53 protein-coding genes and 1 pseudogene are annotated in these 56,031 nt (G+C 71.7%); 27 read left to right on the forward strand and 27 right to left on the reverse strand.

Annotated elements, in window-relative coordinates:
• The first annotated feature begins 82 nt into the window (after positions 1 to 82).
• From ABZ453_RS12195 to ABZ453_RS12210, 4 genes are all read left to right on the forward strand, one after another.
• Complete coding sequence (locus ABZ453_RS12195; RefSeq protein WP_359014184.1) at positions 83 to 823, forward strand: beta-phosphoglucomutase family hydrolase; 741 nt, start codon at positions 83 to 85, stop codon at positions 821 to 823.
• Complete coding sequence (locus tag ABZ453_RS12200; RefSeq protein ID WP_359014186.1) at positions 820 to 3,165, forward strand: glycosyl hydrolase family 65 protein; 2,346 nt, start codon at positions 820 to 822, stop codon at positions 3,163 to 3,165. Before ABZ453_RS12195 ends, ABZ453_RS12200 begins: the two co-directional genes overlap by 4 nt.
• A gap of 84 nt (positions 3,166 to 3,249) precedes the next feature.
• Positions 3,250 to 4,104: a proteasome subunit beta gene (gene prcB, locus ABZ453_RS12205; RefSeq protein ID WP_359014188.1), complete on the forward strand. Its 855-nt coding sequence runs from the start codon at positions 3,250 to 3,252 to the stop codon at positions 4,102 to 4,104.
• Positions 4,105 to 4,264: 160 nt separating this feature from the next.
• Positions 4,265 to 5,341: a HoxN/HupN/NixA family nickel/cobalt transporter gene (locus ABZ453_RS12210; protein WP_356762869.1), complete on the forward strand. Its 1,077-nt coding sequence runs from the start codon at positions 4,265 to 4,267 to the stop codon at positions 5,339 to 5,341.
• Between the two features lie 12 nt (positions 5,342 to 5,353).
• On the opposite strand, the gene ABZ453_RS12215 is transcribed toward ABZ453_RS12210, so the two are convergent.
• Both ABZ453_RS12215 and ABZ453_RS12220 read right to left on the reverse strand, forming a co-directional pair.
• The gene (locus tag ABZ453_RS12215; RefSeq protein WP_359014190.1) at positions 5,354 to 6,313 is read right to left on the reverse strand and encodes a hypothetical protein; all 960 of its coding nucleotides are present in this window, start codon (positions 6,311 to 6,313) and stop codon (positions 5,354 to 5,356) included.
• A gap of 12 nt (positions 6,314 to 6,325) precedes the next feature.
• A complete protein-coding gene (locus tag ABZ453_RS12220; protein WP_359014192.1) occupies positions 6,326 to 7,798 on the reverse strand; it encodes an APC family permease in 1,473 nt (490 codons plus the stop codon).
• Positions 7,799 to 8,131: 333 nt separating this feature from the next.
• Here ABZ453_RS12220 and ABZ453_RS12225 point away from each other — a divergent pair, with 333 nt between their 5' ends.
• Entirely contained in the window at positions 8,132 to 8,605 is a 474-nt protein-coding gene (locus ABZ453_RS12225; protein WP_359014194.1) for a DUF5709 domain-containing protein, read from the forward strand.
• Positions 8,606 to 8,607: 2 nt separating this feature from the next.
• On the opposite strand, the gene sthA is transcribed toward ABZ453_RS12225, so the two are convergent.
• Positions 8,608 to 10,011 (reverse strand): Si-specific NAD(P)(+) transhydrogenase, encoded by a 1,404-nt coding sequence (gene sthA, locus ABZ453_RS12230; protein WP_359014196.1) that lies wholly within the window; start codon positions 10,009 to 10,011, stop codon positions 8,608 to 8,610.
• A 153-nt stretch (positions 10,012 to 10,164) separates the two neighbouring features.
• Here sthA and ABZ453_RS12235 point away from each other — a divergent pair, with 153 nt between their 5' ends.
• Positions 10,165 to 11,295, forward strand: a complete 1,131-nt coding sequence (locus ABZ453_RS12235) for a sulfite oxidase (protein ID WP_359014198.1) — start codon at positions 10,165 to 10,167, stop codon at positions 11,293 to 11,295.
• Here the strand turns inward: ABZ453_RS12235 and ABZ453_RS12240 are convergent.
• The gene (locus ABZ453_RS12240) at positions 11,292 to 11,498 is read right to left on the reverse strand and encodes a hypothetical protein (protein ID WP_359014200.1); all 207 of its coding nucleotides are present in this window, start codon (positions 11,496 to 11,498) and stop codon (positions 11,292 to 11,294) included. The two genes, ABZ453_RS12235 and ABZ453_RS12240, sit on opposite strands and share 4 nt — an antisense overlap.
• A 165-nt stretch (positions 11,499 to 11,663) precedes the next feature.
• Between ABZ453_RS12240 and ABZ453_RS12245 the strand changes: the two genes are divergently transcribed.
• Positions 11,664 to 13,928, forward strand: coding sequence for an MMPL family transporter (locus ABZ453_RS12245; RefSeq protein ID WP_359014202.1), 2,265 nt, complete (start codon positions 11,664 to 11,666; stop codon positions 13,926 to 13,928).
• Here ABZ453_RS12245 and ABZ453_RS12250 read toward each other — a convergent pair.
• On the reverse strand, positions 13,900 to 15,009 hold the full coding sequence (locus tag ABZ453_RS12250) for a PP2C family protein-serine/threonine phosphatase (protein ID WP_359014205.1): 1,110 nt from the start codon (positions 15,007 to 15,009) through the stop codon (positions 13,900 to 13,902). The two genes, ABZ453_RS12245 and ABZ453_RS12250, sit on opposite strands and share 29 nt — an antisense overlap.
• A gap of 105 nt (positions 15,010 to 15,114) precedes the next feature.
• Here ABZ453_RS12250 and ABZ453_RS12255 point away from each other — a divergent pair, with 105 nt between their 5' ends.
• Entirely contained in the window at positions 15,115 to 15,447 is a 333-nt protein-coding gene (locus tag ABZ453_RS12255; RefSeq protein WP_359014207.1) for a hypothetical protein, read from the forward strand.
• A 6-nt stretch (positions 15,448 to 15,453) separates the two neighbouring features.
• On the opposite strand, the gene ABZ453_RS12260 is transcribed toward ABZ453_RS12255, so the two are convergent.
• Entirely contained in the window at positions 15,454 to 16,347 is an 894-nt protein-coding gene (locus tag ABZ453_RS12260; protein WP_359014209.1) for a Gfo/Idh/MocA family oxidoreductase, read from the reverse strand.
• A gap of 244 nt (positions 16,348 to 16,591) precedes the next feature.
• On the opposite strand from ABZ453_RS12260, the gene ABZ453_RS12265 reads away from it, so the two are divergent.
• Entirely contained in the window at positions 16,592 to 17,449 is an 858-nt protein-coding gene (locus tag ABZ453_RS12265; protein WP_356762564.1) for an aldo/keto reductase, read from the forward strand.
• An 18-nt stretch (positions 17,450 to 17,467) separates the two neighbouring features.
• Here the strand turns inward: ABZ453_RS12265 and ABZ453_RS12270 are convergent, their stop codons facing one another.
• A complete protein-coding gene (locus ABZ453_RS12270; RefSeq protein WP_359014212.1) occupies positions 17,468 to 17,803 on the reverse strand; it encodes a hypothetical protein in 336 nt (111 codons plus the stop codon).
• 170 nt (positions 17,804 to 17,973) lie between these two features.
• Between ABZ453_RS12270 and ABZ453_RS12275 the strand changes: the two genes are divergently transcribed.
• Complete coding sequence (locus tag ABZ453_RS12275; protein WP_359014214.1) at positions 17,974 to 18,225, forward strand: DUF5133 domain-containing protein; 252 nt, start codon at positions 17,974 to 17,976, stop codon at positions 18,223 to 18,225.
• Between the two features lie 13 nt (positions 18,226 to 18,238).
• On the opposite strand, the gene ABZ453_RS12280 is transcribed toward ABZ453_RS12275, so the two are convergent.
• Positions 18,239 to 19,207: a helix-turn-helix domain-containing protein gene (locus tag ABZ453_RS12280; protein WP_359014216.1), complete on the reverse strand. Its 969-nt coding sequence runs from the start codon at positions 19,205 to 19,207 to the stop codon at positions 18,239 to 18,241.
• A 179-nt stretch (positions 19,208 to 19,386) separates the two neighbouring features.
• Here ABZ453_RS12280 and ABZ453_RS12285 point away from each other — a divergent pair, with 179 nt between their 5' ends.
• The gene (locus ABZ453_RS12285; RefSeq protein ID WP_359014218.1) at positions 19,387 to 19,842 is read left to right on the forward strand and encodes a DUF2269 family protein; all 456 of its coding nucleotides are present in this window, start codon (positions 19,387 to 19,389) and stop codon (positions 19,840 to 19,842) included.
• Between the two features lie 128 nt (positions 19,843 to 19,970).
• Positions 19,971 to 20,186, forward strand: coding sequence for a hypothetical protein (locus tag ABZ453_RS12290; protein ID WP_359014220.1), 216 nt, complete (start codon positions 19,971 to 19,973; stop codon positions 20,184 to 20,186).
• Positions 20,187 to 20,192: 6 nt separating this feature from the next.
• Here ABZ453_RS12290 and tgmB read toward each other — a convergent pair whose 3' ends face one another.
• From tgmB to ABZ453_RS12305, 3 genes are all read right to left on the reverse strand, one after another.
• Positions 20,193 to 21,167 carry an ATP-grasp ribosomal peptide maturase gene (tgmB, locus tag ABZ453_RS12295; RefSeq protein WP_359014222.1) on the reverse strand — a complete coding sequence of 325 codons (975 nt, stop codon included), beginning with the start codon at positions 21,165 to 21,167 and terminating at the stop codon, positions 20,193 to 20,195.
• A gap of 17 nt (positions 21,168 to 21,184) precedes the next feature.
• Positions 21,185 to 21,376 carry a putative ATP-grasp-modified RiPP gene (gene tgmA, locus ABZ453_RS12300; RefSeq protein WP_208781351.1) on the reverse strand — a complete coding sequence of 64 codons (192 nt, stop codon included), beginning with the start codon at positions 21,374 to 21,376 and terminating at the stop codon, positions 21,185 to 21,187.
• An 85-nt stretch (positions 21,377 to 21,461) separates the two neighbouring features.
• Positions 21,462 to 21,797, reverse strand: coding sequence for a YkvA family protein (locus ABZ453_RS12305; protein ID WP_359014224.1), 336 nt, complete (start codon positions 21,795 to 21,797; stop codon positions 21,462 to 21,464).
• 224 nt (positions 21,798 to 22,021) lie between these two features.
• Between ABZ453_RS12305 and ABZ453_RS12310 the strand changes: the two genes are divergently transcribed.
• On the forward strand, positions 22,022 to 22,633 hold the full coding sequence (locus ABZ453_RS12310) for a hypothetical protein (protein WP_359014226.1): 612 nt from the start codon (positions 22,022 to 22,024) through the stop codon (positions 22,631 to 22,633).
• Between the two features lie 10 nt (positions 22,634 to 22,643).
• On the opposite strand, the gene ABZ453_RS12315 is transcribed toward ABZ453_RS12310, so the two are convergent.
• From ABZ453_RS12315 to ABZ453_RS12340, 6 genes are all read right to left on the reverse strand, one after another.
• Entirely contained in the window at positions 22,644 to 24,737 is a 2,094-nt protein-coding gene (locus ABZ453_RS12315) for a xanthine dehydrogenase family protein molybdopterin-binding subunit (protein WP_359014228.1), read from the reverse strand.
• Positions 24,738 to 24,759: 22 nt separating this feature from the next.
• Positions 24,760 to 25,743, reverse strand: coding sequence for a xanthine dehydrogenase family protein subunit M (locus ABZ453_RS12320; RefSeq protein ID WP_359014230.1), 984 nt, complete (start codon positions 25,741 to 25,743; stop codon positions 24,760 to 24,762).
• Positions 25,740 to 26,288, reverse strand: coding sequence for a 2Fe-2S iron-sulfur cluster-binding protein (locus tag ABZ453_RS12325; protein WP_359014232.1), 549 nt, complete (start codon positions 26,286 to 26,288; stop codon positions 25,740 to 25,742). Before ABZ453_RS12325 ends, ABZ453_RS12320 begins: the two co-directional genes overlap by 4 nt.
• Positions 26,289 to 26,383: 95 nt before the next feature.
• Entirely contained in the window at positions 26,384 to 27,520 is a 1,137-nt protein-coding gene (locus ABZ453_RS12330; protein WP_359014234.1) for a hypothetical protein, read from the reverse strand.
• Between the two features lie 234 nt (positions 27,521 to 27,754).
• Positions 27,755 to 28,246, reverse strand: coding sequence for a lamin tail domain-containing protein (locus ABZ453_RS12335; protein WP_359014235.1), 492 nt, complete (start codon positions 28,244 to 28,246; stop codon positions 27,755 to 27,757).
• Between the two features lie 226 nt (positions 28,247 to 28,472).
• Positions 28,473 to 29,678: an NAD(P)/FAD-dependent oxidoreductase gene (locus ABZ453_RS12340; RefSeq protein ID WP_359014237.1), complete on the reverse strand. Its 1,206-nt coding sequence runs from the start codon at positions 29,676 to 29,678 to the stop codon at positions 28,473 to 28,475.
• 94 nt (positions 29,679 to 29,772) lie between these two features.
• Between ABZ453_RS12340 and ABZ453_RS12345 the strand changes: the two genes are divergently transcribed.
• Positions 29,773 to 30,741, forward strand: a complete 969-nt coding sequence (locus tag ABZ453_RS12345; protein ID WP_359014239.1) for a D-cysteine desulfhydrase family protein — start codon at positions 29,773 to 29,775, stop codon at positions 30,739 to 30,741.
• A 7-nt stretch (positions 30,742 to 30,748) separates the two neighbouring features.
• Here the strand turns inward: ABZ453_RS12345 and ABZ453_RS12350 are convergent, their stop codons facing one another.
• The 4 genes from ABZ453_RS12350 to ABZ453_RS12365 form a co-directional block, all read right to left on the reverse strand.
• Positions 30,749 to 32,113 (reverse strand): FAD-dependent oxidoreductase, encoded by a 1,365-nt coding sequence (locus ABZ453_RS12350; protein WP_359014241.1) that lies wholly within the window; start codon positions 32,111 to 32,113, stop codon positions 30,749 to 30,751.
• A gap of 136 nt (positions 32,114 to 32,249) precedes the next feature.
• Complete coding sequence (locus ABZ453_RS12355; protein ID WP_359014243.1) at positions 32,250 to 33,095, reverse strand: chitosanase; 846 nt, start codon at positions 33,093 to 33,095, stop codon at positions 32,250 to 32,252.
• 150 nt (positions 33,096 to 33,245) lie between these two features.
• On the reverse strand, positions 33,246 to 36,020 hold the full coding sequence (locus ABZ453_RS12360; RefSeq protein WP_359014245.1) for a SpoIIE family protein phosphatase: 2,775 nt from the start codon (positions 36,018 to 36,020) through the stop codon (positions 33,246 to 33,248).
• A 504-nt stretch (positions 36,021 to 36,524) separates the two neighbouring features.
• Positions 36,525 to 39,074 (reverse strand): SpoIIE family protein phosphatase, encoded by a 2,550-nt coding sequence (locus tag ABZ453_RS12365; protein ID WP_359014247.1) that lies wholly within the window; start codon positions 39,072 to 39,074, stop codon positions 36,525 to 36,527.
• A 220-nt stretch (positions 39,075 to 39,294) separates the two neighbouring features.
• Here ABZ453_RS12365 and ABZ453_RS12370 point away from each other — a divergent pair, with 220 nt between their 5' ends.
• Complete coding sequence (locus ABZ453_RS12370; protein ID WP_359014249.1) at positions 39,295 to 39,927, forward strand: N-acetyltransferase; 633 nt, start codon at positions 39,295 to 39,297, stop codon at positions 39,925 to 39,927.
• Between the two features lie 264 nt (positions 39,928 to 40,191).
• Here the strand turns inward: ABZ453_RS12370 and ABZ453_RS12375 are convergent.
• From ABZ453_RS12375 to ABZ453_RS12385, 3 genes and pseudogenes are all read right to left on the reverse strand, one after another.
• Positions 40,192 to 40,518: pseudogene (locus ABZ453_RS12375) on the reverse strand (SDR family oxidoreductase); the annotation flags it as partial.
• Positions 40,518 to 41,600, reverse strand: a complete 1,083-nt coding sequence (locus tag ABZ453_RS12380) for a carbohydrate kinase (protein WP_359014251.1) — start codon at positions 41,598 to 41,600, stop codon at positions 40,518 to 40,520. The gene ABZ453_RS12380 and the pseudogene ABZ453_RS12375, both read right to left, overlap by 1 nt.
• Positions 41,593 to 42,648: a LacI family DNA-binding transcriptional regulator gene (locus ABZ453_RS12385; protein ID WP_359014253.1), complete on the reverse strand. Its 1,056-nt coding sequence runs from the start codon at positions 42,646 to 42,648 to the stop codon at positions 41,593 to 41,595. The genes ABZ453_RS12380 and ABZ453_RS12385 overlap by 8 nt, the downstream gene beginning before the upstream one ends.
• 149 nt (positions 42,649 to 42,797) lie before the next feature.
• On the opposite strand from ABZ453_RS12385, the gene ABZ453_RS12390 reads away from it, so the two are divergent.
• From ABZ453_RS12390 to ABZ453_RS12405, 4 genes are all read left to right on the forward strand, one after another.
• On the forward strand, positions 42,798 to 43,925 hold the full coding sequence (locus ABZ453_RS12390) for a substrate-binding domain-containing protein (RefSeq protein WP_359014255.1): 1,128 nt from the start codon (positions 42,798 to 42,800) through the stop codon (positions 43,923 to 43,925).
• Positions 43,926 to 44,037: 112 nt separating this feature from the next.
• Complete coding sequence (locus ABZ453_RS12395) at positions 44,038 to 45,072, forward strand: ABC transporter permease (protein WP_359014257.1); 1,035 nt, start codon at positions 44,038 to 44,040, stop codon at positions 45,070 to 45,072.
• Complete coding sequence (locus tag ABZ453_RS12400) at positions 45,069 to 45,851, forward strand: ATP-binding cassette domain-containing protein (protein ID WP_133043778.1); 783 nt, start codon at positions 45,069 to 45,071, stop codon at positions 45,849 to 45,851. The genes ABZ453_RS12395 and ABZ453_RS12400 overlap by 4 nt, the downstream gene beginning before the upstream one ends.
• An 81-nt stretch (positions 45,852 to 45,932) precedes the next feature.
• Complete coding sequence (locus ABZ453_RS12405; protein ID WP_359014259.1) at positions 45,933 to 46,226, forward strand: putative quinol monooxygenase; 294 nt, start codon at positions 45,933 to 45,935, stop codon at positions 46,224 to 46,226.
• Positions 46,227 to 46,366: 140 nt separating this feature from the next.
• On the opposite strand, the gene ABZ453_RS12410 is transcribed toward ABZ453_RS12405, so the two are convergent.
• Positions 46,367 to 46,615: a hypothetical protein gene (locus ABZ453_RS12410; RefSeq protein ID WP_359014261.1), complete on the reverse strand. Its 249-nt coding sequence runs from the start codon at positions 46,613 to 46,615 to the stop codon at positions 46,367 to 46,369.
• A gap of 78 nt (positions 46,616 to 46,693) precedes the next feature.
• On the opposite strand from ABZ453_RS12410, the gene ABZ453_RS12415 reads away from it, so the two are divergent.
• The 8 genes from ABZ453_RS12415 (at position 46,694) to ABZ453_RS12450 (ending at position 55,041) form a co-directional block, all read left to right on the forward strand.
• Complete coding sequence (locus tag ABZ453_RS12415) at positions 46,694 to 46,954, forward strand: LamG-like jellyroll fold domain-containing protein (protein ID WP_359014452.1); 261 nt, start codon at positions 46,694 to 46,696, stop codon at positions 46,952 to 46,954.
• A 129-nt stretch (positions 46,955 to 47,083) separates the two neighbouring features.
• Entirely contained in the window at positions 47,084 to 49,234 is a 2,151-nt protein-coding gene (locus ABZ453_RS12420; protein WP_359014263.1) for a DUF1996 domain-containing protein, read from the forward strand.
• A gap of 98 nt (positions 49,235 to 49,332) precedes the next feature.
• A complete protein-coding gene (locus tag ABZ453_RS12425; RefSeq protein WP_359014265.1) occupies positions 49,333 to 49,785 on the forward strand; it encodes a flavodoxin family protein in 453 nt (150 codons plus the stop codon).
• A 14-nt stretch (positions 49,786 to 49,799) separates the two neighbouring features.
• Positions 49,800 to 49,997, forward strand: coding sequence for a hypothetical protein (locus ABZ453_RS12430; protein WP_359014460.1), 198 nt, complete (start codon positions 49,800 to 49,802; stop codon positions 49,995 to 49,997).
• A 126-nt stretch (positions 49,998 to 50,123) separates the two neighbouring features.
• The gene (locus ABZ453_RS12435) at positions 50,124 to 51,305 is read left to right on the forward strand and encodes a serine hydrolase domain-containing protein (RefSeq protein WP_359014267.1); all 1,182 of its coding nucleotides are present in this window, start codon (positions 50,124 to 50,126) and stop codon (positions 51,303 to 51,305) included.
• An 83-nt stretch (positions 51,306 to 51,388) separates the two neighbouring features.
• Entirely contained in the window at positions 51,389 to 53,029 is a 1,641-nt protein-coding gene (gene pgm, locus ABZ453_RS12440; protein WP_359014269.1) for a phosphoglucomutase (alpha-D-glucose-1,6-bisphosphate-dependent), read from the forward strand.
• Between the two features lie 128 nt (positions 53,030 to 53,157).
• On the forward strand, positions 53,158 to 53,988 hold the full coding sequence (locus ABZ453_RS12445) for a PP2C family protein-serine/threonine phosphatase (RefSeq protein ID WP_359014271.1): 831 nt from the start codon (positions 53,158 to 53,160) through the stop codon (positions 53,986 to 53,988).
• A 39-nt stretch (positions 53,989 to 54,027) separates the two neighbouring features.
• A complete protein-coding gene (locus tag ABZ453_RS12450) occupies positions 54,028 to 55,041 on the forward strand; it encodes an MASE1 domain-containing protein (protein ID WP_359014273.1) in 1,014 nt (337 codons plus the stop codon).
• Here the strand turns inward: ABZ453_RS12450 and ABZ453_RS12455 are convergent.
• Both ABZ453_RS12455 and ABZ453_RS12460 read right to left on the reverse strand, forming a co-directional pair.
• Positions 55,023 to 55,487 (reverse strand): hypothetical protein, encoded by a 465-nt coding sequence (locus ABZ453_RS12455; protein WP_359014275.1) that lies wholly within the window; start codon positions 55,485 to 55,487, stop codon positions 55,023 to 55,025. The two genes, ABZ453_RS12450 and ABZ453_RS12455, sit on opposite strands and share 19 nt — an antisense overlap.
• A gap of 38 nt (positions 55,488 to 55,525) precedes the next feature.
• Positions 55,526 to 55,945: a metalloregulator ArsR/SmtB family transcription factor gene (locus tag ABZ453_RS12460; protein ID WP_359014277.1), complete on the reverse strand. Its 420-nt coding sequence runs from the start codon at positions 55,943 to 55,945 to the stop codon at positions 55,526 to 55,528.
• Positions 55,946 to 56,031 lie beyond the last annotated feature (86 nt).

A 56,031-nucleotide genomic window follows, 5' to 3' on the forward strand; every position in this document is an offset into this window, starting at 1 on the left:
TCACCCGGGGCGTTCCCGCACGATTGACCCGTGTGGCGTGCGCCACAAGGTGTGCGTCCCGTGTGCGGGGAACCGTAGCTCTATGACGCAACTCGGTCTCCCCGAAGACATCCAGGCCTGTCTCTTCGACCTCGACGGGGTCGTCACCAAGACGGCCGTGGTGCACGCGGCCGCCTGGAAGGAGACGTTCGACGCGTTCCTGCGCGAGCGCGAGGGCGCGGACTTCCGGCCCTTCGACGCCGGCGCCGACTACGACGAGTACGTCGACGGCCGCCCGCGCGCCGACGGCGTCCGTACCTTCCTCGCCTCCCGCGGCATCGAACTGCCCGAGGGGCGGCCGGACGACCCGCCGGAGGCGGCGACCGTCAACGGGGTCGGCAACCGCAAGAACCTCCTCGTGCTGGAGAAGATCCGCACCGAAGGCGTCGAGGCGTACGACGGCACCCTGCGCTACATCGAGGCCGTGCGGGCCCAGGGCCTGCGCACGGCGATCGTCTCCTCCAGCGCCAACACCCGGGACGTGCTGCGCTCGATCAAGGCCGAGGGCCTCTTCGAGGTCCGCATCGACGGTGTCGTGGCCGCCGAGCGGAAACTGCCGGGCAAGCCGCACCCGGACACCTTCCTCGCGGCCGCACGCGACCTCGGGGTCGAGCCGTCGCACGCGGCCGTCTTCGAGGACGCCCTGGCGGGGATGGACGCGGGCCGCTCCGGCCATTTCGGCTACGTCGTCGGCGTCGACCGCGTCGGACAGGCCGAGGCGCTGTCCGCGCACGGCGCGGACGTCGTCGTGAAGGACCTGTCCGAACTGGGAGGCCGGGCGTGATCACCCACCGCTCCTACACCGTCGAGCCCTGGGCCGTGCGCGAGACCCGTCTGGACCTGGACGTCCTCGCGCAGAGCGAGTCGGTCTTCGCGCTCTCCAACGGCCACGTCGGCTGGCGCGGCAACCTCGACGAGGGCGAGCCGCACGGCCTGCCCGGCAGCTACCTGGGCGGCGTGTACGAACTGCACCCGCTGCCGTATGCGGAGGCCGGCTACGGCTATCCGGAGTCGGGGCAGACCGTCATCAATGTCACCAACGGCAAGGTGCTGCGTCTGCTCGTCGACGACGAGCCCTTCGACCTGCGCTACGGGCGGCTGACCTCGCACGAGAGGCTGCTGGACCTGCGACGGGGGGTGCTGGAGCGGACGTGCGAATGGACGTCCCCGGCCGGGTCCACCGTCCGGGTGCGTTCCACCCGCCTGGTCTCGCTCACCCAGCGGGCGATCGCCGCCGTCGCCTACGAGGTGGAGGCCGTCGACAGCCGCTCCCGTGTGGTGATCCAGTCGGAGCTCGTCGCCAACGAGAGCCTGCCGGGATCCGACGGCGACCCGCGCGGCTCCAAGGCGCTGGTGTCCCCGCTGGAGGCGGAGGAGGACGTCGCCGTCGGGCACCGGCTGCGCCTGGTGCACCGGACCAGGCGGAGCGGGCTGCGGGTGGCGGTGGCCGCCGACCACGTCGTGTCCGGCCCGGAACGGACCACGTACGCCGGCGAGAGCAATGTGGACGTGGCCCGGCTGACGGTCACCTCGGTGCTGGAGCCGGGGGAGAAGCTGCGGGTGGAGAAGCTGGTCGCCCACGGCTGGTCCGCCGTGCGCTCGCGGCCCGCGATGAGCGACCAGGTGGAGGCAGCCCTGGCGGCCGCCGGGCACAGCGGCTGGGACGGGCTCCTGGAGGAGCAGCGTGGCTATCTCGACGACTTCTGGGCCCGCGCCGACGTCCAGGTCGACGGGGACGAGGAGGTTCAGCAGGCTGTCCGGTTCGCCCTCTTCCACGTCCTGCAGGCAGGCGCCCGCGCCGAACAGCGGGCGATTCCCGCCAAGGGCCTGACCGGCTCCGGCTACGACGGCCACGCCTTCTGGGACACCGAGGCCTTCGTCCTGCCGCTGCTCACCTACACCTCGCCGGGCGCCGTGGCCGAGGCGCTGCGCTGGCGGCACAGCACCCTGCCCGCCGCCCGGGAACGCGCGGCCCAACTCGGCCTGAGGGGGGCCGCGTTCCCCTGGCGCACCATCGAGGGCTCGGAGGGCTCGGCGTACTGGCCGGCCGGCACGGCGGCCTTCCATGTGAACGCCGCGATCGCCGACGCCGTCGTGCGCTACACGGCGGCGAGCGGGGACACCCGGTTCGAGCGGGAGGCCGGCACGGAACTGCTGGTGGAGACGGCCCGGCTGTGGCGTTCGCTGGGCCACCACGACCACCGCGGCGCCTTCCACATCGACGGCGTCACCGGCCCCGACGAGTACAGCGCGATCGCCGACGACAACACGTACACCAACCTGATGGCCCGCGCGAACCTCCTCGCCGCCGCCGACGCCTGCGAACGCCATGCGGACCGGGCCGCCGAGCTGGGCGTCGACGACGAGGAGAGTGCCGCCTGGCGGGACGCCGCCGAGGCCATGTACATCCCCTACAACCACGAACTCGGGGTGCACGAGCAGCACGAGGGCTTCACCCGCTACCAGCGCTGGGACTTCGCCGCCACCGGCCCGGACCAGTACCCGCTGATGCTGCACTTCCCCTACTTCGACCTCTACCGCAAGCAGGTGATCAAGCAGGCCGACCTGGTGCTGGCCATGTACACCTGCGGCAGCTGGTTCGACGAGGAGCACATCGCCCGCAACTTCGCCTACTACGAGCCGCTGACGGTGCGCGACTCCTCGCTGTCCGCCTGCTGCCAGGCCGTCATCGCGGCGCAGGCCGGTCATCTGCGGCTCGCCTACGACTACACGGCCGAGGCCGCGCTGATGGACCTGGCGGACCTGGAGCACAACACCCGCGACGGACTGCACATCGCCTCGCTCGCCGGCACCTGGACGGCCCTGGTCGCCGGCTTCGGCGGGCTACGCCGCAACGGCACGGGCCTGTGCTTCGCGCCGCGGCTGCCCGAGCGGTTCAGCCGCCTCGCCTTCAGCCTCCAGCTGCTGGAGAGCCGGCTGCGGGTGGAGATCGGTCCGGACAAGGCCACCTACACACTCCTGTCGGGCCCGCCGCTGACCATCAAGCACCATGGCACCCCGGTGACGGTACGGGCCGACGCCCCGGCCGTGCTCGTCGTGCCGCCCGCGCCCTCGCATCCGGCCCCGGAACAGCCGCCGCACCGCAGGCCGAACGCCCACCGGTAGCTTTCGGCGGCTTGTGGCGTTTCCCGGCGGACCGCATCAGGTAGGAGTGGTGTGTCGGCGCGGGACGACCGGAGGGGGACGGGGATGACGGCGAGTGACAGCGAAGGCCGGCTGGGGGAGGAGTTCTTCACCCCTGGCAGCGCGTCCTTCACCGAGTTCCTGGCCGCCCACCGCCCCGAGCTGCTGCCCACCCGCCGCCCCTTCCCGGACGGCGTCCGCGCCGCGCCCGACCGGTTCCCGCACGGCACCACCGTCCTCGCGCTGACCTACCGCGACGGCGTGATGATCGCCGGTGACCGCCGGGCGACCATGGGCAACCTGATCGCGCAGCGCGACCTGGAGAAGGTGCACCCGGCGGACCACCACACCGCGGTCGCCTTCGCGGGCTCGGTCGGTCTCGCACTCGACATGGTGAAGCTGTACCAGGTCGAACTCGTCCACTTCGAGAAGGTCGAGGGCATCCCCATGACCCTCGGGGCCAAGGCGAACCGGCTGGCCGGGATGATCCGCCAGAACCTGGGGCAGGCCATGCAGGGCCTGGCCGTCGTACCGCTGCTGGCGGGCTACGACCCGGCGGCGCCCGAGGGCCGCAGGGGCCGCATCTTCAGCTTCGACGTGGCCGGCGGTCTGTACGAGAAGCGGGACTTCCACGCCGACGGCTCCGGCTCCCCCTACGCCCGGGGCGCGCTGAAGAAGCTGTTCCGGCCGGGCATGGACCGGCGCGAGTCCGCCCTGGCCGCGCTCCAGGCGCTGTACGACGCGGCCGACGACGACTCCGCGACCGGGGGGCCGGACATCAGCCGGCGGATCTTCCCGATCGTCTCGGTGATCACCGAGGAGGGCTTCGAGCGCTTGCCGGAACAGGAGACCGAGCAGCTCAGCCGCGAGATGGTCGAGCAGCGCCGCAGTCGCCCGGACGGACCGAACGCCACGCCCTGACCTGCGCGCCGCCCTTTGCCTTTCCATGGTGAAGAGCTGTCGCGCGCTTTACTGCACATGATTTGCAAGTACGGGAGGATGGCACAAGGTGGTTGATGGCAGCTGCCTTGGACCGAGAGAAGGAACGTCCCGTATGACCTGGCACCGCCTCCGCACCTCCATGACGCGGGACGAGTGGACCAGGGTCGGCGGGATGGCCGCCTTCGTCATCGCCCTGCACGTCATCGGCTGGTTCACGCTCGTCGGCATCGTGGCGCCCCAGCACTACAGCATCGGCGAGAAGTCCTTCGGCATCGGCATCGGCGTCACCGCCTACACGCTCGGCATGCGGCACGCCTTCGACGCCGACCACATCGCCGCGATCGACAACACCACCCGCAAGCTGATGGGGGAGGGCAAGCGGCCGCTGTCGGTCGGCTTCTGGTTCTCGCTCGGCCACTCCAGCGTCGTCTTCGTGCTGGCACTGCTGCTCTCCCTCGGGGTGCGGGCGGTGGCGGGACCGGTCCGCGACGACAACTCCGAGCTGCACGACGTCACCGGCCTGATCGGCACGACCGTCTCCGGGACCTTCCTGTACGTCATCGCCGCCATCAACCTCGTCATCCTGGCCGGCATCTGGAAGGTCTTCCGGCAGATGCGCCACGGTCACTTCGACGAGGCCGCCCTGGAGGAGCAGCTCAACAACCGTGGCTTCATGAACCGGCTGCTGGGCCGCGTCATGAAGTCGATCACCAAGTCCTGGCAGATGTACCCGCTGGGCCTGCTCTTCGGGCTGGGCTTCGACACCGCCACCGAGATCGCCCTGCTGGTGCTGGCCGGTTCCGGGGCCGCCTCGGGCCTGCCCTGGTACGCGATCCTGTGCCTGCCCGTGCTGTTCGCCGCGGGCATGTCGCTGCTGGACACCATCGACGGCTCGTTCATGAACTTCGCCTACGGCTGGGCCTTCTCCAAGCCGGTCCGCAAGGTCTACTACAACCTCACCATCACCGGCCTGTCGGTTGCCGTCGCCCTGCTCATCGGTACCGTCGAACTCCTCGGCCTGCTCGCCGAGAAACTGGACCTGCACGGCTTCTTCTGGGACTGGGTGGCCGGACTCGACCTCAACGTCGTCGGGTTCGTGATCGTCGGCCTGTTCTTCGCCACCTGGGTGGTGGCCCTGCTGGTGTGGAAGTTCGGCCGGATCGAGGAGAAGTGGACGGCGGGCCTGGCCCGGCCGGCCGAACAGCCCGCCGAGTAGCCCCGCCCGCTCTCAGCCGCGCCCCCGCATCTCCTTGCGCCACTTGACGAACTGCACCTCCGGATCACCGGTGTAGGACCAGGGGGTCCGCGTGGCGCGGGGCCCCAGCAGCCGCAGCACGGCACCGGCGACCTCCTTGTCGCCCGCGTAACAGGCCGCGTGCGCCAGGTAGTTGAGGTCGCGCAGTTCGCCGGGGGCGATCCCGTTGTCCGTCCGGCCGATGATCCAGCGCTGCCAGGTCCGGCGCACGTCGCTGACGGCGCCGTCGTGGCTCCAGTGCTGCCCCAGGCCCACGGCGCTCTGGCCGGCGTGGCCCGCGTCGAGGGCGTAGCGGTACTCCTCCACGCGCGCGTACTGCACCAGCACCGGCAACGCGGAGCCCTGGGGTGCCACACCGGCCGCGTCGCGGGCGAAGTCGTACATCAGGCCGTGCGAGCCGTGCCAGCGCGCGGAGTAGTAGTGCAGGACCTGCAGATGGCCCTCCACGCTGTACGGGTCGCGCCGGTGCAACTCGTCCCACCAGCGCGCCAGTTCCTGCCGCCGCACCCCCGCCGGGTACAGCCGGGCCACCGAGATCAGCGAGATCCACGGCGTCGGATCGTCCAGATACGCCTCCGCCGCCTGCAGACACGCCGTCACCGCGGTGTCGATGCGGTGCTGGTCGATCGGCGTGCCCCGGCCCGCGGCGATCGCCAGGTTGAACGCCCTGGCCGTCTCCGTCGCCGCCCGCAGCACCAGCGCGTCGGCGCTGTACGGCTCTGCGGCCAGCCACGACTCCGCCGTCGAGGTGCTCGCACAGGCCTGGGCGAGCAGCCGGATGCGGTGGCCGCGGGCGAGCCAGTCCGCGCCGGTGATCCGCAGCAGGTCCCGCAGGCCCTGCCAGCGGCCGATGACGATGTCCTGGGTGGCATTGGTCAGGAGGCCGTCTCCGCAGTCGGGGTCGAAGTCGGGGGCGAAACGGTCGCGCGCCATCGGGGGTCTCCCTCAGAAGTCGGTGGAGAGACCTTCGTGGGCACGGGAGTTCGCGGCGGCGTACGGGTCGAGGACGTACTCCGCCTCCACAGTGCGGGTGGCGTCCAGCCGGGCGGGGCGATAGTAGTCGCTGCCCTGTCTCCAGTACCAGAGCATCGGGACGAGGCCGACGGCGAGCCCGCCGATGCCGATCGCGATGGCCGCGGTGTCCAGTTCGCCCAGCGACTCGACGAAGATCCAGAACATGAACAGCGCGCCGAACAGCGGCCACAGCCCGCCCAGGAGGAAGTTGCCCAGGGACTTCGTCAGCATCTTGCGGTAGGCGACGACGACCGCGAGGCCCGCGAGGCCGTAGTAGACGGCGATCTGCAGACCGATCGCCGAGATCGCGTCGGCGAGGATGTCGCCCACCGAGCCCAGGGCGTTGGAGGCGATGAACATCACCAGCGCCACTCCGCCGACCACGACGATCGCCACATGGGGCGTGTTCCAGTTGCGGTGCACCCGGCCGAGCGCGGGGGGCATCGTACGGTCGCGGCCCATGGCGAACAGGGAGCGCGTGACCTGGATGAGGGTGGTCTCGAGGGTGGCGATGGTCGACAGCATCACCGCCACGATCAGCAGCTTTCCGCCCAGGCCCGGCCAGATCTCCTCACCGAGCACGCCCAGTACGTTGGCGTCGTTGGCGTCGATCTGCTTCGAGGTGAGGATGACGTTGACCGCGATGGTGAACACCTCGAACAGCAGGAAGACGATGCCCACCCCGATCAGACCGGCGAGTCCGGTCGTACGACGGCTGTTGCGGGTCTCCTCGCTGAGGTTGCTGGTGACGTCCCAGCCCCAGTAGTAGAAGGCGGCGACCAGGGCGCCGGAGGCGAAGCCCGAGACGCCGTCGAAGTGGGAGAAGCCCAGCCAGGACCACTCGAAGGAGCGGACGTTGCCGGTGTGGAACAGGGCGAGTACGGAGAACAGCGCCAGGATCGCGATTTCGATGCCGGACATCACCAGCTGGGCGCGGACGGTGAGCCGGGCGCCGCCCAGCACCACGAGCAGCATCACGATGAACCAGGCCGCCCCGACCACCGTCGACAGCGCGGTGTTGTCGGCCAGCTTCGCGTCGAACAGGGACAGGGTCATGGAGCCGGCCGGCAGCGAGCCCGCCACCATGAAGATGGTCGCCGAGATCACCAGCGCCCAGCCGCTGATGAAGCCGAGAAAGGGATGCAGGGTGCGGCCCACCCAGGAGTAGCTGGCTCCCGCGTTGACGTCGATGCGGCTGAGATAGCTGAAGGCCAGGGCGATGCCCAGCATGGGTATCGCGCAGTACAGCAGCGCCGCGGGGCTGGCCAGTCCCACGGCGCCGACGAGAACCGCGGTGGTGGCGGCGATCGAGTAGGCCGGGGCGCTGCCCGCGACGGCCATCACCACCGTGTCGAAGGTACCGAGGGCATTGGCCTGCAGCCCTCTGCCCCTGATGTTGCTCATGGTGCGCTGCTTTCCGTCGTGCACGACGCGAGGACGACCTGGCCCCGACGACGTAGGGGTGGGGGTGTGGCGGTCTCACCGCCGGCCGAAGAGGGTTGGCCTCGGGCCGGAGGTGGGCAAAGGCATGGAGGAATCCGCCCGGCCGATGCGTCGCCGGGCGGTCACAGCGTGTGTGCGAGTGATGATAGCCGCACTCATTGACGTTTCAAGATTGACCAGGGGGTAACCTCCTGGGCCGCCCGGGACTGAGGAGGTTGGACGGCGCGCAACGGGAAACGCGGATCGGGACACCGTACGGACAACGAACCGCCGCAAGGGCGCCAGGAGGTACCCATGGCCACCGACCCGATGGCCGACGACGTCTACCAGCCCACCGGGAGCAACGAGGAGCAGGAGGACGCGGCGCCGCTGGACCTGCAGGACGCCGTCGACGAGCGCGACTACGACGACACCCTCGACGAGGGCTACTCGCCGCCGGAGAAGCCGCTCGGCGTCACCCGGCACGGCACCACGGCCGCCGAACAGCACGACGGCGAGAGCCTCGACGAGCGGCTCGCCGAGGAGGTCCCCGACGTCACCGTGCCCCCGGGCGACGAGATCGGCGACCTGCCCGGTGGCGAGGGCGAACCCGTCGACCCCGAGGCCGGTGCGGACCGCGCCGGACGCCTGGTCGCCCCGGACGAGGGCGCCCACATGGACACCACGAAGGAGGAGGTCGCCTCGGACGTGGGCATCGACGGCGGGGCGGCCGGCGCGGAGGAGGCCGCCGTCCATGTCGTGGAGGACAGGGAACTGCCCGACCTGTGACGTCAGTCGCCGATGCGGTCGATCTGCCGCAGCTTGTTGGTGGCGTCGAGTGCGGCGACCTTGTAGGACTCCGCCAGGGTCGGGTAGTTGAACACCGCGTCGACCAGGTAGTCGACGGTGCCGCCGCAGCCCATCACGGTCTGCCCGATGTGGATCAGCTCGGTGGCACCGCTGCCGAAGCAGTGCACGCCCAGCAGCGTGCGGTCCTCGGGCGAGACCAGCAGCTTCAGCATGCCGTGCGAGTCGCCGACGATCTGGCCGCGGGCCAGTTCGCGGTAGCGGGAGATGCCGACCTCGAACGGCACGCTGTCCTCGGTGAGCTGGTCCTCGGTGCGGCCGACGAAGCTGATCTCGGGGATCGTGTAGATGCCGATGGGCTGCAGGTGGGACATCTGCCCGACCGGCTCGCCGAAGGCGTGGTAGGTCGCCGAGCGGCCCTGCTCCATCGAGGTCGCCGCCAGCGCCGGGAAGCCGATGACATCGCCGACGGCGTAGATGTGCGGCACCTCGGTGCGGTAGTGCTCGTCGACGGTGATCCGGCCACGCCGGTCGGCCGTCAACCCGGCCTTGGCGAGGTCGAGTTCATCGGTCAGGCCCTGTCGGCCCGCCGAGTACATCACGGCGTCCGCGGGGATCTTCTTGCCGCTCTCCAGGATGGTCAGCGTGCCGCGCGCATGGCGTTCGACGGCGGCGACCGTCTCCCCGAAGCGGAAGGTCACCGCGAGGTCCCGCAGGTGGTACTTGAGCGACTCGATGATCTCGATGTCGCAGAAGTCGAGCATCCCGGGCCGCTTCTCCACGACCGTCACCTTGCTGCCGAGCGCGGCGAACATGGAGGCGTACTCCATGCCGATGACGCCGGCACCGACGATGACCATGGAGCGCGGAACGCGTTCCAGCGCGAGGACGTTGTCGGAGTCCATGATCGTACGGCCGTCGAACTCGACGCTGTCCGGCCGGGCCGGCCGGGTGCCGGTGGCGATGACGATGTTCTCCGCGCTCAGCAGCCGTTCGTTGCCGGTGACCTCGCGCAGCGCGACGGTGTGCGGGTCGACGAAGCGGCCGGTTCCGGCGTACAGGGCGACCTGGTTGCGGGAGAGCTGGCTGCGGATGACGTCGACCTCGCGGTTGACCACGTGCTGGGTGCGCGCGGTCAGGTCGGCGACGGTGATGTCCTCCTTCAGCCGGTAGCTCTGGCCATACAGATCCCGCTGGGTGAGGCCGGTCAGGTACAGCACCGCCTCGCGCAGGGTCTTGGAGGGAATGGTCCCGGTGTGGATGGAGACCCCGCCGACCATGTCGGGGCGGTCGACGACGGCGACCCGGCGGCCGAGCTTGGCCGCGGCGATGGCGGCCTTCTGGCCGCCCGGGCCGGATCCGATGACGAGCATGTCGAAGTCGGGCACCCTCGGAAGTCTGTCAGCACGTGGGCCCTCTTCGAAAGGGTGAACGGGCAACGAGGCGCCCATTGATCGAATCGAACTCCCCTCGACCGACGGCCGGTTGCCCGCCGTCGTGAACCAGGTGCCCGAGCGGCCACCCGGCGTGATAATGCGCCCATGGGCCATCGACTCGCCGACGCGAGCACTCCCGCCCGGCTGGCCGCCCCCGACGAGGGCATCGGCCGCGACGAACTCGCGCTGGCCACCCGCAACCACGGCCTCCCGCTGGAGGCCCTGCGCTACGACGTCACCCCGCCCGGCCTGCACTACGTACTGACGCACTACGACATCCCGTACGTCCCCGACGGCACGCCCTGGCAGCTGACCGTCGCAGGCCGCGTCCGCCGCGAGCTGCAGTTGAGCCTGGCCGATCTGCGCGCGTTCCCCCAGGTCACCACCCGGGTGACGCTGGAGTGCGCGGGGAACGGGCGGGCCCTGCTCACACCCCGCCCGGTCAGCCAGCCCTGGCTCGTCGAGGCGGTCGGCACCGCCGAGTGGACCGGCGTGCCGCTGCGCCTGGTCCTCGCCGAGGCCGGTGTCGAGGCGGGCGCCGTCGACGTGCTGTTCACCGGCGCCGACCACGGAGTGGAACGCGGAGTCGAACAGGACTACCAGCGCTCCCTCCCGATCGACGTGGCCACGGGCACCGAGCCCGAGGTGCTGCTGGCGTACGCGATGAACGGGGCCCCGCTGCCGCCGCAGCACGGGCATCCGCTGCGGCTGGTCGTGCCGGGCTGGTACGGCATGGCGCAGGTGAAGTGGCTGCGCCAAGTCGACGTCCTGGACGAGCCGTTCACAGGATTCCAGCAGAGCGTCGCCTACCGGCTGCGGCAGGAGTCCGGAGAGGAGGGCGAGCCCGTCACCCGGATCGAACCACGCGCCCTGCTCCTGCCGCCCGGCTTCCCGGACTTCATGTCACGGGCCCGCGTCGTACGGCCCGGACCGGTGCGGCTGGAAGGGCGCGCCTGGTCGGGACGGGCGCCCGTCACGCGCGTCGATGTCAGCACCGACGGCGGGCACACCTGGCACGAGGCCGAACTGGAGCCCGACGGCGGCCGCCGCTGGGCATGGCGCCACTGGCACCACGACTGGACGGCCACACCCGGAGAGCACGAACTGACGGCCCGGGCCGCCGACGCCGAGGGCCGCACCCAGCCCCTGACACAGCCCTGGAACCGCGGCGGCTTCGCCGTCAACCTGGTCCAGCGGGTACCGGTGCTGTGCCTCGAAGCGGACCGTGGCGATTAGGGCAGCAGCTTCTCCAGGGCGACGGGGCCCTCCGTCTCCAGTTTGCGCCTGGCCCATTCCAGGCTGCGCGGGGTGATGTCCCTGCCCGTGGCAAGGACGAGATCCTCCGGGGACACCTCGGTGCCGGTGCTGGTGTGGAGCAGGGCGTCCGGGGTGCAGCGGTCCTCGGACGGCCCGGACGCGTCGGGCTGTGACATCTCCATGAGTGCTCCTCGGGTCCGGAACCTTCTGTAAACACCATTCAACGCCCGAGCCCGCGCCGCACCCGGAGGAGCGGGCACCGGCCGTCCCGGCGGAGATGCCGACGTGATCGAACGGGCGTCTAATGGGGAGGACGATCGACCTTGCTGCGGGAGAGGGCCAGTGCTATGTCACGTACCACCGGCACCAGCACAGGGGGCAAGAGCACCAGCCGCGGAGGTCTCCTGCGACGCCTCGGAGAGTGGTGCGCCCACCACTTCGTGATCGTCATCGTCGCCTGGCTGGTCGCCATCGTGGCGCTGCAGGTCCTCAACCGCTCCTTCGGCGGCGAGTACTCCGACAACTTCTCGCTGCCCGGGACGCAGTCCCAGAAGGGCTTGGAGGTACTGAAGAAGCACGACCCGGCGGCCGGCGGCTACAGCAGCCAGATCGTCATGCACGACGGCCAGAAGTCGCTGACCTCGCTCAGCTCCCAGATGTCCACCACCGTCGGGGACCTGCAGAAGCTCCCCCACGTCCTGTCCGCCCAGAACCCGCTGTCCGTACAGGCATCCAAGGTCGGACCCCTGTCCTCCGACGGGAAGACGGCCTACATCACGGTCCGCTTCAACGTCCAGCCCTCCACCCTGGGCGACGGCTATCTGAACGGCGTCGACAAGGCGGTCCAGCCGCTGCGCTCGGCCGGCGCCCAGGTCGAGTACGGCGGACCGCTCGGCGAACTCGCCCGGCCCGCCGCCGACGACCGGGTCAGCGAGCTGATCGGCTTCGGCGTCGCCATCGTCGTCCTGCTGATCGGCTTCGGCAGCATCATCGCCGCCGGTATGCCGCTGCTGACGGCCCTGGTCAGCGTGGTCGGCGGACTGGCGATCCTCGGGCTGTTCGCCGCCGCGTTCACCTTCGCCACCGTCTCCCCGACCCTGGCCACGATGATCGGCCTCGGCGTAGGCATCGACTACGCCCTGTTCCAGATCACCCGGCACCGCCAGAACCTCATGAACGGCGCAGATCCGGTGCGCTCCGCCGGTCACGCCACCGCCACCAGCGGCCGGGCCGTCCTCGTCTCCGGCTGCACCGTGATCATCGCCCTGATGGGGCTCTACGCCTCCGGCGTGAGCTTCATCGGCAAGCTCGGTCTCGCCGCCGCGATGACGGTCGTCTCGGCGGTCATCGGCGCGCTGACCCTCGTACCGGCACTGCTGGGGCTCGTCGGCAGACGCATCGACCGCTACCACGTCCGCCGTCCCGTCGCCGAGACCGACGCGGAGCCGGGGGCCGAGCCGCAGGGCACCTGGCACCGCTACGCCCAGCGCGTGGAGCGCCGGCCCTGGCAGTTCCTCACGGCCGGAGTCGTGACCGTCGTCGTCCTCGCCATCCCGGTGCTCTCCATCCAGCTCGGCCACATCGGCGACGGCGCCGACCCCACATCCTTCACCGACCGGCGCGCCTTCGACCTGATGACCGACGCCTTCGGGCCCGGCTCCAACGGTCCCCTGACGGTCGTCATCGACCAGACCACCGTTCCCTCCTCCCAGCGCTCCTCCCTGTCCGACCAGGCACAGAAGGCCCTCAACGGGGTCGCGGGGGCCTCCACCGTCACTCCGCTGAAACCCACCCAGGACGGGGACGTCCTGATCGGCACGGTCTACTCGAAGGACTCCCCGCAGAACGCCAACACCACGGACCTGAACAACCGGCTGGTCGACCACACGCTCCCGGACGCGGTCTCCGGTACGAGCGCCAAGGGATACGTCACCGGCACCACCGCGGCCCAGGTGGACTTCCGTGACATCGTCGCGAGCCGGCTGCCCCTGATCATCGCTGTCGTGGTCGGCCTCGCCTTCCTCGTCATCCTCGCCGTCTTCCGCGGCCTGCTCGTCGCCGTCAAGGCGGCCGTCCTCAACGTCCTGTCCATCGGGGCCTCGTACGGCGTGGTGGTCGCCGTCTTCCAGTGGGGCTGGGGCGGGCCCGCGCTGGGCGTGCACGGCAAGGTGCCCATCGAGAGCTATGTGCCGATGATGATGTTCGCCATCATCTTCGGCCTGAGCATGGACTACGAGATCTTCCTGCTCTCGCGCGTCCACGAGGCCTGGCTGCGCACCGGGGACGCCAAGGCCTCGGTCGCGCACGCCCTGGAGATCACCGCACGGGTCATCACCTGCGCCGCACTGATCATGGTGAGCGTGTTCGCGGCCTTCATCGTCAGCGACAACATCGTGGTCAAGATGCTGGGGCTCGGCCTCGCGGTGAGCGTGCTGATCGACGCGTCGGTGGTACGGCTGCTCATGGTGCCCGCCGTGATGACGCTGCTGGGCCCGCGTGCCTGGTGGACACCCCGCTGGCTGGACCGGGTGCTGCCGCACATCGACGCCGAGGGAGACCGCGAGGAGAGCGTCCAGCAGGACGTCAGCGAGCATCGGGTGACGCGGACGTGAGCACGAGCATCGTCACGTCGTCGACGACGTCGGGGCAGTACCGTACGAGATCCCCCCAGACCCGGTCGGCGAGCAGGGCCGGGTCGCCGTCGGCGAGGGCGGCGAGGCGGGCGGTCAGCGGGTAGAAGGTGCCCGAGGTGTCACGGGCCTCGCTCACCCCGTCCGAGGCGAGGAACAGGGTGTGGCCCGGCTCCAGCCGCAGCGCCGGCCCGGCGGACGGACCGGTGTCGGCCAGACCGAGCCCGAGCGGCGTCCACGCGGTCAGCTCGACCTCGCTGACGTGACCGCCGCGCAGCAGCAGCGGCGCCGGATGCCCGCAGGACACCAGGCGCACGGACCGGGCGTCGGGCGAGAACTCCACCAGGACGGCCGTCGCGAACAGCTCCGCATAGCGGGAGGACGCCGAGTCGACCGCCAGCCTGCGGTCCAGCCGGGCGGCGACCGACTCCAGGTCCGGCTGGTCCAGCACCGCCTCCCGGAAGGCGCCCAGGAGCGAGGCGACCGTGGCGACCGCCGACAGCCCGTGCCCCTGGACGTCGCCCAGTACGGCCCGGACGCCGTACGGCCCCTCACGCACGTCGAAGAAGTCGCCGCCCACCAGCGTCCCGCGCTGCGCGGCCCGGTACAGGCCCACGCAGTGGACGGGGCCGACCCGCTCGGGCAGCGGCGGCACGACCGCCCGCTGCGCGGCCTCGGCCACGGTCCGCTCCAGGTCCAGCTGGGCGTCGCGGTGACTGCGCACATACGACACGAACACGCTCAGCACCGCCACGAAGGCGATGGTCAACAGGTCGGTGTTGCCGGGCCGGTTGAGCTGGAAGGCGGGGACGTTGAGGACGACGACCACACCGACGCCCAGGAGCGCGGTCGCCCAGGGACCGTACGACAGGACGGCCAGCGGCGGGATCGCGCCCAGCAGGAAACCGATGTCGAGCGGGTTCGGGCTCACCAGCGTCGCCACGCACACGCCCGCGATCAGCGCGACCGGCAGCGCCTTCACCCACCACGGCGGCGGGGCTCCCCGCAGCCAGCTCCGCCGGGCCTGGTCCCGGTGCGGCCACAGCACGATCGTTCTTCCCACACCACCACGCTCCTACGCCGGGGCGCGCCCCGCATGCCGACCACGCTCTGTCAGTGCCGACTGGCATGCTGACCACAGACCTGATCAACCTGGTGGGGAGGCGCGATGGGCTGGGCGGGAGGAGTCTGGCGGGTGGGCAGCGAGGCGGGCCCGGTGGGGGAGATCCTGATCGACGACGCGGACTTCCCCTGGCTGTCCGGCCGCTTCACAGCAGGCGAGGCGTACGACGCCGTCAGAGACCTGTTCATCCGCGAACTCGCCCTCGCCGAACAGGACGACGACTGGGAGGAGTGGGAAGCGGCGTACGACGAGATCCGACGCCGCGTGTCCCTGTCCTCACCGGACGGCCCGGTCCCCGAGTTCCTGCTGCACATCGAGAACGACCGGGCCTGGTTCCGCTGGAGCGACGAGCCCTTCGAGGACGTCCACCGGACGTGACGGGTGTCAGTCCGCTGCGCGGTCCAGCAACGCCTCCGCCTCCGTCAGGATCTCCGTGACGCGCAGGGCGAAGGCCGCGTCGCAGGGGTGCGGGCGTCCGGTCGCGGCCGCGTCGATCAGGGCGTCCGCGGCGCGGAGGAGGGCGGTGACGGCTCCCTCGGTGCTGTCCGGCAGCACGGCCACCCCCGTCTCGCCACGCAGCTCGACCGTCGCGCCCGCCGCCGCGGACGGCGCCGACAGGCTGAGGGTGACCGTGCTGGACGCCCCGCCGGCGTGATCGAGGACGAGGTGGACCGTGTCGCCGGGACCGGGCGCGGCCGCGGCCACCCGACGGGCGTCGCCCAGGACCGGCAGCAGCACGGACAGCGCGTGCGGCCCCACGTCCCACAGCGCGCCCTTCTCCTGCCGCCACGGCGAGTCGGCGAACGGACTGCTGCTGTCGCTGCCGAACAGCGACCCCAGCCACGCCGCCCGACCGGTGAACCAGCCCCCGGCAGCCGCCTGTTCGGTGATCCACGCCTCCGTCTCCGTGACGAAGCGGCTGGTGAAGAAGACCACCGACGCCACCCCGGCCTCCCGCACGGCGTCGACCACGGCCCGCCCCTGCTCCACCGTCGTCGCCAGCGGCTTGTCCAGCAGCAGATGCCGCCCCGCCCGCGCGGCCCGCACCGCCAGCTCCGCCTGCACCGCCGGCGGCAGCGCCACGGCGACCGCCTCCACGTCCGCCAGCAACGCGTCCACGTCGTCGTACGCCCGCGTGCCGTACCGGTCGGCCAGTGCCTTGGCCGCCTCCGGGCGCCGGCCCCACACCCCGACGAAGTCCAGCCCCGAGTGCTCGCTCAGGGCGGGGGCATGGGCCATCTCCGCCCAGGGGCCGGTACCGAGCAGTCCGATCCGCATGCCGCCACCTCTCCACAACACCGATGTACGGCAGCGAGCCTCGCACACCGACCGGCCCGCCGCACGAGGCGGCCGCCGGTGCCACGCGATTCAGCGGACCCGCTGCTGAATGCGTTCGCTTTCCTCTATTGGACCTTCGGCCCCGGCCGGTTCAGGCTGGATGCCGGTCCGGCACCGCCGTGGTCCACGTCCGACGGGCCGGACGTCATCCGGTCCCGCGACAGCCGAGAGAGGTCACCAGCACATGCACACCCGCCGCATCGGGGACGTCGACGTCAGCGCGATCGGACTGGGCGGGATGCCCATGTCCATCGAGGGGCGACCGGACGAGGCGCGCTCCCTGGCCACCATCCACGCCGCTCTCGACGCCGGCGTCACCCTCATCGACACCGCCGACGCCTACCACCGCGACGCCCACGAGGTCGGCCACAACGAGACCCTCATCGCCAAGGCCCTCGCCTCCCACGACCGCGGCAAGGACGTCCTGGTCGCCACCAAGGGCGGCCATCTGCGCCCCGGCGACGGCAGCTGGACCCTCGACGGCAGCCCCCGTCACCTGAAGGAGGCCTGTGAGGCCTCCCTGCGCCGTCTCGGCGTCGAGGCGATCGGGCTCTACCAGTTCCACCGCCCCGACCCGAAGGTGCCCTACGCCGAGTCCGTCGGCGCCGTGCGGGACCTGCTCGACGAGGGCAAGATCCGGATGGCCGGCATCTCCAACGCCAACCCCGACCAGATCCGGCAGGCGAACGACATCCTCGGCGGACGCCTGGTCTCCGTGCAGAACCAGTTCTCCCCGGCCTTCCGCTCCAGCGAGCCCGAACTCGACCTCTGCGACGAACTCGGCATCGCCTTCCTGCCCTGGAGCCCGCTCGGCGGCATCTCCCGGGCGAGCGAACTGGGCTCCACCTACGCGCCGTTCGCCCGCATCGCCGAGGCCCACGGGGTGAGCCCGCAGCAGGTGTGCCTGGCCTGGATGCTCGCCAAGTCCCCGGTGGTCGTGCCCATCCCCGGCTCCAGCCGCCCGGAGACGATCCGCGACTCCCTCGCCGCCACCGACCTCGAACTCAGCACCGAGGAACTCGCCCAGCTCGACGCCGTCTGACCCCCGGTCCGCTACCGGTCAGGCGGCGCTGCTGCGCGGGATCCGGTGCGGGCAGCCGGCGTCGTGGTCGGTCCCCAGGCTCGTCCACCACCGCTCGCAGCAGGCCGCGTACAGCTCCTCCCGGACGATCTGGTCGGCCGCCGAGCGCGCCGGCCGACGGGGCCCGGTGCCCGCCGCCAGCAGATCGCGGATCAGTGTCTCGCGCACGACGGCGATGACCGGGACCACGCTCGCGGCGGCGAACAGGAACGCCACCCAGAGCGGGCCATGAGCGAGGTCGAGCACCGCCGTCGCGGCGAGCCCGCCGGTGGTGACGAGATAGAGGGCGCAGAGGAGGCGGCCGGATCGGTTCATGATGGTCACCGTTCGTGCAGGGATGGTTGCACTCTGTTCAACGCGTGGGAGGGCGTGAGGGAATCGGGTCGACCGACGGTATTGCGTCAATTCGGGGTGCCGGGGAGGAGGACGGGAATGGTCCGGCCCTGTCCGGGAATACGAGGCGAAAATCGAGAGAGGGGCGCTTCGTGCTCGTTCCGGACCCGAAGGTCGTCAGAACGTTGCTCACCACGTACGCATCGCTGCGCATCGCGCAGGCGGAGCGGGACCGGCCGCACACGGCGCGCGAGTTGGCGGAGGTCAGCCGCGACCTGTGCGCCACGATGGGAACCACGGACCTGAACGAGGCGATCGCCCGGGCCGACGCCCTGTTGCGTGCCGCGCGGGGGATGACCGGTGGGGAGTGGCGTGGCGAGGACGGCGTGAAGTCCGCCGCCTGACCGGCCGTCGGTTTCAGGCCCGTGCGGCGGCCACGGCCGCGCCGCCCTGGAAGGAGCCGCGGTAGGCCTGCGGAGTGGTGCCGACCACGCGGCGGAACCGCTCCCGGAACGCCGTGGGCGACCCGAACCCCGCCTGTCGCGCGATCCGTTCGACGGGATGGTCGCTGTTCTCCAGCAGGTACTGTGCCCGGCGCACCCGGGCGCGCAGCAGCCACTGCAGCGGGGTCGTGCCGGTCTGCTCACGGAAGCGGCGGCTGAAGGTCCGCTCGCTCATGCCGGAACGGGCCGCCATCGCGCCGAGGGTGATCTCGCCGCCCAGATTGTCCTCGATCCACTCCAGCACCGGCTCCAGGGTCGAGCCGCGCGGCACGGGCGGCTGCTCGTGCACGATGAACTGGGCCTGGCCGCCTTCGCGTTCGAGGGGCATGACGGACATGCGGGCGGCGTCGGCGGCGACGGCCGAGCCGAGGTCGGTACGGATCATGTGCAGGCACATGTCCAGTGAGGCGGCGGCGCCGGCCGAGGTGAGGATGCGGCCGTTGTCGACGTAGAGCACGTCCGGGTCCACCGTGATCCGCGGGTATCGCCGGGCCAGTCGGCCGGCGGCCACCCAGTGCGTGGTGGCGCGCAGGCCGTCCAGCAGTCCCGCCTCCGCGAGGACGAAGGCACCGGAGCAGACGGAGGCGATCCGGGCGCCGGCCCGCGCCGCCCGGCGCAGGGTGTCGAGGGCCTGGGACGAGGGCGCTCCGGCCGCCTCCGAGCATCCCGGCACGATCACGGTGTCGGCGTCGGCCACCGCTTGGAGGCCCTGGTCGACCCGGATGGTGAAGCCGTCCGCCCTGACCTCGGGTGATTCCGCGCACACCCGCACCCGGTAGGGCCGGCGTCCGTCGGGCAGCCGGGTGCGGCCGAACACCTCCAGGGGTGCCGCCATGTCGAACGGCACCACATGGTCCAGAACCAGGATCGCCACTGTGTGCATGGAGCCACGATAGGCGGATTCCTGCCAGTGCCGTCACCTGGGTCTCCGTGCAAAGCCACAGGTGGGGCCATTGGCGGGAATCCGTTGAAAGCTGTCGTTTCAGCCCCTGTTCCGGTGGTCTCGAAGATCCCTAGCGTGAGCCGCGCTCGATTGATCGATCGCGTTGCGGAAGGCTCCCCATGACCAAGCTCCTGCTCACCCTCCATGTCCTGGCGGCCATCGTGGCCGTGGGCCCCGTCACCGTCGCGGCGAGCATGTTCCCGGCCGCGGCCCGCCGGGCCGGTGAGGAGGAGTCCGCGGTCGGCACCCTGCGGCTGCTGTACCGGATCTGCCGGCTCTATTCGGCTGTCGGCGCGGTGGTTCCGGCCTTCGGGTTCGCGACCGCGGCGGCGATGGGGGTTCTGGGCAGCGGTTGGCTGATCGCGTCCATCACGCTGACGGCGGTGGCCGCCGGTCTCCTGGTCGCCTTCGTCCTGCCCCGTCAGGACGAGATCCTCGGCCAACTGGACGGCGGGCAGGCGGTGGAGCGGTCGGGAACCGTCCGACTCGCCATGTTCACCGGCCTGTTCAACCTTCTGTGGGCGACCGTCACCGTCCTGATGATCGTGCGTCCCGGATCCACCACACGGGCCTGACCGGCCGCTCACACCGCCCTCCCGAGCGTCAAGTGCTCTTGGTGAATTCACACCCTGGTAAGCCGGGGCGCATACACTCGTCAGCTGTGCCCAAGTGATGGGCCACCACACGAAAGGCGCGTTGACGGGTGTTCCAGGATTCCCCCATCTACGACCGACTCGTCGCCGAGCGCGGCGACGTCCCCACTCAGACCCGCCGAGAGGCCGAGCGCGTCAGCCGGGAACTGGAGTACGTCATGCGACCGCTGCAGTCCTTCGGTGCCGGCCCGTCCCCCGACCGCCAGGCCGCCCCGGGCACCGGGTGGCAGCGGACCGCGCTGCTGCCCGGCACGCTGCCCCACTGACCCTGCTCAACGCACCGTGCTGCCCGCCCCGTTGACCTGGGACGACGGCTCGTTGCCGGGGTTCGCCAGCCAGTCCGCGACGGTCCGCGCGATGGGCTGGCCGGTCTCGACCTCGACGAAGCCGAACTGTCCGGACTGGTTGCACTCCAGGAACCACCACGTCCCATCCGCGTCCTCCGCGAAGTCGAAGGCTCCGTAAGCCAGTTCGGCGGCGCGCAGATAGGCGCTGACGGCGGTGGCGATGCGCGGCGGCACCTCGGTGGCCTGCCATGGGACGTCCGGAGCGGCGAACCGCACGTCGACCTCGTCGGCCTCGTCGGCCGGCTTGCGGGCCGCCAGCATCCGCTCACCGACCGCGGTCAGCCGGATGTCGGCGCGCTTGGCCACGCGTCGCTGCAACAGGGTGGGGCCGAAGGCGACGGCGGAGAAGTCCGTGTCCGGTGCCACCCGGCTGGTCGGCACCGCCCGCGGGGGGTCCTGCGGATGCGCCCCGGAGACCGGTTTGACCACCAGGTCCGGATACCGCTCGGCGAACTCCCGCGCCGCCTGCGGGAACGATGTGATCAATGTCGCGGGTACCGGCAGCCCGCAGCGCTGGGCGAGCCGCAACTGCCATGGCTTGTGCCGGGCGCGCCGGGCCGCGTCGGGGTGGTTCATCCAGCGCGCGTCGCTGCCGCGCAGCATGCCGTACAGGGCCTGCGAGGACTCCTCGGTGAGCCAGTCCGAGGGGTCGGGCGCCCGGCTGGCGGGGGTGCCCGGCCTGCGGACCCAGATGGACCGCAGGCCCGAGATGCTCACCAGGCGCCCCGCGGACTGCAGATGCCCGCGGAAGGCGCCGTGGACGTACTCGCCGGACAGCGCGACGGCGCCCGGCAGGTCGGCCGGGTCGAGACGGACCACAGGGACCCCGGAGGCGTTGAGGTGGACGACCACCATGTCGGCCGTCACATCCTCTTCACAGGTCAGGATCAGTACGGTCATCGTGGGCGGTTCCGCGTTCAGTCGTCGAAGTGAGTCTTGGAGCCCGCGGTCGACGTCGTGGTCCCCAGTTCTCTGAGCAGTGCCGAGTCACCGGCGGCGATCCGGCCGTCCATGGTTACGTTCAACTGCAGTCCGGTGTCGTAGACGTACGGAGTCGTGGCCTCCAATTCCACCGCCGGACGTGCGTAGTTGAGCGCGAACGGTTGCATCGTGTCTCCCTCGTCGGTCTGCGCCGACCAAGCGCTGCGCCCCCCTCGGGCGCCGTCTGGTCCGCCGACTGCCTTGCCCTTCCAGTCACTTATACGAATCGAACGAGTGATTGGTTTCCTTACTCTGCGTAATCGTGGGGATTTTGTGCCCATACGCCCCACGCAGAGGTCCCCGAAGGCTGTGCAGTGCGAGAAGAAGAACGCCGATGTCGTCCAGGTAGACCGGATCGGGCAGCAGGTCCGTCGGCAGTACGAAGTACAGGACGGCACCCCAGAAGACCCAGCGCGGCCCGGTCGGCAGGCCGGCCCGGCGCAGATCGCGCCGGGTGCGTACCAGTCGCACCAGAACGACTACGGCCGCGGCGAGCAGAAGTGCCGCCAGGACTGCGGCGACGATGATCACCGTTGTGGTCGTGTCCACGGACCTTCCTCCGTCCGGCGTGCCGAACGGCGCGCCCCTCTTCACGGATTCCCCCATCCGCCGCCGGTACGTCCACAGGCTTGCGACAGGGGGCTCATACCGGTGGCGCACACCGAGTGGCACCGCACGCCCGTAGCGTTTAGTAATGAAACGGTAACGTCGCGTGCGTCGCGTCGCGGGGCGGCGAGAGCTGCCGCACTCCCACCTCTCCCCTGGAGCAGAAAGTGAGCATCCGCTCTTCATCACCCCAACCCGACGACACCTCCATAGCCGCGCGCCACGCCACGGTCGACGCGCTGCGCGCGGTCGGCACGGACCGGTCCGTGGAGGACGTGACCCGGCTGATGGCCCCAGCTCCCACCGCAGTCGACCTCGCACCCCGCATACTCCCGCGTACGCCGAACCGCCGTCCCGTACGCCAATCGTGGCCCGGTGTCCTCGCCGCCGCCGTCCTCCTGCTGTGCGGGATGCTCTGGTTCCCGCTCCACCGCGACGGCGCGCCCCCGCAGTCGTACGCCCTCACGCTCGGCGCGTCGACGCTGTGCACCCTCCTGACCGTAGTGCTGACCCTGCGGCCCACGCTCCCCGCCTTCGCGGTCGCGGCCGTGGTGCCGACGGTGCTCGCGGCGGGCCGGCTGTACGAGGGGCGGTTCCACTCGGAACCGCTGTCAAGGGCGCTCGACCTGACCCTCGCACCGAGCTGGATCGCCGGCGTCGCCGCCGTGTGCGCGGCACTCGCCGCGCTGACGGGCGTGCTCGTACGGCTGGCGGCACAGCAGCCGAAGGCCGCGGCGCCGCCGCGCCCGCCGGCCGCCGCCCGCCGCACCCCGGACTGATCCCGGGGCGTCAGACCGAGGTCAGGGCCGTCAGCACCCGGTCCGGGGTGAGCGGCAGTTCGCGCAGACGGACGCCGATGGCGTGGTGGACGGCGTTGCCGATCGCGGCCGGCGTGCCGACGATGCCGATCTCGCCGATGCCCTTGCTGCCCATGGGGTTGAGATGCGGATCGTCCTCGTCGATCCAGTGCGCCTCGACCTCCGGCACGTCGGCGTGCGCCGGCACGTGGTAGGAGGCCAGGTCGGACTCGGTGAAGTCGCCGAACGCGGCGTCCATGGTGCTGCCCTCGGTCAGCGCCATGCCCAGGCCCATGGTCATGCCGCCGATGAACTGGGAGCGCGCGGTACGGGCGTTGAGGATGTGCCCGGCGGCGTAGATCCCCAGCAGCCGCCGTACCCGTGTCTCACCGGTCACCGTGTCGACGGCCACCTCCGCGAAGTGGGCACCGAAGGCGTGGCGCGCCCACGGGCTGTCGGCGTCGGCCTGTCCCGCCGTGTCGGCGCGGGCCTCGACGCCCTCGGCGGGCAGCGCACCCGTGCGCTCGGCGAGCCGGGCCGTCAGCCGGACACAGGCCTCGTGCACCGCCCAGCCCCAGGAGGCCGTGCCGGACGAGCCGCCCGCCAGCGAGGCCGACGGCAGATCACTGCGCCCCACCTCCGTCCGCACCCGCTCCAGCGGTACCCCGAGTGCGTCGGCGGCGACCTGCGCGAGGACCGTACGCGCGCCCGTGCCGATGTCCGTGGCGTTGATCCGGACGAGGAACGTCCCGTCGGGCAGCGCTCGCGCCGCCGCGGTCGACGGCCCGATGTTGACGGGATACATGGCCGCCGCCACCCCCGTCCCGATCAGCAGCGCGCCGTCGCGCCGGGCCCGCGGCCGTGGATCGCGCCGGGACCAGTCGAAGCGGCGCGCGCCCTCGCGCAGGCACTCCACGAGATGCCGGCTGCTGAACGGCTTGCCGCTGTCGGGCTCCGTCTCCGGCTCGTTGAGGATCCGCAACTCGACGGGATCCATGCCGAGTTCGCAGGCCAGCTCGTCCATGGCGGACTCCAGCGCGTACATGCCGGGCGCCTCGCCGGGCGCCCGCATCCACGACGGCGTGGGCACGTCCAGGGCCGCCACCCGGTGGACGGTACGGCGGTGCGGCGCGGCGTACATGACCCGGGCGGGTACGGCGGCCTGCTCCACGAACTCCTTGACGCGGGAGGTGTGGGTGGTGACCTCGTGGACCAGGGCCGTCAGACGGCCGTCCGCTCCGGCGCCGAGCCGGATCCGGTGCAGGGTCGGCGCCCGGTGCCCGACCACCGCCGGCAGGTGGCGGCGGGGCAGGGCGAGAGTGACGGGCCGCCCGGTGTGCCGGGCCGCCATCGCGGCCAGCACCACGTCGGGACGAGGGGTGCCCTTGGAGCCGAAGCCGCCGCCGACGTGTTCGGCGACGACGACGATCCGCTCCTCGGGCAGCTCGACGAGCTTGGCGAGCGTGGCCCGTACCGCTGTCGAGCCCTGGCTGGAGGTGTGCGCGAGGAGCCGTTCGCCGTCCCAGTGCGCGGTGCTCGCGTGCGGTTCCATGGGGTGGTTGTGCAGCGGCGGGACGCGATAGCGGGTGTCCACGCGCACGGCCGCGGAGCCGAAGGCACCGTCGGGATCGCCGCGTCGCGTGCTGCCGGGATATCCGGCGTTGGCGTTCTCGGGGGCGTACGCCGCCGGGTGGTCCTCGGCGAGGGAGACGTCGTACTCCTCGACGTCGTAGGCGACCCGCACCGCCGCGGCACCGGCCCGCGCGTCCTCCAGTGTCTCGGCGACGACCAGCGCCACGAACCAACCACGGTGCGGGACACGGGAGTTCTGCAGCACGGCGAGCGTGGCGTCGTCGGGCTCGGCCAGGCGGGGCGCGTTCTCCGGCGTGAGCACGGCCAGGACCCCGGGTTGCCGCAGCGCGGCCGAGGCGTCGACGGCGGTCACCGTGCCGCGTGCGACCGTGGCCGGCACCGGCCAGGCGTACGCCCGGCCGTCCGGCACGTGCTCGGCGGCGTAGCGGGCACTGCCGGTGATCTTCTGCAGACCTTCCCGGCGCTCGGCGGGGGCGCCCAGGGCGGCGGCCATGTGGTCCTCCTCGGCTGACGGTTCACATCCCGGCGAGCCGGGTCAGGACGTCCACGGCGAGGCCGCGGGCGAGCGGCACCTTGTAGGCGTTGTCCCTCAGCGGCCGGGCGGCGGACAGTTCCAGGTCGACGGCGTGTTCGAACGCGGCCGGGGTGGGCGCCGCACCGAGCAGCGCCCGCTCGGCCGTCCGCGCCCGCCAGGGCCGGTGGGCCAGCGCCCCGAAGGCGAGGCCGGCGTGGGCGACGACACCGTCCGCGATCCGCAGCACCCCGGCGACGGAGGCCAGGGCGAAGGCGTACGAGGCCCGGTCGCGTGCCTTGCGGTACAGCGACGGCAGTCCCGCCGTGACGGGCGGCAGCACCACGGCCGTGACCAGTTCGTCGGGCCGGATCTCCGTGTCCCGCTCCGGATGGTCGCCCGGCAGCCGGTGGAACTCGTCGGCAGCGACGTCACGGGCGCCCGCGGGGCCGTACAGCTCGATCCGCGCGTCGAGGGCCGCCAGGGCCACCGCCATGTCCGAGGGGTGGGTGGCGATGCACTGCTCGGAGTGTCCGAGCACCGCATGGTCGCGGTGGACGCCCTCGCGCGCGCCGCAACCGCTGCCCGGCGCACGCTTGTTGCACGGTTTCGAGAGGTCCTGGAAGTAGGGGCAGCGGGTGCGCTGCAGCAGGTTGCCGCCGGTGGTGGCCACGTTCCGCAGCTGGCCCGAGGCGCCCGCGAGCAGCGCCTGGGAGAGGGCGGGATACCGGTCGCGCACGGCGGGATGCGCCGCGAGGTCGCTGTTGCGGACCGTGGCTCCGACGCGCAGCGAGCCGTCGGGCAGCTCCTCCACCGTGTCCAGGGGCAGCCGGCTGACGTCGACCAGGGTGGTGGCCTCCTCGACGCCGAGCTTCATCAGGTCGACGAGGTTGGTGCCACCGCCCAGAGGGCGGGCGCCGGGCAGGGAGGCGAGGGCGGCACAGGCGTCCTCGACGCCGGTGGCGCGGACGTAGGCGAAGGGCTTCACGGGATCACGTCCTCGACCGCCTCGACGATGTGCGGGTAGGCCCCGCAGCGGCACAGGTTCCCGCTGAGCCGCTCCCGGATCTCGGTCCGGTCCAGGGGCACCGGCCGCCCCGAGGGCGTGTCCGGGCCGGTGACGTGGGAGGGGTGGCCCGCGGCGGCCTCGGCGATCGCTCCCAGGGCGGAGCAGATCTGGCCGGGTGTGCAGTACCCGCACTGGAAGGCGTCCCGGTCCAGGAAGGCCTGCTGCAGCGGGTGAAGGCGCTCCGCGTCGCCGGTCAGCCCCTCGACGGTCGTGACCTCGCGGCCGTCCAGGGACACCGCGAGCAGCAGACAGCTGTTGACGCGCCGCCCGTCCACCAGCACCGTGCACGCACCGCACTGCCCGTGGTCGCAGCCCTTCTTGGCGCCGAACAGGCCCAGGTCCTCGCGCAGCAGGTCCAGCAGGACCCGCCGGTGGTCGACGGCGAGCGTGTGCGGCTTGCCGTTGACCCGCAGGGTCGTGTCGGAGCGGTGACGGTCGCTGTGCGGGTGCTGACTGCTGGCCATGGCGGGGGCCCTTCCGGACGGGCTGACGTGCCGTCCCCACCGCGTATCCAGCCTGCGCCGACTGACACGTCCCGCCACGCGCGGCGACGGGCGTCTCAGTCCTCGGGCGTGTCCCCGCCCTGCTTGCCGTCGGTTTCGGGGCGCCGGGTGCGGGCCGAGCCCTTGAGGCGCTCCAGGGTCCGGGTCAGCTGCTGGAACGGGGAGGCGGCGGGCGCGGCGGGCTGCTGCGGCGGCGGGGCGGGCGCACCGGTGTCGGCCTCGCGGTAGGCGGTCAGCGCCTCGTGCGCGCGCTCGGCGGCCTCCCGGTACAGGTCCCGGGACCTCGTCATCGCCTCCAGGGCCTCGGCGTACATCGCCACCAGCCTGCGCTCCCGGGCCAGCTCCTCCTCGAGGGTCATCAGCTGCCAGTCGTCCCGCAAGGCCGCCACGGCCTCCTCGGCGCCGTCCGGCAGCGGCAGGGGCAGCGTCACGAAACGCGTGAGGGCGGCGACCAGCTCGGCCGGCCGTGAACCGTCGAGGAAGACGGTCCGTACCGCGAAGTCGTCCCCGTCGAAGCCGTCCGGCGCCGGATGGGTGGGCAACAGCACGGCGCCGCCGCGCGGAACCTGTACGTCGAACTCGCGCAGCGCCCTGTTGACGATGCGCAGCTGGTCCGGGGCCGCGCGGTGCTCCAGGACGCGGTCGCGCAGAGCGGGCGGCAGCAGCGGACCGAGCGGACCGCTGCCGCGTTCGTCCGGCGTCATCGCCTCGTGCACCACGAGGTTGACGCACCAGCCGCCGCGCACGGACGCACGCAGCAGCCGCCGGATGTCCTTGTCCTCCGTGGGCAGCCGGTTCACCCCGCGCAGGCGCAGTCCCGTGCCGGGCTCGTGGTCCCAGGGGGCATCGGCGTCATCGGGCCAGAACATGGTCGCCGGAGACGGCCACTCCTGGTCCCAGGCGCGCTCCGCCTCCGCCGCCAGCACCCACTCCTGCGCGCCGTCGGCAAGGGGACCGAGGGTCAGCCGCGCCCGCACCGTCACCGTCGCGGCGACGGTCCAGCGCGCCTCGAAGACCTGCTCCAGGACGCCCTCGGCACCGGGCAGCTCGTGCTGGTCGTCGAGGACCTCGCCGGCGCGCAGGCGTTTCAGGGTACGGCGCACGACGTCCGGCGCGTCGGTGCCGGCGTAGCGGCCGCGGGCCAGCCACAGGGTGGGGGACGGGGTGGGGCGGGCGGTCGGTGGGATGCGCATGGGGTCCATCTGCAGACGGGGGCACGTGTTGTACCAGTATCGTCCGCGCGCGGCGGTGGAGATCACGCGGGGGTGGGCGCACAGGATGCGCGCGGCGCACTCGGGGCGCGCGCGACACGCCCCAGGACACGCCGCTTCACACGTGTCCCGCGTCCGGCGCGCCCGCCACAATGGCGCCCGCGAACAGGGCCCGCCCACCATCCGCTTAGGGGCGGGTCCTGTTCGCGCCCCGGTTCACCCGTGGAACGTGATGTACCCGTTGCCGTCCGGGTCGTTGCCGCTCTTGGTGTACGCGTGCGAGTCGGCGCCGGCGCCCGACGGCTTGTACACGTAGATGGTGTCCTTGTCGTTGTTCCACAGGAAGTTGCAGTTCTGGCGGTAGACGACGTTCTTCGCGTCGGAGTCCGTGCCGTGGCCGCCGCGCAGCTTCACGTAGTCACCGGGCTGCAGATAGTGGTTCTTGGAGAAGGTGAACCGGTTGCCGGCCTTGTCCTTGACCACGTACCCCTTGAGGTTCACCGTCGTGTGGGACGAGTAGTTCTTGATCGTCAGATACTCGTCCTTCGTGTTCCCGGTCGCGCAGTTGTTGGAGTCCCGGCCGGGCGCGTCGTACTGAACGCCCTTGATCTTCAGCGCGGACGAGTACTCGGTGGCGTGGGCCGGGACAGCGGCCAGCACGGCGAGTGCGCCGGCGGCGGTGGTGGCGGCGAAGAAACGTATACGCATGGAGCAATGACCCCCCGATGTGGATTTTCGGTGAAGAGTCTGGAGCGTATACAACTCGGGGCTTTCGAGGGCCGTCTTCACCCAAATGTGCTGTCCACCGGCAACAGGGCGTCCACACCGCCGCGATGCGGTCGCGGACGTCGTCCGGCGCCGCCGGGAGGAGGCCGCCGCCTCGGCCACCCCGCGGCGCCTGGAGGCCTGGCCCGGGAGGCCCGACGGGTTGCGGTCAGAGGCCTTTTCGCGGCTCCTGGCCCACGGATGCGTGCGGCTCCCGCCCCGCCGACCGGATGTCGGACTCCCAGTCCAGGAGCCCGATCAGTTCGTCCTCTCCAGGGCGGGAAGGGCCCCGGCCCCCGCGAGCCGGGGGCGTGGCCTGAACGCCTCGGGAGATGTTGCCGCTCACGGTGACGTTGTGCTCCACGCGCGGGCGGCGCAGTTCCTCGTAGAGCGAGAGCGCGGAGTCCGGGTCCGGGGTGTCGCGCAGGCACTTGGCGAGGATCACGGCGTCCTCCAGAGCCATCGACGCGCCCTGGCCGGTCGCGGGGGAGGCCGCGTGGGCGGCGTCGCCGACGAGCAGGATCCGGCCCGAGCGCCAGGCGGTGCCGGTGGGGATCTCGGTGGCGTTGGTGACCAGGATGTCGTCGGTGGTGGTCGCGACGATGTCCGCGGCGGGCGTGGCGTCCTCGCGCAGCAGGGGGAGCAGCAGTTCACGCCAACGGTCCGGTGTGCCGTCGGCGAGTTCCTCGGCGGGCAGTGGATCGCCGGCCACGCGCGCGAACCAGTACGTCTCCCCGCCCGGCGAGGCGGCATGGCCGAAGGCCGCGCGGCTGCCGCGGATCATGGTGATGCACGCGTCGTCGGCGGAGCGGGGCCCGGCGTCGGTGTAGCCGTAGAAGACGCGCTGGCCGGCGTAGAAGGGCCGGACGCCGGGGGCGATCGCCTGCCGGACGGTGGAGTTGAGGCCGTCGGCGCCGATGAGGAGGTCGGCCGTGGCGGTGCCGCCGTCCGCGAAGTGCGCGGTGACACCGTCCGCGCTCTGCTCGACGGAGGTCAGCCGGGCGCCGTGCCGGATGCCGATGCCCCGGCGCGCCGCCTCTTCCTGCAGCCCGGAGTTGAGGTCGCCGCGCCGCAGGCACCGGTAGCGCAGTGGCGGATCGCCCGCCTCGCCGAGCGGCACGTGCGCCAGCTGCGTGCCGGTGTGGTCCAGCACCCGCATCGAGGTCAGCGGGAAGCCGAGGGCGGTGACGGCGGCGGAGGCGTCGAACTGCGCGAGCGCACGCATGCCGTTGCTCGCGAGAGTGAGGAAGGCGCCGATGTCCTCGGCCGAACCGGGATGCGCCTCGCGCACCTCGACGCCGAACCCCGCCTTGTGCAGGGCCAGCGCCGTCGCCGTGCCCGCGATCCCGCCGCCGATGACCAGTACGCGTGTCACGCTCACCCCGTCCGTGTGGGTACGGCCCCGTGACCGTACCCGCGTCTGTGGGAACGTCTCACCGGCAGCGACGGTTCCAGTTCGAGGAGACACCGTGACCGGAAAGATCACCCTGGCCACCTGGCCCACGCCCCTGGAGCGCATGCCCCGGCTGGCCGCCGCGCTGGGCCTGGGCGCGGACGACCTGTGGGTCAAGCGGGACGATCTGACCGGTCTCGGGGGCGGCGGCAACAAGGTCCGCAAACTGGAGTGGTTCACCGGTGCCGCCCTCGCCGAGGGTGCCGACACCCTGGTCACGACCGGCGCCGCGCAGAGCAACCACGCCCGCCTCACCGCCGCCGTCGGCGCCCGCCTCGGGCTGGACGTCGTTCTCGTCTTCCGGGGTTCGCCCGACGGCGCGGCGGACGCCTCCGGCAATCTCGTCCTCGACAGCCTCTTCGGAGCCCGCGTCCACTGGGCCGGAGACGCGGATCCGAACGCCCTGGGTGACATCGCCGCGGAGGTCTGCGAGCGGCTGCGCGGGGAGGGGGCGCGTCCCTTCCTCATCCCGTTCGGCGGCTCCAGCCCGCTCGGCGCGCGGGGGTACGTCGAAGGAGGCGAGGAGATCCTGGCCCAACTGCCCGAAGTGGAACACGTGGTGGTGGCGCTGGGCTCCGGCGGCACCATGGCCGGACTGGTCGGCGCCCTGGGGGAGCGACGGGTGCTCGGCGTGCACTGCGGGGCGGTATCGGATCCGGCCGCCACCGTGGCGGCCCTTCTCGGCCCCGGCGTCGAGCCGCGCGGGCTGCGGGTGCGCACCGATCAGGTCGGCGCGGGATACGGCATCCTGCACGCACCGGTCCTGGCGGCGATGCGGCGTGCCGCGAGCACCGAGGGCATCGTGCTGGACCCCGTGTACACCGGGCGGGCCATGGCCGGGCTGGTGGCGGCGGTGGAGGACGGTGACATCCGGCCGGGGCAGCGCACCGTGTTCCTGCACACGGGCGGGCTTCCGGGACTGTTCGGCCACGCGGAGGCGGTACGGCGTACCGTCTCGGGCCTGTCGTCCTGGAAGCCCGCCTGAGGGGCGGTCAGGCGCCGCTGGCGCGGAGCATGTCCTCACGCTCGACGATCTTCACTCGCTCCCGGCCCTGCGGCTCGCCCAGTGCCTTCTCGGCGGCATCGAGCCTGTACCAGCCGTCCCAGGTGGTGAAACGGACCTGGTGCTCGGCGAGGAAGGCGTCCACGGCCTCGGGCTCGGGCGCGGCCGGGGTGTGCAGACGGCCGTTCGCGTGGTCGTCCAGCAGGTTGGCGACCGTCTCGTTGGCGTCGCCCTTGGTGTGGCCGATCAGGCCCACCGGGCCGCGCCGGATCCAGCCGGTGACGTACGTCGACTGCAGGTGCTCGCCGCTGTCCTGGATGACCCGGCCGCCCTCGTCCGGGACGGTGCCCGAGTCGATGTCCCAGGGGAGCTTGGGGAGCTTGTCGGAGAGGTAGCCGACCGCGCGGTAGACGGCGGTGACGTCCCAGTCCTTGAACTCGCCGGTGCCCTTGACGTTGCCGGTGCCGTCCAGGGCGGTGCGCTCGGTGCGCAGGCCGACGACGTGGCCGTCCTCGCCGAGGATCTCCGCCGGGGACTCGAAGAAGTGCAGGAACAGCTTGTGCGGGCGGTCGCCGACGTCGCGGATCGCCCAGTTCTCCAGGGTCTTGGCGACCATGTCGGCCTGCTTGTTGCCGCGCCGGGTCTCGATCGAGCCCTCGTCGTAGTCGATGTCCTCCGGGTCGACGATGACCTCGATGGTGGGGGAGTGGTCCAGCTCGCGCAGCTCCATCGGCGAGAACTTCGCCTGCGCCGGGCCGCGGCGGCCGAAGACGTGGACCTCCAGCGCCTTGTTGGCCTTCAGACCCTCGTGGACGTTCGGCGGGATCTCCGTCGGCAGCAGCTCGTCCGCCGTCTTGGCGAGGACGCGGGCCACGTCGAGGGCGACGTTGCCGACGCCGAGCACGGCGACCTTCTCGGCCTCCAGCGGCCAGGTGCGCGGCACGTCCGGGTGGCCGTCGTACCAGGAGACGAAGTCGGCGGCGCCGTAGGAGCCGTCCAGGTCGATGCCGGGTATGCGCAGCTCGCGGTCGGCCGTCGCTCCGGTGGAGAAGATGACCGCGTCGTAGAACGCGCGCAGGTCGTCCAGGCTGATGTCGTTCGGGTAGTCCACATTGCCGAACAGCCGGATCTGCGGCTTGTCGAGCACCTGGTGCAGGGCCGTGATGATGCCCTTGATGCGGGGGTGGTCGGGGGCGACGCCGTAGCGGATCAGTCCGAACGGCGCGGGCATGCGCTCGAAGAGGTCGATGGACACACCGGGCTCGGTGGCCACGTCGGACTTGAGCAACGCGTCGGCGGCGTAGATCCCGGCGGGGCCGGCTCCGACGATGGCTACCCGCAGGGGGCGGGGCATGATCAGGTTCCCTTCGAGCGGCGACAGATCGACTCGAACGGGAAGCCTAAGCTAAGGCAAGCCTAAGTCGGTACACGGGTCCGGTCTATGGGCTCATAAATCAGCTTTATGAGCCCACAGGTGCTCACCGGACGCGTCACCCGATGTGGTAACTGTCCCCGTACACCTTCCAGTTGAGGGGGGTGTTCAGGCAGAGGTTGCCGTTGCGCAGGAAGACCCGCTGCTCCGTGTCGACCCGCGTGGTGTCGCTGTGGGCCTCCTCCTGCTTCATCGCCCACACCCGGGCGTCGAGGAAGGCGTTGAGGTACGTCGTCTCGTTGCCGCCCTGGGCCGGCGGCTTCGCCTTGTTCAGGGCCCGCTTGCGGATGTTGCGGAAGCTGGTCGGGTCGTCGCCGTCGCCGTGCATCACGATGGCGTCGTAGTAGGTGAACTGGCCCAGCGTCCCGAGGCCGTCCGCCTTGCCCTGCTTGACCGCCGGGTTGAAGTACACCCGGTCGCGCTCGTCGTTCTGCGCCTGCTGGAACGCGCTGTCCTGGGCCGCCTTGCGCCAGTCCTTGGGGAAGTTCGGGTCGAGGCCGTCGTGCGAGTCGCTGCCGTTGACCCGCTTCAGGGCCGGCAGGTACTTGGCGAGGACGTTGCCGGGCTTGCGGTCGGTGTAGAGCTGGACGAGGTCGAGCATGTCGCCGGTGCCGGAACAGAAGCCGATGATGCCGGCCGTGTAGCCGCGGCCGTCACCGATGTCCTCGATGTACTTGTACTGCGCCTTCCAGTCGAGCGAGGAGTTCTCCGCGCTCGACACCAGCTGCATGGCGATCTCCTTCTTCGCCGGGTCGTCGAGCCCGACACAGCCCGCGGCGCCCACGGTCGCCGAGGCGTGCGAGGGCCGCAGGAGCGGGGCGGCGACCAGGGAGGCGCCGATCAGTGTCAGGAGGGTGCGGCGCGAGGTGACGGTGGGTGCGGAATCGCTGGAGGGGTGCCTCACGGGTGCTCCAAAGAGGGGTGGGGGGTGGGGAGTTGGGCCGTGCGTCACTCTGATAGGAAGGTTTCCTATCAGAACTGGACCGCGTCGAACACCCGTTGCGGAAAAAGTTCGTACGGTCGCACGAAGAAGGTCCGGACCAAAAAGGGCGACTCAGGGCAGCGACTGCTCGGCCCAGATGACCTTGCCCTCCGGCGTGTAGCGCGTCCCCCAGCGCTCGGCGAGCTGCGCCACCAGGAACAGACCGCGCCCGCCCTCGTCCGTCATCGCCGCGTACCGCAGATGCGGCGAGGTGCTGCTGCTGTCGAACACCTCGCAGATCAGCGTGCGGTCGAACAGCACCCGTACCTGGATGGGATCGGCGCCGTAACGCATGGCGTTGGTGACCAGCTCGCTCAGGATGAGCTCCGTGGCGAAGGACAACTCCTCCAGGCCCCAGCCGGTGAGCTGCCGGCTGACCGCGGCGCGGGTCTTGCCGACCGCCGCCGGATCGGACGGCACCTCCCACTCCGCGACCCGGTCGGCCGACAGCGCCCGCGTGCGGGCCACGATCAGGGCCACGTCGTCGCTGGGCTTCGCCGGCAACTGCGACTCGAGCACCGCCCGGCAGGTCTCCTCCGGTGACTCACCGGCCCGCTCCAGCGCCCCGCGCAGCAGCTCCAGACCCTCGTCGATGTCCCGCTCCCGGTCCTCCACCAGCCCGTCGGTGTACAGCACGAGCCGGCTGCCCTCCGCCAGCTCCAGCTCGGCCGTCTCGAACGGCAGACCGCCCAGGCCCAGCGGGGGCCCCGCGGGCACGTCCGGGAACGTCACCCTGCCGTCGGGCCGCACCAGCGCCGGCGGGGGATGACCGGCCCGCGCGACGGTGCATCTGCGCGACACCGGGTCGTAGATGGCGTACAGACAGGTCGCGCCGGTGACCGGGGCGCTGCCGTCCTCCGCCGCCTCGTCCTGGTCGATCCTGCCGACCAACTCGTCCAGCAGCGCGATCAGTTCGTCGGGCGGCAGATCGAGCGACGAGAAGTTGTGCACCGCCGTCCGCAAGCGTCCCATGGTGGCCGCCGCGTGCAGCCCGTGCCCGACCACGTCGCCCACCACGAGCGCGACCCGCGCACCCGACAGCGGCAGCACGTCGAACCAGTCCCCGCCGACCCCCGCCTGCGCCGGCAGATACCGGTAGGCGATGTCCAGCGCCGACTGCTCGGGCAGCCTGCGCGGCAGCAGACTGCGCTGCAGCGTCACGGCCATGCTGTGCTCGCGCGTGTAGCGGCGCGCGTTGTCGATGGAGACCGCGGCCCGGGCCACCAGCTCCTCGGCGAGGGCCAGCTCCTCCACGTCGAAGGGCTGCGGCTTCTGCGAGCGCCAGAAGCTGACCACGCCCAGGACCAGCGACCCCGCCCGCAGCGGCACCGTGATCAGCGAGTGGATGCCGTAGTCGACGACCTGCGCGGTCCGCTCCAGGTCCTGCGCGTGCCAGCCCGGCGCCACGTCCAGGTCCGGCTCCAGCACCGCCTGTCCCGAGCGCAGGCTGCGGGTCTGCGGCGAGGAGTCGACGAACCGGATCTGCCGGCCCACCGGATACAGCGGGGCGTCCTCGCGGATCCCGCTCAAGGCGGTGCGGCGCAACGGCGTCACCGCCTCCGGCTGCCCCCCGCCCAGCACCGAGTCGAACAGGTCGACCGTCGCGAAGTCGGCGAACCGGGGCACCGCGAGCTCCGCCAGCTCCTGCGCGGTACGGGCCACGTCCAGGCTGGTGCCGATGCCCACCCCGGCGTCGTAGAGCATGTTCAGCCGCTCCCGGGCCGCCTCCGCCCGGCCGGACAGGGCCCGCAGCTCGGTGGAGTCGCGCAGGGTGGCGACGCTGCCCGCGGGGCCGCCCTCGACGTTGGTGGGGCGCTGGTTGACCGCCAGCAGCCGGTCTTTGACCAGGTGCACTTCGTCGGTGGCCATGCGCCCGGACGCCAGCAGGTCGGCGGTGTCGTCCGGCAGCCCGAGGTCGAGGACGTGCCGGCCCTCCGCGTCCTCGGGCAGCTCCAGCAGACGGTGCGCCTCGTCGTTGGCGAGCAGCAGCCGGCCGTCGTCGTCGGCGATCAGGACGCCTTCGCGGACGGAGTGCAGCACCGCGTCGTGGTGCTCGTACATCCGGGTCATCTCGTGCGGGCCCAGACCGTGCGTCTGGCGCAGCAGACGGCGGCTGACGAGCGCCGTACCCGCGGTGGCGAGGCCCAGGCCGACCGCCGCCGCCATCAGGACGAGCGGCAGCTGCCGGTTCGCGGCGACGTCGATGTTGTTCAGGGTGACGCCGGCCGACACCAGGCCCACGACCTTGCCGTCCGGTGCCGTGACCGGTACGACCGCCTGCACCAGCCGCCCGATCGTGCCGTTGACCTCCTCGACCACGGTCTTCCCGGCCAGCGCGGGGGCGATGGTGCCGACGAACTTCTTGCCGATGCGGTTCGGCTTGGGGTGGGTGTAGCGGATGCCGTCGGTGTTCATGACGACGATGAAGTCCACGCCGGTCGCCTTGCGGGCCGCCTCCGCCCTCGGCTGGAGCACCGCCGTGGGGTTCGGGGCGCTCAGCGCCTCGCGGGTGCCGGGCGCGTTGGCGAATGCCTCGGCGACCGCGACCGAGCGTTTGCGGGCCTCCTGCGTGCTGTCGTGCCGTACCTGCAGATACAGCGAGACCACCGCGGCGACCACCAGCAGCAGCACGATCACGACCTGCAGCAGGAACACCTGTCCGGCGACGCTGCGGCCGGTCAGCGCGGAGCGCAGCCGCCCCGGCTCCCGAGCCTCCGGCTGCCCGCCCGGCCGGGCCGCCCTGCGCCGCTCGTGCGCCGCGCGGGCGCGCTCGGCCGCGCGTCGGGCAGGGGCGCCGCCGGGACGACCGGCAGAGCGCGCCCCGTGACGGCCCAGAAGTCGGACCATGTGCCCATGTCTACACTGCCGCGCCCCAGGAGGCGAGAGACGTCACAGAGGGTGACAGCGCACGCCCGCCCCGGGCGCGGCCACCGCGTCCGCCGCCGACTCCACCCCGCCCCAGGACGGGCCCGCCGCACGAGCACCGCGACGTCACGCCCCGTCAGCCCCCGGACGGGGCACGGCGGCCCGGGGCGGCGGGCGGCGGGCGGCGGTCTGGCCGGCGGGTGTCGCGCGGGCGGTGTGCGGGTGGCGCGTCGGCTCGGGGTCTGGGGGCGGCGCGGGGCCGACTGCTGCCGTGTGGCCCTCGTCGGGCCGCGCGGCGCCTACTGGTGGTTCGGGGCGCGGACAGCCGGGGCCGATCCCGGGCTGGTGAGGCAGGGCACCACCGGTTCTCCAGTGTGCCGGGGGCCCGCGTCTGCTCGACCTGCCCGTGCCGCCTGGCGCCCGCCGATCCGGTCGGTGCGTGCCAGGGGCTCGGCGGCGTCGCGGGCCGGCCGACCCAGCCCCGGCTCAGCGACCGTTTCGTCGCTCCATCCGTCGCGTGGCGAGCAGGAGGGCGATGTCGTCGGGGCGGTCGGCCGTGTGGCGGGCCGTCGCGGTGAGGCGGTCGGCGACGCCGGCGAGGGGGCGGCGGCCCGGGCGGGCGGCCGGGGCGCCGGCCCGGGCCAGGGCGACCCGCAGGGCGGAGATGCCCTCGTCGATGTCCAGTCCGGGGTGCTCCACCAGGCCGTCCGTGTACAGGGCCAGCACGGCACCGGGCTCGATGCGCAGTTCCGCGACCGGGTACTGCGCCTGCGGGTCCACGCCGAGCACGACCCCGCCGGGCAGGTCCACGACCTCCGTGTGACCGTCGGGACGGCGCAGCAGAGGCGGCGGATGTCCCGCGCGGGCCGCACGGGCCAGCCCCGTTTCGGGATCCAGCCGGATGTAGCAGCAGCTCGCGAACTGACCCGGGTCGAGATCGATCAGCAGATGGTTCGTCCCGCTGAGCACCTCGTCGGGCGGACGGTCGCCGAGTGCGAACGCCCGTACGGCGCTGCGCAGTTGCCCCATGGTGGCGGCGGCCTGCACACCGTGTCCCTGCACGTCCCCGATCACCAGTGCCAGCCCGTCCCCGGCCTCCACCACGTCGTACCAGTCCCCGCCCACCTCCATGCCCTGGGTGCCGGGCAGATAGCGCCCCGTGGTCTCCACCAGCGGATGCGCGGACAGCCGGCGCGGCAGCAGGGCCTGCTGCAGCCCCCGCGCGAGGGCGGCCTCGCTCTCGTAGCGCTGCGCCTTCTCCATGGCGTGGGCGATGAGCCCGGCCAGCGCCGTCAGCACCGTGCGTTCCTCGGTGCTGAAGCTCCGGGGCCCGTCGAAGCCCAGGATGCAGGAGCCGACCGGCCGTCCCGACGCGATCAGCGGCAGAAAGGCGCGGGCGCCCTCCTGGGCGTCCAGCGCGATGCCGGGATAGGCGGCGGCGAGCTGGTCCATGGAGTCGAAGAAGAGCGGCCGGCCGCTGGTGAGCGTCTCCACACCGGGCAGATGGGCGTCCAGCCCCACGCCCTCGAACGGGGTGAGGAACCCGGTGGGGAAACCGTTCTCCCAGGCCAGGTAGAGATGCCGGTCCTGCAGCAGGTAGATGGCGAGTCGCCGGCCGCCGAAAGCGGGCAGCAGCTCCCGCATCACCACCGCCGAGACCTGCCGCGCCGTGACCGCCTCGGTCAGCGCGATCGCGAGGACGATGGGCCGGTACAGCGGCGCCATCGACGGAACCCGGGCCGACGACGTCCCGGGCCGCACCCCGGGTTCGGGCGCGAGGTCGGCGGCCGAGTCCGCCACCCGGGTCGCCGGCCGGAAGGTGCACGTCAGGATGGACGGACCCGGGTAGACGGACACGTCGAGCCACGCACCGTCGTACGGCGCCGTGTCATCGTCGTCGGTCTCCGGGGCCGGCCTGCCGACGTGGAAGCGCACCGGGTTCGGGGAGAGCAGCGCGCTGCGCAGATGGTCCTCGAAGGCCGGCTGGCTCAACCACGGCACGCCCTCCCACAGCGACCGGCCCAGCAGCCGCGTCCGCGGGCAGCGCAGCAGCTGGGCGGCGCGCGGATTGGCGTACAGAATCATGCCGAGCCGGTCCAGGCACAGCACGCCGTCGGGCAGCAGATCGGCCGCGGCGTCGGCGAGCGCGCCGGGTCCGGGGTCGACGACGAAGCCCCGGACCGGGTGCGCGCCCGAGGGGGCGCCGGGCGGGGCGGGGGCGGCGTAGGGGCTCCACAGCTCCACCAGCCGGGGCGCGCCGTCCTCGGCCGCCACGTACAGCGGCAGGGCCGGAGGTCTGCCCGTGGCCGTCTCCCGCAGGGCGGCCAGCAGCCGCCGCGGATCGGACGGTGCCACGGCCCGGGCCAGCGTCTCGACGCCGGCGGCGAACTGCTCCGCCGGCGCGCCCAGCACGGCGGGCAGCCGCTCGTCGGCGGTCACGATGTCCGTCACCGGGTCCCAGGCGAAGCCCCCGGTCCGCCCCGCCGACGGACGCGCGCCCGGCGGCCGTACGCACACCGGTTCACCGTCCCACGCCACCGGCGTGCGCGCGCCACCGTCCTCGAGCCTCAGCAGGGCCGCGCCGAGTTCCTCCGCCAGGCGCACCAGGCGATCACGGTGGTGCTGAAGCTCGGCGGCGTCGGCGGAGGAGGGACGCAACACGGTGAGCACCCCGAACGTGGTGGACCCGGCCACCACCGGCACGTACAGCGAGCCGAACTGGAACGGCAGCCCGGCCGCGAACTGCGGGTAGCGGCGCATCGTCTCGGTGGCGTTCGGCAGGACGACCTGGACACCGAGCCGGTAGGCGTCGGCCACCGGGAACGGCCGGTCCACGTGCATGCGCCACCAGGGCCGGAACAGCGGGCCGGGGAGTCCGGCGAGCGCGGCGAGCCGCAGCAGTCCGGGCGTGCCGGACCGCAGATAGACCCCTCCCGCGTAGCCTCCCGCTGCCCCGATCGCCTCCGTCGAGGTGTCCAGCAGCAGCGCGGCCAGCTGTCCGGGCGTGTGCCGTGCGTCCTCCGCGCTCCCAGTCATCGGCCCTACCTCGTCCGTACCCGCCCAGCGGGGTGACACAGCAAGAATGCGCCACAAGGGGCCTGTGGCGCACCTGGGCGGACCAGACCATCACGAACAATTCCTGTTCCGCATGTGGGGGATGTGCGGGCGCGCCAAGGGGCGGCAATGATCATGGCCGAAGTGTGCTCCCCGGGGACCGAGACTTGTGGGAGCGCTCCCAAGGGGTCAGGATGCTGCGATGACCGAGTCTGCCTTCGTACGTCCCTACCGCCCCGAGGACCGAGAGGCCCTCGACGACATCTGCGTCCGCACCGCACACAACGGCGGGGACAGCCGGCCCGTGTACGCCGATCCCACGATCTTCCCGGTCAACTTCGCCGCTCCTTACGTCCACCTGGAGCCGGAGCTGGCCTTCGTCCTCGACGACGGCCGGGGGCAGGCCGTCGGCTACGTCCTGGGCACCGCCGACACCCCGCGTTTCGTCCGGGAGTTCCGCGCCGTATGGCTGCCCCTGGTCGCCGACCGCTACCCCGAGCTCGCCGGCCCGGCGACCACCCCGGACGCGGCCATGATCGCGCTGCTGCACGACCCCGAGCGCATGCTTGTCCCCGAGGTCGCCGCCTACCCCGCCCATCTGCACATCGATCTGCTCCCCGACTGGCAGGGACAGGGCCACGGCCGCGCCCTGATGCGCACCTTCCTGCGGGCGCTGCACGAGCGCGGCACAAAGGCCGTTCACCTGTGCATGGTCACCGCCAACACCGGGGCCAGGGCCTTCTACGACCGCCTCGGCTTCCACGGGATCGACGTGCCCGACCCGGGACCGGTCACCTATCTCGGGCGGTCGACGGGCGACTGGGCCGACGCGTGAGGGCCGAAGTCAGATCCAGGTGTCGAGCCACATCCGGGACTGCCAGCCGGTGCAGGGGATCGTCAGGCCGGTGCAGAGCGGGAAGAAGTGGATAAGGTTCTGCTCGGCCGCTACAGCTTCACCGCCGGCGTTCCGGTTGCCGGCGGCCTGCGCCCGCTTCGGGACCCTGATGAGCCAGAGCTGGACGAGGATGAGGACGAGTCGGGCTGCTCGGAGTGAGTTGGGGCCGTCACTGCCTGCTTCCCTACCGGCCGTCGCCCGGCGTCACAGGAGGGCGCCGCCGGAGACCTCGATGCGCTGGGCGGTGACCCAGCGCAGTCCCTCGGAGGCCAGCGTGGCGATGGCGTCACCGATCTCCTCAGGTTCGCCGACGCGGCCGAGCGCGGTCTGTCCGGCCAGAACCTGGCGCATTCCGGCGTCGTCCCGCATCGCTCCGCCGTTGAAGTCGGTGGCGGTCGGCCCCGGGGCGATGAAGTTGACCCGGATGCCGCGAGGTCCGAGTTCTGCGGCGAGGGTGCGGCTCAGAGCTTCGACGGCGGCCTTCGATGCGGAGTAGACCGAGGTGGCGGGGCTGGTGTGGCGGGTCAGTGTCAGCTGCCGATCGGCTCGGGCGTCTGCACCCCGTCCGGTGTCCGGTCCCGGTCGACCGTGTGGGCGGTGTTGTCGGTGCGGGCGAAGTCATCCGGGGTGAGCGGCGCGTCGGCGGGGCGGTCGGGGCGCGGCAGCGCGGTGGGCGGGTCGGCGCCCATGCGTTCGCAGGTGAGGGCGGAGACGAGGACCGCGTCGTCCACGGCTGCGGCCAGGGAGGCGGCCGCGGCGGCGGCGAGGCTGTGCGGGGTGTGCAGCCCGCTGCGGAGCAGTGCGCCGAGGAGGCCTGCGGTGAAGGCGTCGCCCGCACCGACGGTGTCCACCACGGCGACCTTCCGGCCGGCGCGGCTGAAGCTTCCCGCGCCGGCGTGGAAGGCGTGGGCGCCGTCGGGGCCGTCGGTGATCACGACCAGGAGCGCCCCGAGGTCCAGCCAGCGGGCGGCGATCCGCTCGATCGGCGCATCCGGGTAGAGCCATTCCACGTCCTCGCGGCTGGCCTTGACGATGTGGGCCGCACCGACGCTGCGCTCGACGACGGGCCGGCCGCGTTGCGCGTCACCCAGCAGGGCCGGTCGGATGTTGGGGTCGTAGCTGATCAGCGTCCTGCCGTCGGCCCGCAGCCGTTCGGCGGCGGCGTGGATGTGCTCGTCGCCCGGTGGTGTCCAGGACGCGACGGAGCCGAAGTGCAGCACGTCGGTGCCCGCGGGCACGCGGGCGGTCTCCGCCTCGGTCCACTGCCAGTCCGCCGTGCCGTCCAGATAGAAGTCGTAACTGGCCCGTCGTTGCGGGTCCATGGAGACGACGGCCAGCGTGGTCGGTTCGGCGGCGTACGGGGAGAAGGCCAGGTCGATGCCCTCGGCCACGGCGTGGGCGCGCAGCATCCGGCCGAAGGCGTTGTCGGCCAGCCGCGCCATGAGGGCGGTGTGGTGACCCAGGCGGGCAAGACCCACGGCCACGTTGAACGGACTGCCGCCGGGGTGGGCACGGTAGTCGCCGGGCGTCTCCAACTGGACCATGTCGACGAGGGCCTCGCCGATCACGGTCACGGCCGGCCCCCGGCCTGTGCCGTGCGTCGCCTCAGTCATGATGTCCTCCGGCTCGGATCTCGCCGGAGCCCCGCTCGATCAGCCGGGTCGGCACGGTGATGGTGGTCGCGGCCGACTCGTCGCCGTCCAGCCTGCGGAAGAGCATCTCGGCGGCTGTCTTGCCCACCTGCTCGATGTTCTGGGCGATGACGGAGATCCCCGGGCTGAGGATGTCGGCCAGGGGGAAGTCGTCGAAGCCCACATGGGCGACCGAGTGCTGCCGGCCGAGGGCGCGCAGCGCGCGAACGGCTCCGATGGTGACCAGGTTCTGACTGGTGAACAGCGCCGTGGGCGGGTTCGGCAGCGCAAGGACGCGCCTGGTCGCCTCGATGGCGGCCTCCTCGCTGGCCCCGGTGTGGTGCACGAGCTCGTCGTCGCAGGCGATGTGCGCGACTTCCAGGGCGTGCCGGTAGCCGTCGAAGCGCTGGGCCGCGGTGGAGATGGTCGCCCGGTCACCGAGATAGGCGATGCGGCGGTGGCCGGCCTTGAGCAGGTGGTCGACGGCCGTGACCGCGCCCTGCCGGTTGTCGGAGACGACGGCGTCCGCGTCGAGCAGGCTGGGCTCGCGGTCGACGAAGACCATGCAGGTGCCCGAGCGCTGTTCGCTGATCAGGTAGCTGTGGTCGCGGCCGGCCGGCACGATCACCAGCCCGTCGACCCGGCGGTCGATCAGGGCCTGGGCCAACTCGCGTTCCCTGGCCGGGTCTTCGTCCAGGCTGCCGACCAGCACCAGACTTCCGCGCTCGCGGGCCACGTTCTCCACGGTGCGGGTCAGGGCCGCGGAGAAGGGGTTGGCCGCGTCCTCGACGAGCATCCCGATCGTGGCCGTACGGCCGTCCCCCCGGCGCAGACTGCTGGCGGTGAGGTTGGGCCGGTAGCCCAGTTTGTCGGCGGCCTCGCGGACTCGGACGACGATCGCCGGATCGACGGTGGGGACGCCGTTGAAGACGCGCGAGACCGTCTTGATGGCCACGCCGGCCAACGCGGCCACCTCACGCATGGTGGGGCGGCTGCGAGGGGTCCGGGGCGGCGCCTCACCCTGAGTCATCGTTGTCTCCAACCAATTCCGCGTTACCTACTCGTTGCCCACGCATGTCTATCAGCGTCTTGACGGGCTCGTCCATACAGGCCCAGTATCTCGCCCAGTCAACGTTGTCTCAGCGTCGACCACGGGACGGCTTTGAAAGGGATCAAGCCATGAACTTCTCCACCAGCCAGGCATCGAGCCTTCGCAGTCGGCGCATCCGGGCGGCAGCCGTCGGCATCACCGTGTGCCTCGGCGTCACCCTCACCGCCTGCGGCTCCTCGGACTCGAGCAACTCCGCGTCCGGGTCGGGCAGCGGCGGCAAGGTGGGCGTCTCGCTGATCCTCAAGACGCTCACCAACCCCTACTTCGTGAGCATGGAGAAGGACGCCAAGACCCAGGCCGCCAAGGACAAGGTGAGCCTCACCGTGGCGGCGGGCACCACTGACGGCGACACCCAGACGCAGATCACGGCCATCGACAACGCCATCTCACGCGGCGACAAGGGCATCCTGATCACCACCAACGGCGACGCGGTGAACGCCGCGCTCAAGCGCGCCAAGCAGGCCGGCCTGTTCGTGATCGCCCTGGACACCGCGCCCAACCCGGCCGATGTCGCCGACATCACCTACGCCACCGACAACGAGCAGGCCGGCAAGCTCGACGGCCAGTACGCGGCGGCGGCCCTGAACGGCAAGCCCGCGGTCATCGCCATGCTCGACCTGTTCAACAACCAGGTCGTCTCCGTCGACATCGACCGGGACCACGGCTTCCTGGAGGGCATGGGCATCGACCCGGGCAGCAAGACGGAGAACGGCAAGGAGGCCAAGTCCGGCAAGTACACCGGCGGCAAGGGCGGCACGTACAAGATCGCCTGCCACCAGCCCACCCAGGGCGCCATCGACGGCGGACGCACCGCGATGGAGAACTGCCTGTCGTCCAACCCGGACATCAACGTCGTCTACGCGATCAACGAGCCCGCCGGCGAGGGCGCCTACAACGCCCTGAAGGCGGCCCGCAAGGAGAAGAACGTCGCGATCTACGCGATCGACGGCAGCTGCTCCGGCCTGAAGAACGTCACCAGCGGGAAGTTCGCGGCCGACGCCGTGCAGTACCCCGGCAAGATGGCCGCTCTCGGCGTCAGCTCCATCGCCAAGCTGGCCCGCGGCGGCAGCAAGCCCAGCGTGACCAACGGCAAGTCGTTCTACGACACCGGCACCGCGCTGGTCGCCGCCAAGGCCCTCGACGGTCTGACCGTCCAGTCCCCGTCGCAGGCCGCGTCCGCCTGCTGGGGCAGCTGATCCCCTCCGAGCCGGTGCGCCGCCGGCCCCGACCCCCGGCGGCGCACCCGCACGTCACGAGCCCCGGCGCCCGAATGAAGGCCCGCACGAGGACAATCCGGAAGGACCCCCTGTGACCACCCACGTGGACAGTCAAGCCACACCGGCACCGGCGGAGGAGTTCCTCAACCGGCCCGCCACCCCGGCCCAGCGCATCCACTCCGTGCTGCACCGCCAGCCGGCCCTCAGCCCGGCGATCGTCCTGGTACTCGCCGCGATCGTGTTCTCTCTGGTCAACGACCGCTTCTACGCCCTGCAGAATCTGTCGCTGGTAGCCCAGCAGGTCGCTGTCATCGGCTCGCTCGCCGTCGGCCAGACCGTCATCATCCTCACCGCCGGCATCGACCTGTCCATCGGCGCGGTCATGGTGCTCGCCTCGCTGCTGATGTCGAAGCTCGTCGCCGACAACCACTGGCCGGGTGTGACGGCCCTGCTCGCCGGGGCGGTCGTCGCCATCGCCGCCCAGGCCGTCAACGGACTGCTGGTCACCAAGATCAAGCTGCCGCCGTTCATCGTCACCCTCGGCACGCTGAGCGTCTTCACGGCGATCACGCTCATCTACGCCAAGGGGCAGACCGTCTCCCTGCAGCCGGGGAACATCCTGATGTGGAGCGGCGAGACGATCTCCATCGGCCAGCTGAACCTGACCTACGGTGTCCTGCTCATGATCGCCCTGTACGTGGTGATCGGCTATGCCCTGCGCTACACCGCCTGGGGCCGGCACCTGTACGCCGTGGGAGACGACATCGAGGCCGCCCGACTGGCCGGCATCTCCGTCAACCGGGTCCTGCTGAGCGCCTACGTCGTCGGTGGCTTCGCCATTGCCGTCGGTGCCTGGATACTGGTCGGCCGGGTCGGCGGCGGCGACCCCAACAGCGGCCTCAACGCCAATCTGCAGTCCATCACCGCCGTCGTCATCGGCGGAACCAGCCTCTTCGGCGGACGCGGCGTGGTGGTCGGCTCACTGATCGGCGCGCTCATCGTCCAGGTCTTCGTCAACGGCCTCGCACTGGCCGGCATCGACCCCAACTACCAAGTCCTCGCGGTCGGCGTCCTGGTGATCGCGGCCGTCTCCGTCGACCAGTGGATCCGGAGCGTGAAGTCGTGACAACCCCCACCGCCCCCGTCCTCGAAGCCAAGGGCCTGGTCAAGGTCTTCGGCAGGGTCGTCGGTCTCAACGACGTCGACCTCACCCTCTACCCCGGCGAGGTCCTCGCCGTCATCGGCGACAACGGCGCCGGCAAGTCCACCCTGATCAAATGCCTCTCCGGAGCGCTTGTTCCCGACCAGGGCAGCATCCTCGTCGACGGCAAGGAGGTCGGCTTCAAGCGCCCTCAGGACGCTCGCGACGCCGGCATCGAGACCGTCTACCAGACCCTGGCCGTCGCCCCGGCACTGGACATCGCCAGCAATCTGTTCCTCGCTCGCGAGATCCGCCGCAAGGGCGTGCTCGGTTCGGTCTTCCGCATGCTGGACACCGGCGAGATGAAGAAGCAGGCGGCCGACCACATCAAACGACTCGGTATCAGCACCCTGCAGAACATCAACCAGGCCGTGGAGACCCTCTCCGGAGGCCAGCGCCAGTCGGTGGCCGTCGCCCGCGCGGGCGCCTTCGGCGGCCGGGTCGTCATCCTCGACGAACCCACCGCCGCCCTCGGCGTCCGGGAGACCGGCCAGGTCCTCAAGCTCGTCCGCGACCTGCGCGATCAGGGCCTCGGCGTCATCCTCATCAGCCACAACATGCCGAACGTGTTCGACGTCGCCGACCGCATCCACATCCAGCGTCTCGGCGGCTGTGCCGGCGTCATCACCCCGCAGTCCCACTCCATGGAGGACGCGGTCGCCATCATGACCGGGGCCAAGAAGCTCATCCCGAAAGCCGGTTGACAGTCCCGGCCGGATGGCCGCCACGTAACTGACGCCCGGCGCCGGACATCCGCACCGCACCCCACGCAAGGACACCCCATAGTGAAAAAGACCCTGTTCGCCGAGTTCACCGCCCGCAAGGGAGCTGAGGACGAGGTCGCCGGCCTGCTGCGGGAGTACACCCGGAAGGTGCGGGAGGAGGACGGCAACCTCGCCTTCGAGGCCTACACCAAGGCATCCGACCCGCGCGCCTTCTGGATCTTCGAGGTGTACCGGGACGAGGACGCCTTCCAGGCACATCTCAAGGCCCCCTACGGCGCCCCGTTCAACACCGCCCTCGCCCCGCTGATCGAGGAGGACGCGTCAGTACTGACCTTCCTCGATCCCCTCGGCTGACCACACCGGATCCGAGAACTCAGCGCCGCTGTCGGCGGCAACGACCTTGCGGGGCGCACCGATTGACGGTTGCGCCCCGCCGCGCGTCCGGCTGGACGGTGATCGCCGGCTCCGCGCCCGTGAACGCCGAGTACGCCGGATCAATGTCGCCCAAGGGTGCCGGAAAGGATCGCGCCGCCCAGGACGATGGCGTTGTCCTTGACGACCACGTTCCCGCTCCCGGTGGCACCGGAGTTGACCCGGGCCAGGATCTCGATCCGGGCGTTGCCGGTGACCGTCGAGTCGCCGAACACCGCGGCGCGCGGCTCGACATGGACACTGGCGACGACGTTGGCACGGTTGTCGACCCAGCCGCGCCGCGCCGCCGTCGGCGTGCCAGTGCCCGCCACCGGCCGCGGCCGGCTTCTGGTAGCCGGGTTCATGGCCGCAGGGCGTGGCGCCGCTGATCCGAACTCGTACTTCGACGAATCGGATCGGCGGGTTCCCCCTCCGAATGCCGCCCCGTCACCTACGGCGGCGGCACGGCCGTGCTCTACGTCGACGGGGCGGAGGCCGGCCGCAACACCCGGATCACCATCGAGCCGCGGTACTTCGGCAACCACATCCGGGCCGGCTGGGTGGGCAGGTCCCAGTACGCCGACCCGTACCTGAAGGCCTCCGTCGACAACTTCCGCGTGTACGGCAGGGTTCTGACGGCCGACGAGGTCACGGCGCCGGCACGGGCCTGAGCAAGAGGGGCGTGAGATCTCCACTGAGAATCTCCTATGAATCCGAGGGGCGATTGAACGGACGGGCCCCGCGGTCCGTATGGGGCAAGGGATTTCCATGCCCGACCGCCATGACGTAGGAGAACTCTCGTGGGACGCAGCACTCGCAGACGCCCGACAGGCCCACGCCGCGCCACCTTCGCGGCCTTCGCGCTGATCCTGGGCGGCGGCGGGCTCGTCGCGGCCAACGTCTACGCCTCCGCCACCGAGGGCGGTTCGGACGGGGAACAGGCCACCACGCGCAGCGCCATGTCCGGCACGATCGACTGTCCGGACGTCGGCAGCAAGCTGACGCAGGTCCCCGACCAGGCACGACCGGACGTCGACCAGCAACTGGCCCAGCTGGACCAGCAGATCGCGGAGGCCTACCAGCGGCTGCAGGCGGCGACCCCGGAACAGCGGCAGGACAGCGGGTTCACCGACGGCAGCGTGATGAACCCGCTGAAGGACAAGCGGACCGAGACCATCGGGCGGATCACCGACGCCATCGACAACGCCGGTGACCGCCCCTCGGGTCTCGGCGACCTCGCCGGCTGCTCCCTGCGCACCTGGAACCAGCAGGACGGCGGGCAGGACGCGAGCAGCAGCCCGCAGAACGGCCAGAACCAGGGGCAGGACCAGGGCCAAGGTCAGGGCCAAGGTCAGGGTCAGGGCAACCAGCAGTCGGGCAACGGAGGTCAGGCCGGCAACGGGCCCGTCGCCGCGGACTACCAGGACATCAACACCGTCCAGCCCAACGCGGCGCCGGATCTGAACTCCTTCGTCTCCAAGGGCACCTTCACCACCAGTTGCGGTGTCAACGCGGGCGGGCTGCGCAACTCGGACAACGTGATCGTCGCCCCGGGCGTCACCAACGGCGCCCACCACTTCCACGACTACATCGGCAACCAGTCCAACAACGCCTTCGCCAGCGACGACGACCTCGCGAAGGCCGACACCAGCTGCGAGAACCAGGGCGACAAGTCCACGTACTACTGGCCGGTGCTGCGTCTGCAGAACGGCACGCAGGAGAAGGACGCGGGCTCGCCCGGTGGCGGCATCGAGGGCAACGCCGGCCAGATCGTCACGCCCAAGCAGGTCACGATGACGTTCATCGGCAGCCCGCGCGGCCAGGTCACGGAAATGCCCCGGCTGCTGCGCATCATCACCGGTGACGCGAAGGCCTTCGTCAACGGTCCGGCCAACGCCAACGCCTCCTGGAGCTGCACCGGGTTCGAGGACCGGCAGCTCAAGGACAAGTACCCGCTGTGCCCGCAGGGCAGCGACGTGGTGCGTACCTTCCGCTTCCAGAGCTGCTGGGACGGCCGCAACATCGACAGCGCCAACCACCGCACCCACGTGGCCTTCGCCGACGCCTCCGGCAACTGCGCGAACGGGTTCAAGGCGATACCCCAGCTGGTGCAGCGGATCGTCTACGACGTCAAGGCGCCCAGCCTCCAGGACGGCGGCCGTACGACACCGCTGTTCGCGGTGGACTCCTTCCCGGAGCAGCTGCACAAGCCGGTCACCGACCACGGCGACTTCATCAACGTCTTCGACGAGAACCTGATGAAGGAGATGGTGTCCTGCATCAACGGCGGCCGTCAGTGCGGCTCCGGCACCGGTGAGGACCCGGGCGGCGACGGGGGAGCGACCCAGCAGCCGAGCGAGCAGCCGACGGACCAGCCGGGCGGGCAGCAGAGCCAGGACCCGACGGCCGAGCCGACGCAGACCGTCACCACCCCGCCCGCCGGGGGCGACCAGGGCAACGGCGGCGACAAGGGAGACCAGAGCGGCTCCGGAGGCAAGGGCGACCAGGGCGGTGCGTCCGGCTCCGGGAACAACGGCAATCAGGGTTCCGGCTCCGGCGACAACGGCAACTCCGGCTCCGGCTCCGGATCGGGCGGGCAGCAGACGCAGCCCGCGACCACCGCACCGCAGACCCAGCCGGCCAACGACGACCAGCCGACCATCTCCAGCACGTCGGAGCCCAAGGTCTACGCGAAGCCCTCGCCCTCCCGCAGCGCGGCGGCCACCCCGGCCAACGGCGGCGGCAACGCCGGTGACGGCTCCGCCCAGTCCCAGTCCCAGGCCACCGGCGGCAACGCCCCGATCGCCGCGAACCAGACCGAGCCCCAGGCCGTCCAGGGCGGCAACCTCGCCGCTACCGGCACCTCGCTGTGGCCCGCCGCGGCCGGCACCGTGCTGCTGATCGGCGGCCTGATCCTGCTGGCCCGCTCCAAGCGCAGCTTCCTGCGCTGATCTCGCGGGGCGCACGGACCGGGCCACCAGGTCCGTGCGCCCCGCCCCGGCGCGGCGTCGCCTTGCGCGAGGTGGGCCCACGACGGCAGGGTGCCGGTGTGCCCACCTTGCTGACCGTGCATCACACACCCTCGCCCAACTGCCAGACGCTGCTGGAAGCCGTCGTCTCCGGTGCCACCGCGCCGGAGATCGAGGGTGTCGAGGTCGTCCGCCGCCCGGCCCTGTCTGCCTCGGCGTCCGACGTGCTCGGGGCCGACGCGTATCTGCTGGGCACCCCGGCCAACATCGGGTACATGTCGGGGGCCCTCAAGCACTTCTTCGACCAGATCTACTACCCGTGCCTGGACGCCACCCAGGGCCGCCCCTTCGGCTACTACGTGCACGGCGGCAGCGACGTCACCGGCGCGGTGCGCGGTATCGACGCGATCACCACCGGACTCGGCTGGCGCCGTACCGCGCGGCCCGTCACGGTCACCGGCGAGCCCCGCAAGGCGGACGTCGAGGCGTGCTGGGAACTGGGCGCGACGCTCGCCGCAGGACTACTGGACTGATCACCTCCTCCTTATTGCCGTGCGCCGTATTTGAGACAGCCTGGCCGGAGAAAAGGTACTTCGCCTGGTTCCCGCTGCAGAACCCCGGCATCGTCTCCATCCCGGTCGGCTTCCTCCTCGGCTGGCTCGGCTCACTGCTGAGCGGACGCCAGGAGACCGAGGCGTACGACGAGTTCGAGCTGCGCACCCTGATGGGAGCCGATCAGTCCTGACGGCCGCGACGGCCCGGCGGGGGGACGCCGCCGGTCCGCCTTGTTGCGCCGTATGCAGCAGCCCGGGGCGCTCGCCTCGCCGACGCGGGAAAGGGTGGGCCTGTCGACCGACCCCCCGGAGCCCCCATGCGTTCATCCCAGCCCCGCAGCCGCCGACTCCGACTGCGTGCGGCCTGTGTCGCCGCGCTCTGCCTGGCCGCACTGACCCCGGCCACCGCGAGCACCGCCGCCACCCCCGGCCCGAGCGACACCGACCTGCGCCGGCAGCTCGAGGCCCTGGTGCACACCCCGGGCGGCCCGCCCGGTGCCATCGCGGTCCTGCAGCAGGACGGTCACCGGCGTGTCGTCACAGCCGGCGTCGCCGACCTCGCCACCGGCCGCAAGCCGCAGATCAACGACCACATGCGCATCGCCAGCGTGGCGAAGGCGTTCAGCGGCGCGGTCGCCCTCAGCCTCGTCGACCGGCACGCGCTCCGCCTGGACGACACCATCGGCCGCAGACTGCCCCAGCTTCCCCAAGCCTGGTACCAGGTGACCCTGCGTCAACTCCTGAACCACACCAGCGGCCTGCCCGACTACTCGGACGACCCGGAGTTTCGGCAGATCATCACAGCCGACCCGCACCACATCTTCGATCCCCACCACCTGCTCGACTTCGTGGCCGACGAGCCCCTCCTGTTCCGCCCCGGCAGCCGGTACCACTACTCCAACTCCGACAACATCGCGGTCGCCCTGATGGCGGAGGCGGTCACCGGGACGCCGTACGAGCAACTGCTGCGCGAACTCGTCCACCGGCCGCTGTACCTGCGCGACACCAGCCTGCCCCAGGGCCACCTCATGCCCCGGCCCTATCTGCACGGCTACGCCGTCGCCCCGCCCGCGCCCCCGGAGGACGTCAGTGGACTCTTCAGCGCCTCCGCCTCATGGGCCTCGGGAGGCATCGTCTCCACGCCCGCCGACCTGACCCGCTTCATCCGCGGCTATGTGGGCGGCGCCCTCTTCGGCCCGGACGTCGTACGCCGGCAACGGCGCTGGATCCCCGGGGCGTCCGAGCCGGCGGGTCCCGGCCGCAACTCCGCCGGGCCGGCCCTGTTCCGCTACGAGACCCGGTGCGGTGTCGTGCTGGGGCACACCGGAAACACCGCCGGCTACACCCAGCTGGCCGCAGCCACCCCCGACGGCCGCCGGTCGCTGACCTTCTCCGTAACCTCCCAGATCACCCAGTCCACCAATCCGCAGCTGCTGCAACGAGTGCGCACCGTCCAGGAGAACTTCGTGTGCACGCTGCTGGGGCGTCCCGGACACTGACCCGCTATCGCTTGCCGCCCCCTTGACGAGGGAAGATGGGGGGCGGCAGGTGTTTTGGTCAACCGATGTGGAGGAGCGGGCACATGCAGCACGAGCGAGCGGGTCAGCAGGCGGGCCCCGGGGACCTCGTCGACGTCGCCCGGCTGGTCACCGCGTACTACGCGCTGCACCCGGACCCAGCGGACCCGGGGCAGCGGGTGGCGTTCGGTACCTCGGGGCACCGAGGGTCGTCCCTGGCGACCGCGTTCAACGACGACCACATCGCCGCCACCAGCCAGGCGATCTGCGAGTACCGGGCCCGGCAGGGCACCGACGGGCCCCTCTTCCTCGGCGCGGACAGCCATGCCCTGTCCGAGCCGGCGCAGGTCACCGCGCTCGAGGTGTTCGCGGCCAACGGCGTGACGGTGCTCATCGACAGCGCCGACGGCTACACGCCCACCCCGGCGGTCTCGCACGCCATCCTCACCCACAACCGCGGCCGCGCCTCCGGCCTCGCCGACGGCGTCGTGGTCACCCCCTCCCACAACCCGCCCGCCGACGGAGGCTTCAAGTACAACCCGCCGAGCGGGGGACCGGCCGGCTCGGAGGCCACGTCCTGGATCCAGGACCGGGCCAACGAGATCATCGCCGGCGGTCTGAAGGACGTACAACGCGTCACCTACGCCCGGGCGCTCGCCGCCGAGACCACTCGCCGCCACGACTACCTCGGCGCGTACGTCGCCGACCTGCCCCATGTGCTGGACCTCGACGCCATCCGCTCGGCCGGCGTCCGTATCGGAGCCGACCCGCTGGGCGGGGCCTCGGTGGCCTACTGGGGCCGGATCGCCGAGCAGCACCGGCTCGACCTGACCGTGGTCAACCCGCTCACCGATCCCACCTGGCGGTTCATGACGCTGGACTGGGACGGCAAGATCCGGATGGACTGCTCCTCGCCGTACGCGATGGCCTCGCTGATCGAACAGCGGGACCGTTTCACCATCGCCACGGGCAATGACGCCGACTCCGACCGGCACGGCATCGTCACCCCGGACGCCGGTCTGATGAACCCCAACCACTACCTGGCCGCCGCCATCGCCTACCTCTACGGCCACCGCGACCAGTGGCCCGCCGACACCGGTATCGGCAAGACCCTGGTGTCGTCGACCATGATCGACCGGGTCGCCGCGGACCTCGGGCGCCGGCTGGTCGAGGTGCCGGTCGGGTTCAAGTGGTTCGTGGACGGGCTCGTCGACGGCTCGATCGGCTTCGGCGGCGAGGAGTCGGCGGGCGCCTCCTTCCTGCGCCGGGACGGCTCGGTGTGGACCACCGACAAGGACGGCATCATCCTGGCACTGCTCGCCTCGGAGATCACCGCCGTCACCGGCAGGACCCCCTCGGAGCACTACGCGGCCCTGACCGAGCGCTTCGGCGCCCCCGCCTACGCACGCATCGACGCCCCCGCGACCCGCGAGGAGAAGGCGCTGCTGGCCAAGCTCTCACCGGCCCAGGTCACCGCCGACACCCTGGCCGGCGAGCCGGTCACCGGGGTGCTCACCGAGGCACCGGGCAACGGCGCCGCGATCGGCGGTATCAAGGTCAGCACCGAGAACGCCTGGTTCGCGGCCCGCCCCTCGGGCACCGAGGACGTGTACAAGATCTACGCCGAGTCCTTCCACGGTCCCGAACACCTGCGCCAGGTGCAGGAGGAGGCGAAGGACGTCGTCATGGCCGCCCTGGGCGGCTGATCACCGTGGTGGTGGAGTCAGGGCGGAACTCCGCGCCGCCCTGACTCTGTCGTTATCATCTTCTTAAACGCGAAATCGGGGGTTTTGCCCTGAAGGGGCCACGGCCCACGGCCCCGCCGGAGTGATCAATGTCCCTGATGCGCCCTACGGAGGACGGCGACGAACTGCTCGCCCGTCTCGGGTCGCTGACCGCCCGGGCGCGCGAGCTGGCCGAGCTGCAGCGCTCCCGGGTCGAGCTGGCCGTCGCCATGCAGCGCGGCATGCTGCCCAGGGACCTGCCCTCCGCGCACCACCTCCACCTGGCCGTCCGCTACGCCCCCGCCTACCACGGCCTCAACGTCGGCGGCGACTGGTACGACGCCTTCACCATGCCCGACGGCCGCATCGGACTGTCCATTGGCGACGTCCAGGGCCACAACATCGAGGCGGCCGCGTTCATGGGCCAGGTCCGGGTCACCCTGCGGGCCCTCGCCTCCGTGGCGAGCGAGCCCGGGGAGCTGCTGGCCCGCACCAACGACCTGCTCCTGTCCCTGGGCACCGACCTCTTCGCCACCTGCACCTTCATACGGCTCGACCCGGCCACCGGCGTCCTGGAGAGCGCCCGGGCCGGACACGTCCCCCACATCTGGGCCACCGCCGACGGAAAGTCCGGCGTCGCCGAGGACGAGGGCGGCCCGCCGCTCGGCATCCTGGACGGCGTCCGGTATCCCATGACCCGGCACCGGATCACCCCCGGTGGAGTGTTCGTCCTGGTCACCGATGGCGTCGTGGAGGGCCCCTCGCTGAGCGTCGACGAGGGTCTCGACCAGGTCGCCCGGCTCGCCGGCATCGCCGCCGTGGCAGGCATGGCGGCCGACTCGCTGGCCGCCGCCGTGATGAAGGTGGCCGAACGGGTCGGGCACGAGGACGACGCGGCCGTCCTGGTCGTCACCCACGACGACCCGGCCGCGGCGAGGTAGGACCGGCTCGCCTCGCCGAGCGGGCGGTGACGGTGTCTGATGGCGTCTGTGGTGGGTAACCAGGGCATCCGTCGCCCTCTCGACCTCGCCTTCCTGACGGCGGGAGTCGCCGCCGCCTACCTCGGAGCGGGGCGGCTGGGCCTGCTGCGCCAGCTCGTCGTCGAGAGCGCCGTGGTCACCCCCATCTGGCCGCCCACCGGGGTGGCGCTGGCCTGTCTGCTGCTGTTCGGCCTGCGGGCCTGGCCCGGCATCGTCCTGGGTGCCCTCCTCGTCGTCATGTCCATCACGTCCGTCCAGCCCGATGTGATCGGCACCCTGGTGGGCAACACCGCCGCCCCCGTCTGCGCCTACTTCCTGCTGTGCAGGGTGGGCTTTCGCACCGACCTCGCCCGGCTGCGGGACGGCGTGGCACTGGTGTTCCTGGGCGCGCTGGCGTCCATGCTGATCAGCGCGACCGCGGGCGCCGGCTGCCTCGTGCTCAGCGGGAAGCTCGCCGCGCACAGTTTCTGGCTCGTCTGGTCGGCGTGGTGGGTCGGCGACGCGATGGGGGTGCTGATCGTGACCCCGGTCCTGCTTCTGCTGCCCCGCGCGCACTGGCCGCCGCACCTGCCCCGCTGGAAGGAGGCCGCCGGCCTGACCCTGGTCGCCTGCGCCCTCCTGCCCTTCGCCGCCCGCAGCTCAGACAGCCTGCTCTTCCTCGTCTACCCGCTGCTGATCTGGGCGGCCCTGCGCTTCCAGCTCGCCGGCAGCATGCTGTGCGCGCTGGCCGCCTCTGTCCTGGCCACGGTCGCGGCGACCGAGGGGACAGGCCCGTTCGCGCGGCTGTCCCGCATCGAGATCATGATCAAGCTTCAGGCCTTCAACGGGGCGATGGCACTGACGGCGCTGCTGCTGTCAGCGGTGATCACCGAGCAGCTCAACACCAGACGCTCGGTGCAACAGGCCTGTCAGGAGCTGGTCGAGGTGCTCGAACACCTGGCCGCGGGGGAGTCACCCCAGCTGCGGGCCGCGCGGGACGCTCAGGACCGGCGGGATCAGTCCCACAGCGGGTAGGACACCGTCCGTGAGAACCCCTCCGGGCGGCCGTTGGTGTACTTCAGGGTCATCCGGCCGTAGTGCGACAGCTGCGGCCGCTTCTTCCAGGGCCGCGGATGATCCAGCCGTACGACCACGGGGTAGGCGTGGAAGCGGCCCGCCGCGCAGTACGGCTTGCAGTCGTTGACCCAGTTCACGCCCACGGCCCGCGCCGACGCGGTCCCCCAGTGGAACCAACGCAGCGACGTCAGGCGGCTGTTGCCGTCGCCGCAGGCGAGCACGAAGTCGGCCGGCCGGACCTTGGGATGGAAGAGACAGTCCACGAGCACCGGCGCCCTGACGTGCCGGGTGGCCTCGACGGTCGGCACGGATGTCGTACGGGCGGCCGAGGGCGTCCCGGCCGCGGCGGCCAGGGACGCGACGGCACAGAGGGTGACCGCGATGGTGGGTGTGTGTCGGCGCATGTCGGCTCCCGGCGCCAGCAGTAGTACTGCATCCGACGCTACGACCGGCCGCCGGGTTCCACCACTCCGGCGGAGTAACGAGCCAGTTGCCCGCCGATGCGCGCCGCCGGTGGTGGTCCCGGAGGAGCGGAGTCGGCCTGCCGCAGCTCCGCGAGGAGTTCGTTCTGTCCGGCCAGCAGTTCGGTGAGGATGCGGCGGGCGGCCCGCAGCAGGTCGGCGACGTCACCGCCGGCCAGCGCGTAGCGGACGGTGGAGCCCTCCCGGATGGACACCACGATGCCGGAACGGCGCAGCACGGCCAGCTGCTGGGAGAGGCTGGACGGCTCGATCTCGATGTCGGCGAGCAGGTCCCGCACCGGCACGGGCCCGTGCTGGAGCAGTTCCAGGACCCGGATCCGCACGGGGTGCCCGAGCATGCGGAAGAAGTCCGCCTTGGCCTGGTAGAGGGGGACCTGCATGAGTGCTCGCTCCCTGCCGGGTCGGGTGGGGGTGCCGGGGTGCGGCGGCACCCCGGGGCGCCGCCGCACACTCTCTGTCGCGCCGA

Origin of the sequence: Streptomyces sp. NPDC005799 (assembly GCF_040630525.1) — a bacterium.
GTDB classification, from domain to species: Bacteria; Actinomycetota; Actinomycetes; order Streptomycetales; family Streptomycetaceae; genus Streptomyces; species Streptomyces griseorubiginosus_B.

Coding starts and splice junctions, on each gene's coding strand:
- ABZ453_RS12215 (WP_359014190.1), bottom strand. CDS start 6,313: ATGGCGCGCGACCGTTTCGCCCCCGACTTCGACCCCGACTGCGGAGAC.
- ABZ453_RS12370 (WP_359014249.1), top strand. CDS start 39,295: ATGACCGAGTCTGCCTTCGTACGTCCCTACCGCCCCGAGGACCGAGAG.
- ABZ453_RS12360 (WP_359014245.1), bottom strand. CDS start 36,020: ATGGTCCGACTTCTGGGCCGTCACGGGGCGCGCTCTGCCGGTCGTCCC.
- ABZ453_RS12445 (WP_359014271.1), top strand. CDS start 53,158: ATGTCCCTGATGCGCCCTACGGAGGACGGCGACGAACTGCTCGCCCGT.
- ABZ453_RS12235 (WP_359014198.1), top strand. CDS start 10,165: ATGGGCCATCGACTCGCCGACGCGAGCACTCCCGCCCGGCTGGCCGCC.
- ABZ453_RS12270 (WP_359014212.1), bottom strand. CDS start 17,803: ATGAACCGATCCGGCCGCCTCCTCTGCGCCCTCTATCTCGTCACCACC.
- ABZ453_RS12285 (WP_359014218.1), top strand. CDS start 19,387: ATGACCAAGCTCCTGCTCACCCTCCATGTCCTGGCGGCCATCGTGGCC.
- ABZ453_RS12385 (WP_359014253.1), bottom strand. CDS start 42,648: ATGACTCAGGGTGAGGCGCCGCCCCGGACCCCTCGCAGCCGCCCCACC.
- ABZ453_RS12195 (WP_359014184.1), top strand. CDS start 83: ATGACGCAACTCGGTCTCCCCGAAGACATCCAGGCCTGTCTCTTCGAC.
- ABZ453_RS12350 (WP_359014241.1), bottom strand. CDS start 32,113: ATGCCCCGCCCCCTGCGGGTAGCCATCGTCGGAGCCGGCCCCGCCGGG.
- ABZ453_RS12380 (WP_359014251.1), bottom strand. CDS start 41,600: ATGACTGAGGCGACGCACGGCACAGGCCGGGGGCCGGCCGTGACCGTG.
- ABZ453_RS12260 (WP_359014209.1), bottom strand. CDS start 16,347: ATGCGGATCGGACTGCTCGGTACCGGCCCCTGGGCGGAGATGGCCCAT.
- prcB (WP_359014188.1), top strand. CDS start 3,250: ATGACGGCGAGTGACAGCGAAGGCCGGCTGGGGGAGGAGTTCTTCACC.
- ABZ453_RS12460 (WP_359014277.1), bottom strand. CDS start 55,945: ATGCAGGTCCCCCTCTACCAGGCCAAGGCGGACTTCTTCCGCATGCTC.
- tgmB (WP_359014222.1), bottom strand. CDS start 21,167: ATGACCGTACTGATCCTGACCTGTGAAGAGGATGTGACGGCCGACATG.
- ABZ453_RS12325 (WP_359014232.1), bottom strand. CDS start 26,288: ATGGCCAGCAGTCAGCACCCGCACAGCGACCGTCACCGCTCCGACACG.
- ABZ453_RS12280 (WP_359014216.1), bottom strand. CDS start 19,207: ATGCACACAGTGGCGATCCTGGTTCTGGACCATGTGGTGCCGTTCGAC.
- ABZ453_RS12210 (WP_356762869.1), top strand. CDS start 4,265: ATGACGCGGGACGAGTGGACCAGGGTCGGCGGGATGGCCGCCTTCGTC.
- ABZ453_RS12220 (WP_359014192.1), bottom strand. CDS start 7,798: ATGAGCAACATCAGGGGCAGAGGGCTGCAGGCCAATGCCCTCGGTACC.
- ABZ453_RS12335 (WP_359014235.1), bottom strand. CDS start 28,246: ATGCGTATACGTTTCTTCGCCGCCACCACCGCCGCCGGCGCACTCGCC.
- pgm (WP_359014269.1), top strand. CDS start 51,389: ATGCAGCACGAGCGAGCGGGTCAGCAGGCGGGCCCCGGGGACCTCGTC.
- ABZ453_RS12315 (WP_359014228.1), bottom strand. CDS start 24,737: ATGGCCGCCGCCCTGGGCGCCCCCGCCGAGCGCCGGGAAGGTCTGCAG.
- ABZ453_RS12225 (WP_359014194.1), top strand. CDS start 8,132: ATGGCCACCGACCCGATGGCCGACGACGTCTACCAGCCCACCGGGAGC.
- ABZ453_RS12240 (WP_359014200.1), bottom strand. CDS start 11,498: ATGGAGATGTCACAGCCCGACGCGTCCGGGCCGTCCGAGGACCGCTGC.
- tgmA (WP_208781351.1), bottom strand. CDS start 21,376: ATGCAACCGTTCGCGCTCAACTACGCACGTCCGGCGGTGGAATTGGAG.
- ABZ453_RS12255 (WP_359014207.1), top strand. CDS start 15,115: ATGGGCTGGGCGGGAGGAGTCTGGCGGGTGGGCAGCGAGGCGGGCCCG.
- ABZ453_RS12435 (WP_359014267.1), top strand. CDS start 50,124: ATGCGTTCATCCCAGCCCCGCAGCCGCCGACTCCGACTGCGTGCGGCC.
- ABZ453_RS12450 (WP_359014273.1), top strand. CDS start 54,028: ATGGCGTCTGTGGTGGGTAACCAGGGCATCCGTCGCCCTCTCGACCTC.
- ABZ453_RS12455 (WP_359014275.1), bottom strand. CDS start 55,487: ATGCGCCGACACACACCCACCATCGCGGTCACCCTCTGTGCCGTCGCG.
- ABZ453_RS12330 (WP_359014234.1), bottom strand. CDS start 27,520: ATGCGCATCCCACCGACCGCCCGCCCCACCCCGTCCCCCACCCTGTGG.
- ABZ453_RS12245 (WP_359014202.1), top strand. CDS start 11,664: ATGTCACGTACCACCGGCACCAGCACAGGGGGCAAGAGCACCAGCCGC.
- ABZ453_RS12390 (WP_359014255.1), top strand. CDS start 42,798: ATGAACTTCTCCACCAGCCAGGCATCGAGCCTTCGCAGTCGGCGCATC.
- ABZ453_RS12365 (WP_359014247.1), bottom strand. CDS start 39,074: ATGACTGGGAGCGCGGAGGACGCACGGCACACGCCCGGACAGCTGGCC.
- ABZ453_RS12265 (WP_356762564.1), top strand. CDS start 16,592: ATGCACACCCGCCGCATCGGGGACGTCGACGTCAGCGCGATCGGACTG.